Below are 55,114 nucleotides of genomic sequence, written 5' to 3'. Positions count from 1 at the left end.
AGATCGCCTGCGAACGCAGCTTGGCGTAGTCGGGCATCGACGCCTTGCCGACGTCGGAGGGCGCCGCCGGAATGTCGTCGGCGATCTTGGTCTTGTAGACCTGCCTGCCCTTCTTCAGCTTGATCAGTTCGACGTCGTACGACTGCGTCACGTTGAGGTCGGGGTCGGTCAGGCTGGTGACCGCACCCGTGTTGTACAGGAACGTCTTCTTGTTCTTGATCTGCGTCTTGAAGGTGTAGCGGAAGATGAAGTCGTCCAGTGCGTCACCGTTGTTGTCGATGTGCAGGTCGTACTGGGCGTCGTCCGCGAACTGGTAGAAGTTCGGGCCGCCGGCGGGCTCCTCGAACGGGATCCAGTTCGCCACGATTGTGGTGGTGTCCGGCTTGTCCGGGCTCACGAACGCGTAGAGGTCCGTGTTGTCGTACTGGGGGGTCCCAGAGATCAGGGGGGCCTCCCGGTGGGAGGAGGCCGAGGCCACTCCCGGTTCCAGCGCGGCCGTGCCGGCGGCTGCGAGCCCTCCGGCGGCGAGCGCGCCACATATGAGGGCCGCGAGCTTCCTGCGTCCCGCACCGCTCCTGGAGATAGGTGTCATGCCGTCCGTCCTCAGTGCCAACTTGCCTGACGCACGGAGATTCGGAGCTGGTGCCGGGCCGGATTGGTCGGATCCGAAAAGTTTTTTTTGATGGTCTCCAATCCGGCTCGTGACCCGCGTTTCAAGTCCGCTGATCCGTAACCCATCCTTAGGGGCATCCGCTGCGAATGCCTCGTGTGACGGGATGCGAAGTGACAGACCGCGTGCGGTCGAAGAGGAGGGGCCGCGTGCGGTCGACGAGAGGGGGACGGGTGGGGGCTGACGAACTCCTGGTGCAGGTCGCCGGAGGGGACCAGCGGGCCTTCGAGGAGCTCTACGGACTGGTGTCCGGGCCCGTGTTCGGGCTGGTGCGCCGCGTGGTGCGCGACCCCGCGCAGTCCGAGGAGGTGTCCCAGGAGGTGCTGCTCGAACTGTGGCGGTCCGCCGCCCGCTTCGATCCCGGCCGCGGCAGCGCCCTGTCCTGGGTCCTCACTCTCGCCCACCGCCGGGCCGTCGACCGGGTGCGCAGCGCCCGCGCGGCCGTCGACCGCGAGCAGCGCGAGGCCCGGCGCTCCCACAACCCGGCCTTCGACCAGGTGACCGAGGAGGTCGAGGCAGGCCTGGAGCGCCAGTTGGTGCGCCGCTGCCTGGACCGGCTCACCGCCCTGCAACGGCAGTCCGTGACCCTCGCCTATTACGACGGCTATACGTACCGTGAAGTGGCCGAGCGGCTGTCGCTGCCGCTGGGCACGGTCAAGACCCGTATGCGTGACGGACTCACCCGGCTGCGCGACTGCCTGGGAGGTGCCGCATGAGCATCCTCGCCCGACTCTTCCGCCGGGGCGATCTCCACTCGCTTGCCGCCCCCTACGCCCTCGACGCCCTCGAACCCGGCGAGCGCGCCCAGTTCGAGAAGCACCTCAAGAAGTGCGAGCGCTGTGCCTTCGAGGTGCGCGGCCTGTCCGAGGGCGCGGTCCGCCTCGCCAGGTCCATGGCCGCCCAGCCGCCGCCCGCGATGCGCGACCGGGTGCTGTCCGCGATCCGCAACACCCCGCAGGAGCCGGGGCCGCTGCGGGAGCGCGGGCGGGAGACACGGGAGTACACGCCCCGGCTGCCGGCCCATGTGTGGGGCGCGGAGCCGCAGGCGTCACGCGCCCGCGTGCCCCAACGGCGGCCGTTCTTCGTCCCGTTCGCCACCGCGACGGCCGCCGCCGCCCTCGTCGTGGCCTCGCTGTTCGCGGTGCAGGCGAACAAGACACAGGACAAGCTGGACGCCGCACAGGCGCAGTCGCGTGAGATCGCACACGTTCTCGCAGCTCCCGACGCCCGTGCGACCACCGGTGCGGACACCGCGGGCCGGACGATCGGCGTGATCGCCTCCGCGTCGGAGGGGCGCGCGGTCGTCACCCTGAGCGGATACGGCGCACCGCCGAGCGGGCGCGTGCGTCAACTGTGGCTGATGCGCCCCAATGTGCAACCGCGCTCCCTCGGGCTCTTCAAGGACGACACGCCCTTGGTCACCACCGGACTCGACAAAACAGCAACATCACTCGCAGTGACCGTCGAGCCCGACGGGGGCTCACCGCAGCCCACAACTCAGCCAGTTGTCCAACTCGCCCTGAAATCGGTTGGATTCGGAGAGTAATCAAGGAGGGGTCGTCAACACCCTTACGGGGAAGGTGAATCCTGAGACCTCGATACACGAGTGCCCGGTTGGGGCGATAGGGTTACCCTGCCCGGGCCGGGTGGACTCGTACGGGTGGGGAGTGACATGGAACAGATAGTGCGCAGCAGGGCAAGGGTCCCTGCGATCACGTGCGGGAGCAGCGCGACGAGCTCGCGCCTCGACCGCCATCTCTCGGTGCTGGGCGGCCCCGTCGTCCCGCAGCGCGAGACGGCAGAGGCGACCTCTCTGATGCGCGAGCTCACCTCACGCGACACCACGCAGGAACGCAGCGCCAGGGGCGCGCGAGTGAGCAGGGTCTCGCTCTTCGCACCGCTGCGCAGGCTGCGCCGTTCGCTGTTCGGCGGGCGCTGAGCAAGTCCTCGGCGTCCCCGGAGAGTTCCCGGGGGCCCGCGCTCAGGACGCCACACCGTCCCGGCGCAGTGCTGCGATCTCTTGGTCCGCCATCCCCACGGCACGCAGCAACGCCTCGGTGTGCTCCCCGAGCGCGGGCACGTCACCCATCCGTGCCTCGCCTCCGCCCGGCAAGGTGATCGGCGGCAGCAGCGCCCGCAACGGCCCGACCGGCGACCCCACTTCCCGCCACCGCTCCCGGGCCGCCAACTGCGGGTGCTCCGCCACCTCTTGTACGTTCCTGAGGTGCGCGCAGGCCACGCCCGCGCGCTCCAGCCGCAGCACGGCCTCGTCGGTGGCCAGCCCACCCAGCACCGCACCGACGAGGGCGTCCGTGCGCTCCCGGTTCACCACCCGCTCCGCGTTCGTCGCGAAGTCCGGGGCGGTCCCCAACTCCGGCCGCCCCAGAACCTGTTCGGCCAGCCGCCGCCACTCCCGGTCGTTCTGCACCGCGAGCAGCACCTGTCCGCCGTCCGCAGTGGGATAGACGTCGTACGGCGCGATGACGGCGTGCGCAAGTCCTGTGCGCGCCGGGGGAGTTCCGCCGTGCATCGTGTGATGCAGCGGATGCCCCATCCACTCCACGACCGCATCCAGCATCGAGACCTCGACGGGCCCGCCCCGCCCGGTGGTGCCGCGCCGCACGAGCGCCGCGAGCGCACCGGAGAACGCGTACATCCCCGCCGCGATGTCGGCCACCGGGATCCCCGCCTTCACCGGCCGCTGAGGCGTCCCGGTCACCGACACCAGCCCCGCCTCGCACTGCACGAGCATGTCGTAGGCCCGCTTGTCCGCGTACGGCCCTGACGCCCCGTACCCCGAGATGTCCACGGCGACCAGCCGGGGATGCGCCGCGCACAGCGTCGCCGCGTCGAGCCCGAGCCGGGCCGCCGCCCCGCGCGCGAGGTTCTGCACGAACACGTCCGCGTCCGCGACCAGCCGCCGTACGACATCGAGGCCGCGCGGGTCCTTCAGGTCCAGGGCGATCGACTCCTTGCCCCGGTTGCACCACACGAAGTGCGAGGCCAGTCCGCCGGCCGCGGTGTCGTAGCCGCGCGCGAAGTCGCCGCCGTCGATCCGCTCGACCTTGATCACCCGGGCGCCCAGATCGGCGAGTTGCCGGGTGGCGAAGGGGGCGGCGACGGCCTGTTCGACGGCGACGACGGTGACGCCCTCAAGGGGCAGCGGCATGGGCTCCATGCCGGGGATCATGTCCCGCGCCCGGGGCCTTTGTCATGCGGGGAGCTCACCCCTCGCCGCGCGCGTACCGGCGTACGGCGAGCGGTGCGAACACGGCGATCAGTGCGGCGCACCACGCCAGCGACCCTGTGATCGGATGGGCCACCGGCCAGGCGGCGCCCTCGGGCACGGGCGAGTTGCCGAACAGGTACCGCAGGGCCGTCGTCACCGCGCTGATCGGGTTCCACTCGGCCAGCGCACGCAGCCAGCTCGGCAGCCGGTCCGTCGGGATGTACGCGTTGGACAGCAGCGGCAGCATGAAGGTCGCGCTGCCGAGCTGACCGGCCGCCTCCTCGCTGCGGGAGGCGAGCCCGAGCAGGATGCCGACCCAGGCGCAGGCGAACCGGAACAGCAGCAACAGGCCTACGGCAGCGGCGGCTCCGGCCGCCGATCCCTCGACCCGCCACCCCACCGCGAGACCGACCAGCAGGAACGGCACGGTCCCGGCAGTCGTGACGACCAGATCGGCGGTCGCCTGCCCGAGCGGTACGGCGGCCCTGCTCATCGGCAGGGTGCGGAAGCGGTCGCTCACACCCCGGTGCGAGTCCTGGGCGGCCTGGAACATGCCCGTCATGATGCCGTTCGCGGCGGTCGCGACCAGCAACCCCGGGACCAGGTACGAGCGGTAGGCGTCACCCGGCATCGCCAGCGCGCTGCCGAAGACGTACCCGAAGAACAGCAGCATCGTGATCGGCATGGTCTGGGTGAGGATCGCCAGCGCCGGATTGTTCCGCACCCGCCGCAGCTGCCGGCCGAGCATCGCGGTGCCGTCGTACGCCAACGCGCTCATGCCGCTTGCTCCTTACGGTCCGTCAGCCGGAGGAACACGTCGTCGAGGGTCGGTGGTCGCATGCTCGCGTCGAGCAAGGGCACGCCCGCCGCGTCGAGTTCGCGGACGAGCCGGGGCAGGGTGAGTGTCGGGTCGCCGGTGACCGCGCCGACGGTGTTCCGCTCGTGGTCGAACGACGGCTCGGCGCCCGTGAGTTGGTCGAGGACACCGGCAGCCCTCGCCAGCGCGTCCGGGTGTGCGACGACGACCTCGGCGTAAGTGCCGATGAGCGCCTTGAGTTGGGACGGCGACCCGCTGTGCGCGACCCGGCCCCGGTCCACCAGGGCGATGTCGTCGGCTAGTTGGTCGGCCTCCTCCAGGTACTGCGTGGTCAGCAGCACGGTCGTACCCTCTCTCTTCAAGTCCCGTACGGCGTCCCAGATCCGGTTCCGGCTGGCCGGGTCGAGGCCGGTCGTCGGTTCGTCCAGGAACAGCACCTCGGGGCGTCGTATGAGACTCGCCGCCAGGTCGAGGCGGCGGCGCATGCCGCCGGAGTAGGTGGACGCGGCGCGGTCGGCGGCCTCGGTGAGGCCGAAGCGGTCCAGTAGTTCGGCGGCCCGCTCGGCCGGCCCTCGGACCCGGTGCAGCCGCGCGAACAGCCGCAGGTTCTGCCGGCCGGTGAGGTCGCCGTCGACCGACGTGTACTGCCCGGTGACGCCGATACTGCGCCGTACGGCCGAAGCCTCCCGGACCAGATCGTGCCCGGCGATCCGCGCGGAGCCCGCGTCGGGCCGCAGCAGGGTGGTGAGCAGCCGGACGGCCGTGGTCTTGCCCGCGCCGTTGGGCCCGAGGACCCCGCAGACCGTGCCCCGCGCCACCGCCAGGTCCAGCCCGCGCACGGCGTGCACGGCGCCGAAGCGCCTCTCCAGACCTTCACTAAGTACAGCGTACGTAGTAGCCATGGGTCGACCATAGCGCACTACGTACGATGTACGTAACTAGCATGGTGGTCGAGGTGATGATCAATGGCGGACCGAGCGGCCGTACCCGAAGTGATCTGGGCGCGCCCCGAGCGGGCGGGGCGGGGGCCCAAGCCCGCGTACAGCCGCGCGGACATCGCGGCGGCGGCGGTGCGGATCGCCGACGGCGGGGGGCTGGACGCGGTGTCCATGCGCCATGTCGCGGCCGAGTTGGGGTGCGGCACGATGTCGCTCTACAACTACGTCCCCCGCAAGGAGGACCTGTACGAGCTGATGGTCGACGCGGTCAGCGGCGAGCACGATCGGTGGGAGCCGTCGGGGGACTGGCGGGCCGACATGATCCGCGTCGCCCATCAGACGCGGACGCTGATGCACCGGCATCCCTGGCTGCCCCGGCTGATGTCACCGGTGTACGGCTTCAGCCCGAACGCGCTGCGGTATCTCGAGCACTGCCTCGCCTGTCTCGATCCGGTCGAGGCGACGTACGGCACGAAGATGCAACTCGTCGGGCTGCTCAACGGGGTGGTGACGATGTATGTGGCCAACGAGCTGGCCACGGCTGAGCGGTCGCGGTCGTTGCCCTGGTCCGAGGAGCAGGAGAACGCGGTGCGGATCGCGTACCTGGGGAGTCAGATCGCCGGCGGGGCGTATCCACGGATGGCGGCGGCGTTCATGGAGGATCCAGGGCCGATCGATCTGGACGCGGTGTTCGACATGGCGTTGAGCAAGGTGCTGGACGCCTTCGATCCCGAACGGGATCAGAGCAGCGCGAACTGACCCTCCGGGCCCTCCTCGTGGTGGTCCAGAACCGATGCCGGGTGGCGTGTCCACTCCGGTGCCGGGAGGATGCCCGCCCTGCGCAGCTCGGCGGAGGTGATGGGGTCTGTCACTGTCAACTCCTTCTGCCGCGGCCGCAGTTCCGCAAGCAACGCCAACACCGTGATCAGCTCCAGCAGTTCCGACGTCCATGTCTGCTGCCATGCCGCCGGGCGGATCGCGGCCAGGGTGCCCGGGGCAGCGGACTCCGACGTCCGGGACGTGAACCACTCCTCCAGGACACGTACCCCGCTCACCTCGAAGTCCCAGGACTCGGGCGGGACCGGGGAGATGCGGCCCTCGTCGAGGTGGAGGGTCTCCTCGTCGCGGTCGTAGTGGAGAGTGAGGGGGAGGGACGGCAGCGGGGCGCGGACGTAGGGGCGTCGGCCGCCGGGGAGTTTGGGGCGGTCGCCGTTGCGGTGCATCAGCCAGAGCAGGCGGTGGCCCAACTCGACACCGCGAGCCCAGAGTCCGGGGTCCCGCGTCAGGGGTACGGCCGGTCCGGGGCGGGCCGTCGCCACCGTCCAGGCGAGGACGTCCGTCGGGGCGGGGGAGTGACCGAGGTGGCCGGCGAGGTGGTCCAACAGGCCGGGTGCCAGATTCGGTTCCTCGGCGTGGGGACGGCGGTAGAGCGGCCGGACGCGGCCGGGGCGGACCAGGGGGAGGATCGTGGACGCGAGCAGAAGCGGGCCGGAGGTGCCGGGGACGCCCTGAGTGTCCACCACGAAGATCTGGCGCTCGTCCGCCACCCGCCACAACTCCGGCCGGGACGCGTCGATCAGGCGGTGGTCGGGGATCAGCCACTGCTCGTCGAAGGGGGCGTGCAGGACGCGGACCGGTTCCGGGCAGGGGCCGGTGGCGCGGAGCAGTTTCTCCGTGCCGCTGGACTGGCCCGGGAGTTGAGCCACCGCCGAGTGCAGGGTGCGGGAGCGCGTCGGCTCGAACAGGGTTTCCCGGTCCGGGACCTCGGCCTTCACCAGGGTGTCCCAGCGGGCTCTCAGGGTTGCCGCGTCTGGAGCCGTCGGCCACCCCCGGCCCAGCCGGATCGGTGCGACGGACCACGGCATGAGGTCCGCGAGCAACGGAGCGTCGTCGTGCGTCACGCTCGGCATCGTACGACGACCTCAGTTCGCGGCGTCGAGCGTGACCGAGAAGGAGAAACGGTCCCCCCGGTAGTGGATGACGGCCACGTCCAGCACCCTGCCCCGGCTGTCGTAGGTGATGCCCGTGTAGTGCAGGATCGGGCTGAGGAGCGGGACCTGGAGGAGACGGGCGGTCTCCGGGTCGGCCAGGCGGGCCTCCACGGTGTCCGTGATGCGGCTGATGTCCGCGCCGACGACGTCCCGCAGCACCTTGGTCATCGGCCAGCGGATCAGGTCGTCCGGGTCGAGGTGGGTGGCCAGTTCGGGGCGGATGTGGTTGCGGGCGTGGTTCGTCGGCTCGCCCGTCTTCTCGTCGCCGCGCAGTCGGTGGTACGTCGCCACCTCGGTCAAGTCCGGGAAGTGCTCGGCGAGTTCGGGCGGTACGGACACCCTGCCGTGGTCGAGGAGTTCGGTGGTCATGCCGGACTGCTGGGCCACGATCGCGTCCACGGAGCCCAACAGCCGTACCGGCGTGGCCCGTCGGACGTCCGGCTCGATGAACGTGCCCCGGCGGCGGTGGCGGGTGATCAGCCCTTCGTCCTCCAGCTCCTTCAGCGCCTGCCGCATGGTGAGCACACTGACGCCGTAGTGCCCCGCGAGCTGCTCCTCCGTGGGCAGCCGCAGCGGGTCCTGGGGCGAGCGGCCCAGTATCGAGGCGCGCAGGGACTGCGACACCTGGTACCAGAGCGGCAGCTTGCGGTTCAGGACGATCGAATCCGGGGCGAAGGAGGTCACGGGGCCATCCGTACCGGTAGGGAGGGATCGGTGCAAGGGCCGTAGGACGGTGGGGAATTGTCAGTGCGTGGGGCGGAAGTGGCGCTGCAGGCCCCGCCAGACGTCGTCGTAGCCCTGCTGGAGGTGGTCGGCGTGCGCCGCCTGGGCCGTCGCCGTCACCGGCCAGCGGGTCTCGAACATGAACGCCAGGCCGTCGTCGATCTTCTGCGGGCGCAGTTCGGCCGCGGCGGCGCGGTCGAAGGTCTCCCGGTCCGGTCCGTGCGCCGACATCATGTTGTGCAGCGAGCCGCCGCCGGGCACGAAGCCCTCCGCCTTCGCGTCGTAGGCGCCCTCGATGAGCCCCATGTACTCGCTCATCACGTTCCGGTGGAAGTACGGCGGCCGGAAGGTGTCCTCGCCCACCAGCCAGCGCGGGGCGAAGACCACGAAGTCCACTCCGGCCAGGCCCGGGGTGTCCGACGGGGACGTCAGCACGGTGAAGATCGACGGGTCGGGGTGGTCGTAGGAGATGGAGCCGAGCACATTGAAGCGGCGCAGGTCGTAGGCGTACGGCACATGGTTGCCGTGCCAGGCGACCACGTCGAGGGGCGAGTGGTCGTAGGCCGCGGTCCAGAGGTTGCCGCAGAACTTGTTCACCACCTCGACCGGGCCCTCGACGTCCTCGTACGCGGCCACCGGCGCGTGGAAGTCCCGGGCGTTGGCGAGTCCGTTGGCGCCGATCGGGCCGAGGTCGGGGAGCTGGAAGGGCGCCCCGTAGTTCTCGCACACATATCCGCGGGCTGAAGCATCCAGCAGCTCCACACGGAAGCGCACCCCACGGGGGATCAACGCCACATGTCCCGGCTCCACATGGAGGAGCCCGAACTCCGTGCGCAGCAGCAGTCCGCCGCGCTCCGGGACGATCAGCAGCTCGCCGTCCGCGTCGCTGAAGACGCGGTCCATGGAGGAGTCGGCGTGGTAGAGGTGCACGGCCATGCCGGTGCGCCGGGTCGCGTCGCCGTTGCCGCCCAGGGTCCACAGGCCGGCCAGGAAGTCGGTGCCGGGCGCGGGCGCGGGCAGCGGGTTCCAGCGCAGCCGGTTCGGGTCGGGCACCGACTCCGTGAAGGGCGCCGTACGGATCCCGCCGTTGTCGGTGCGGGTGAAGGGCGGGTGCGCGGCCGAGGGACGGATGCGGTACAGCCACGAGCGGCGGTTGTGCGCCCTCGGCTCGGTGAACGCCGAACCGCTGAGCTGCTCGGCGTAGAGGCCGAGCGGTGCGCGCTGCGGGGCGTTGCGGCCCTCGGGCAGGGCGCCCGGCACCGCCTCCGAACTGTGTTCATTGCCGAAACCGGTGAGGTGGGCCAGCCCCTCGGCGGTCTTGCGGACTCCCCCACGCTCGAACCCGCTCGCGCGGGAGGTACCCCGATCGCTCATCTCTGCTCCTCGCCTCTGAGCCGTCTGATTCCTATGTATCACCGTAGGATTGCGGTTTCGCGGGCGCAAGGGGACAACGAAGGGCTCAGGGAAAATCCGACTTCCGGGGGCGAAGAACCAGCCTCAAGGGGGATCCGGCTGTCAGACCGGTGTTCTAGTCTCCCCGGCATGTCGTGGTCGCGCGCACTTCTCACCGCGCTCGCGGTCTGTGCCCTGCTGCTGGCCGGATCGGCGGGCTGCGGTTCCGGCGATGCCCAGGCGCGGAAGCGGGACAGGGTGTCGCCGTCCCCGGTGGGCAAGGTGCTCGACGACACGGACGAGCAGGGCCGGCACTACCGCGAGGTGAGCAAGAAGGGCGCGCCGGAGGTCGGTATCGAGGTGGAGCCCGACGCCTCCGACGACAGCTGGGACGTCCGGCTGACCGTCCACGACTTCCGCTTCTCGCCCGCCGGCGTCAAGCCGGCCGCGGTCGCGGGCCGCGGCACCGTCCGCCTCCTGGTGGACGGTCGCACGGTCGCGCGGCTCCGCGTCCCCGAGTACCGGCTCGCGGCCGGCCTCGTCCCGCACGGCACCCACCACGTCACCGCGCGCCTGTACGCGGACGACGGCACCGTGTGGGCGGTACACGGCAAACCGGTGGAGAGTACGGCGGACATCACGGAGTCGGCGGTGCAGGCCACGCCCGACGGCAGCAAGACACCCGGTTCCGCACCGACGCGGGGGCCCGAATGAGTGCTATGGGCACCCAGTTCCGTACTGAGGTGCGAGCTTCTTCTGACCGCGGCGGAAAGGCATCATGAAGCCCGTGCCCCACGCGACATCGCTCCGTCGTGCGCCCGTGCAGCGGCGCAGCGCCGAACGGCTGACCAGGATTCTCGACGCCTGCGCCGACCTCCTCGACGAGGTCGGCTACGACGCGCTGAGCACCCGGGCCGTGGCCGTGCGCGCCGGCGTCCCCATCGGCTCGGTGTACCGCTTCTTCGGGAACAAGCGCGCGATGGCCGACGCCCTGGCCCAGCGGAACCTGGAGCGCTACACGGAACGCGTCACCGAGCGTCTCAAGGAGGCCGGCGGCGAGGCAGGGTGGCGGGCGGCGGTGGACGCCGTCCTGGACGAGTACATCGCCATGAAGCGCACCGCGCCCGGCTTCTCCCTCGTCGACTTCGGCAACCAGATCCCGGTCGGCTCGGGCCACGCGGAACCCAACCACCGTGTCGCCGACCGTCTCACCGACCTGCTCTCCGGCTATCTCTCGCGCGAACCCGACGAGGACCTCCGCCGTACGTTCCTCATCGCGGTGGAGACCGCCGACTCCCTCGTCCATCTCGCCTTCCGGGTCGCTCCCGAGGGCGACGAGAAGGTCATCGAGGAGACGCGGGCGCTGCTGCGGGCGTATCTCGCGCGGGTACTGGACTGACCTCGCGGTCGAACGGCCGGGTTCCGCGGGTTTCCGACCTCACCCCGGCCCCCCCTCGCCACCGTCCATACCGGTCGGTATGCTCACCGCGAAGAGGCAACGTCGCCCTTGGGAGGCCCCGTGTCCCGCACCGCCCTGCGTATCTGCCCCCTGTGCGAAGCCACCTGTGGGCTGACCCTCACCATCGAGGGCACCCGGGTGACCGGCGCCCGAGGCGACCGCGAGGATGTGTTCAGCCGGGGGTTCATCTGCCCCAAGGGCGCCTCCTTCGGCGCCGTCGACGGCGACCCCGACCGGCTGCGCACCCCCCTCGTCCGCCGCGACGGCGAGCTGCGCGAGGCCACCTGGGAGGAGGCGTTTGACGCGGTCGCGGCCGGACTGCGCCCGGTCGTCGAGTGCCACGGCCCGCACGCCGTCGGTGTCGTCCTCGGCAACCCCAACGTGCACACCATGGCCGGCGCCCTCTACCCGCAGGTCCTGCTCGGCGCCCTCGGCACCCGCAGCGTCTTCACCGCGTCCACGGTCGACCAGATGCCCAAACACGTCTCCTGCGGCCTGCTCTACGGCGACGCCAACGCGATCCCGGTACCCGACCTCGACCACACCGACCATCTGCTCCTCATCGGTGCCAACCCTCTTGAGTCCAACGGGAGTCTGTGCACCGCCGCCGACTTCCCCGGCAAGCTCAAGGCGCTCAGGGCCCGCGGCGGCACCCTCACCGTCATCGACCCGCGCCGCACCCGCACCGCCAAGCTCGCCGACCGGCACATCGCGGTCCGCCCCGGCACAGACGCCCTGCTCCTCGCGGCGATGACGTACGTCCTCTTCGACGAACAGCTCGTGGACCTGGGGGAGTTGGCCCCGCACGTCCAGGGTGTCGACGAAGTCCGCGCGCAGGTACGGGACTTCACCCCGGAGGCCGTGGCGGAGGCGTGCGACGTGGACGCCGACGAGATCCGCGCCCTGGCCCGAGAACTGGCGGCAGCCCCGACTGCCGCCGTCTACGGCCGTATCGGCAGCTGCACGGTCCCGCACGGCACCCTCGCCAGCTGGCTCGTCGACGTCCTCAACATCCTCACCGGCAATCTCGACCGGCCCGGCGGCGCCCTCTTCCCGCAGGCCGCCACCGACCGGACACCCCGGCCCGCCGGACCGGGACGCGGCTTCGCGCTCGGGCGCTGGCACTCCCGGGTGAGCCAATACCCGGAAGCCAAGGGTGAGTTGCCACTCTCCGCGCTCGCCGAGGAGATCGACACCGCGACCGTCGAGGGCGAGCCGATCCGCGCGCTCATCGCCGTCGCCGCCAACCCCGTGCTCTCCGCACCGGACGGCGCCCGCCTCGACAAGGCCCTCGACTCGCTCGACTTCATGGTGAGCGTCGACCCGTACCTCAACGAGACCGCGCGCCACGCCGACGTGGTGCTTCCGCCGCCCCCGCCCTCCCAGAGCCCGCACCACGACTTCGCGTTCAACACCCTCGCCGTCCGCAACCAGGTCCGCTACTCCCGCCCCGCGATCCCGCTGGAGCCCGGCCGGATGGCCGAGACCGAGATCCTGGCCCGGCTGGTCCTCGCCGCGACCGGCATGCACGGCGCCGCCCCGGCCGCCGTCGACACGATGGTCGTCGACCAGACCCTCGCCAAGGCCGTCAAGGATCCCAACTCGCCGGTCCACGGCCGCGATCCGCGCGAGATCACCGCCCAGCTCACTGGAGAGACCGGCCCCGAGCGCCGGCTCGACATGATGCTGCGCCTCGGCCCCTACGGCGACGGCTTCGGCGTACGACCCGACGGGCTGACCCTCCAGGAGCTGCTCGCGCACCCGCACGGCATCGACCTGGGCCCGCTCGCCTCCCGCCTGCCGCAACCGCTGAAGACGCGCAGCGGAAAGGTGGAACTGCTGCCGCAGCCGATCGCCGACGACCTGCCCCGGCTCCGGCAGGCCATGAGCGAGCGCGCGGACGGGCTCGTCCTCGTCGGCCGCCGCCACCTGCGCTCCAACAACAGCTGGATGCACAACGTGCCCGCCCTCACCGGCGGCACCAACCGCTGCACCCTGCACATCCACCCCGAGGACGCCGAGCGGCTCGGTGTGACCGACGGAGCGCCGGTCCGGGTGAAGGGCGCCGGGGGAGAGGTGACCGCCCCTGCCGAGATCACGGACGGTCTGCGGCGCGGTGTGGTGAGCCTTCCGCACGGCTGGGGCCACGACCGTCCCGGAACCCGGCTCAGTCACGCGTCCGCCGATCCGGGCGTCAACGTGAACCAGCTGCTCGACGGCAGTCTCCTCGACCCGCTGTCGGGCAACGCGGTGCTCAACGGAGTGCCCGTGGAGGTCACCGCACTCACCGCACAGCTGTGACCTGGAATTTTGCGCTTATTGCTCGCGCGTCAACATCTTGTTAACGCGGCTTTGCGCGACCTAACGTCGTCGGACCGCCGCCCCTGGTGGGAGTTCAAAGGCGAACGTTAGGTGTTCCACTCATGCTGACCATCCTCGGCTTCACCATGATCGCGACCTTCCTGGTCCTGATCATGCTGAAGAAGATGTCGCCGATCGCGGCACTCGTCCTGATACCGGCGCTGTTCTGCGTCTTCGTCGGAAAGGGCGCCAAGCTCGGCGACTACGTCATCGACGGCGTCACGAGCCTCGCGCCCACCGCGGCGATGCTCATGTTCGCGATCGTCTACTTCGGTGTGATGATCGACGTGGGTCTCTTCGACCCGATCGTCCGGGGGATCCTGAAGTTCTGCAAGGCCGATCCCCTGCGCATCGTGGTCGGTACGGCGGTCCTCGCCGCGATCGTCTCCCTTGACGGCGACGGCTCGACCACCTTCATGATCACCGTCTCGGCGATGTACCCGCTGTACAAACGCCTGAAGATGAGCCTGGTCGTGATGACCGGTGTCGCCGCGATGGCCAACGGCGTGATGAACACGCTTCCCTGGGGCGGCCCGACCGCCCGCGCCGCGACCGCCCTCAAGCTCAATGCCAGTGACATCTTCGTCCCGATGATCCCGGCCCTCGCCGTGGGCCTGCTGGGCGTCCTCGTCCTCGCGTACGTCCTCGGCCGCCGCGAGCGCAAGCGGCTCGGGGTGCTGACGCTGGACGAGGTGCTCGTGGAGGAGCCGGAGACCGAGACGGTGCTGGTGGGCGCCGGCGGCGGCGAGAGCAACAAGCAGGTGCGCGGCGGCGGTTCGGGCTTTGGCACGGACGCCGACGCCGAACTGCCCGACGAGGACGACGGTTTCCGGGGCCTCGACCCCGACCGCCCGACCCTGCGCCCCAGGCTCTACTGGTTCAACGCGCTGCTCACGGTCACCCTGCTCACCGCCATGATCATGGAGTGGCTGCCGATCCCGGTCCTGTTCCTGCTCGGCGCCGCGCTCGCCCTGACCGTCAACTTCCCCCACATGCCCGACCAGAAGGCCCGCCTCGGCGCCCACGCCGAGAACGTCCTCAACGTCTCCGGCATGGTCTTCGCCGCCGCCGTCTTCACCGGCGTCCTCCAGGGCACCGGCATGGTCGACCACATGGCGACCTGGCTGGTCGACAACATCCCCGACGGCATGGGCCCGCACATGGCCTTCGTCACCGGCGTACTCAGCATTCCGCTCACGTACTTCATGTCGAACGACGGCTTCTACTTCGGCATTCTCCCGGTGCTCGCCGAGGCGGGCCAGGCACACGGTGTCTCCTCCCTGGAGATCGCCCGAGCCTCCCTCGTCGGCCAGCCCCTGCACATGTCGAGTCCGCTCGTGCCCGCCGTGTACGTCCTGGTCGGCATGGCCAAGGTGGAGTTCGGCGACCACACACGGTTCGTGGTCAAGTGGGCGGCCCTGACATCGCTCGTCGTACTCGGGGCAGGAATCCTCTTCGGCATCATCTGACCTACACGGCAAGGGACTCGACCATGGCGCCCGGCAGGAACCGCGGCTGGCTGCTCCGCCTCGTCATCGCCTTCGGCTTCGCGCAGGCGGCGGTGTCGATGGCCCGCCCCGCGGTGTCCTACCGGGCCCTCGCGCTCGGCGCCGACGAGCGGGCGATCGGTGTCATCGCGGGCGTGTACGCGCTGCTCCCGCTGTTCGCCGCCGTACCGCTCGGCCGCCACACCGACCACGGCCGCTGCGCACCACTGCTGCCCGTCGGCGTGATCCTGATCTCCGGCGGCTGCGCACTGAGCGGACTCGCCGACTCCCTCTGGGCGATGGCGATGTGGAGCGGCGTGATGGGCCTGGGCCACCTCTGCTTCGTCATCGGCGCCCAGTCGCTGGTCGCCCGCCAGTCGGCCCCGCACGAACAGGACCGCAACTTCGGCCACTTCACCATCGGCGCCTCCCTCGGCCAACTCGTCGGCCCCATCGCCGCGGGGGCCCTGATCGGCGGCTCCGACATGGTCGGCGCCAGCGCCCTCGCCCTGCTCGTCGCGGGCGCGGGCGCCGCCGTGTCGTTCACGTCGCTGTGGCGCATCGAGGACCGTACGGCCGTCAAGCCCCGTACGCGGCAAGGCGATCGCGTGCCCATGCGGAGCATCCTCGGCGCCCGGGGTGTCCCCGCGGGCATCTTCGTCAGCCTCTCCGTGCTGTCCGCGACCGACATCCTCACCGCCTACCTTCCGGTGGTCGGCGAACACCGGGGCATCGCGCCCTCGGTGATCGGCGTGCTGCTCAGCATCCGGGCGGCGGCCACCATCGCCTGCCGCCTGGTCCTCACACCGCTCCTCCAACTGCTCGGCAGGGCCGCCCTGTTGACCGCGACCTGCCTCCTCGCGGGCGTCCTTTGCGCGGGCATCGCCCTGCCGGTACCGGTGTGGGCCATCGGCCTGATGCTCGCCGTCCTCGGCTTCTGTCTCGGCGTCGGCCAGCCGCTCTCCATGACGACCGTCGTCCAGGCCGCCCCCGACGGCGCCCGTTCCACCGCCCTCGCGCTCCGCCTCACCGGAAACCGGCTCGGCCAGGTCGCCGCGCCGGCCGGCGCGGGCCTTGTCGCCGGAGTCGCGGGCGTGGCGGCGCCGTTCGTGATGCTCGGCGCGCTGCTGGTGCTCTCGGCGGGGGCCGCGCTGCGGTCGCCGGGCGGTGCGCCCCGGGAGCGGACGGCACCCGACGGCGTGCGGCGCGGTCGGCCGTCCTTGAGCCGGAAGGGCGATATCTAGAGCTGTCCGACGGCGCGTACGGCGCTGCGCACACATTCGGCGGGCCGGATGTGAGAGGGAATCAGGCTAAAGAGAAATTCGTACGATAATCGCCTGATTCGGAGGGCTGTTCATGCCGACCTCATTCCTGCCCCGTCGAGCCGCCGCCTGGACGGTTCTCGCCGCCGCGGCAACCGTCGTCTCCGGCGCGCCCGCGGCCGTCGCCGCCGCCGGTGACAACGGAGACGTCAAGATCCACGAGGTGGGGACGCGCTTCGACGACCAGCGCAACCAGCCGAAGGTCTGCGACTTCTACCTCGACGCGTTCAACTTCGACCAGATCCAAAAGGTCACCTGGTCCATCGAGACCCAGCCGCCGGTCCTGGGCGGCGCGACCCGTTCCGGCTCCATCACGCTCACCGGCGGCACCGGCCACACCATGCCCGTCGCGACGCTCCCGAACGGCATGTACAAGCTGACCTGGAACTTCGTCGGCGAGAACGGCAAGGCCAAGCAGAAGGTCTTCAAGGTCGACTGCTCGACGCCGGCGCCCGGCGGTGGCACGGGCGGCACCGGCGGCCCCAACGGCGGTCCGCCCGCCGGTGGCGGCGGGCTGGCCCGGGACGCGGCCCTGACCCCGCTCGCGGGTGCCGCCGCGGTGGGCCTGACCGCGGTCGGCGGGGTGGTCTGGTTCCGGCTGCGCCGTCGTCCCCACGGTGCGTCCTGAGCGGATGCGATGAACTCCAGCGCCGCCCCGCGCCCCACCGGGGTGCGGGGCGCTGACACCATGCGCCTGCGCCAGAGCTCGCGCCCGGCCGACCGCTCGACACCGAACCGCACCGCCCCGCGCGAGACTTCGGGCCGCGCCACTACCCGCGGGTCGTCGGGCGGCACCGTCTCGCGCGGGTCGTCGGGCGGCACCTCCTCCCGTGGGTCGTTGGGCCGCACCGGCCAGCGCGCGTCGTCGGGCCGCACCGCCACCTGCGAGGCGCCGGGCCGATCCGCCCATCGCGTGCTGCGGCGCAGTCGGCCCTGGTACCGGACGCGGGCCTACCGGCTCACCCGGACCGTCGTGCTGGCCGTCGTCCTGATGGTCGGCGGCGCCCGGTGCGCCGGCGGCGCGGGCCCCACCGGCCCGGCCCGGGCGACGCAGTCGGCGACGGACAGCTCCGGCCCGACCCGGTCGGCCGCGCCGGCCCCAGGCGCCCGCACGGACGCGCGAGGCGGTCAACACCCGCCCCCGGCGCACCCCGTGGCCCGCTCCGGCCGCCCGGCACCCCCGCCGAGCGCCCTCCCGCGCTCCCGCGCGGCCGGTCTCGTCATCCCCTACCTCGGCGTCGACGCCCCGGTCGTCCCGCTCCGGCTCGGCCGTGGACGGCACATGTCCGCGCCGCCGGACGACGACCCCAAGCGGGTGGGCTGGTACGCGGACGGGCCCACCCCCGGCGAACAGGGCACCGCCGTCGCCGTCGGCCACCTCGACACGATGACCGGACCCGCCGTCTTCGCGGGCCTCGGCGCACTCAAGCCCGGCCGCCTGATCGAGGCCCGCCGCGCCGACGGACGGACCGCCGTCTACACGGTCGACGCGGTGAAGACGTACGAGAAGGCGCACTTCCCCGACCGGGAGGTCTACGGCGCCCGCGGCCGGCCCGAACTCCGCCTGATCACCTGCGGTGGCAGCTTCGACCACCGGACCGGCTACTCCGGCAACACCGTCGTCTTCGCCCACCTGACCGCGACCCACGAACGCGGCCGCACGCGCTGAACGCGATCGTCCGTTTTCTCACCACCCGGACCGACCCGCCCGATCCCGTCCGGTCTCTTCCCCCGGGCGCGCACATTCCGTTAACTTCCGTGACTCACAAGCCTCGTACGGCCCGTACGAGGCGATCCGATCGCGGAGCCCCCGGGGGCACTCGTCATGACACGCGCCATCTCCCTGCAGGACGTGAGCAAGGCCTACGCGCGAGGCGCCCGCGTGGTGGACCGGTTGTCGCTGGACATCGCGCCGGGGGAGTTCCTCGTCCTGCTCGGGCCGTCCGGGTGCGGCAAGTCGACCGTGCTGCGCATGATCGCTGGCCTGGAGGAGATCTCCGAGGGCGAGCTGAGGCTCGACGGCGAGTACGCCAATGACCTCGCCCCCTCCGAGCGGGACATGGCGATGGTCTTCCAGAACTTCGCCCTCTACCCGAGCATGACCAGCCGCGACAACATCGGCTTCCCGCTGCGCATCGAGGCACCCGGCGCCGACCCGCGCCCGCGCGTGGACGCCACCGCCCGCATGCTCGGCATCGAGGAACTCCTCGACCGCTTCCCCAGCCAGCTCTCCGGCGGCGAACGCCAGCGCGTCGCCATGGGCCGGGCCATCGCCCGCCACCCCTCCGCGTTCCTGATGGACGAACCGCTCTCGAACCTCGACGCCAAGCTCCGCAACCACCTGCGCGCCGAAATCTCCTCCCTCACCCGCAAGTTGGGCGTCACCACGGTCTACGTCACCCACGACCAGGCCGAGGCCATGTCGCTGGGCGACCGGGTCGCCGTCCTGCGCGGCGGAGTCCTCCAGCAGGTCGGCAGCCCCCGCTCGGTGTACGCGCTGCCCCGCAACGTCTTCGTCGCCGCCTTCATCGGCACCCCGCGCATCAACCTCCTGCGCGGCCTGGTCCGGGCCCCGTTGGACGGCGCGATGACCATCAGCCTCGGCAAGCAGTATCTGCGCCTGCCCGAACCCCTGTGCCTGGACCACCAGTTGCTCCGCGTCCAACAGGGCCGCGAGGTCATCGTCGGCCTGCGTTCCGAGGCCGTCCGCATCGCCAAGCCCGCCGCCGCCCGCCCCGGCGAGGTGGCGATCAGCGGTCTGGTCGAGCATGTGGAGTTCCAGGGGCACGAGGTCCTTGTCCACTTCAACACCGGCTCCCGGCCCGCCGTGGTACCGGAGTTGGAGGCCCCGCGCCCCACCCGCCCGGCCAGGCGCCGCCGGCGCGAGGGCGGCGTCCTGGGCCGGCTGCGGGAGCGCGCGGGCGTGCTGCGCGCCGGCCCGGTCGTCGTACTCGACCACCCGGCGGACACGGAACCCGACCTCGTACCGCCCGAGGGCCGCCTCCCCGGCGACCTCGTCGTCCGCACCACCCCCGACATCCGGCTCCGCCACGGCATGCAGGTCCCGCTCCTCGTCGACATCGCCCACCTGTTCGTCTTCGACCAGCACGGCGAGCGGATCTCGCCCGCCCCGGCGCGGCTGCCCGACCTGGACGAGTGACGACCGGTACGGATAGGTGCATGAACGTGCGCCTCACCCGAAACCGGGCAGCCCTCGCACTCGCCGGCCTCCTCCTGGCCGCCGCGGCCCCGACCGCCTACGCAAGCCTTGACGCGGACACCGGCCCCGCGCCGACGCGTGGAACGCCGTACGTCGAGACGCAGCTCTTCTTCGGTACCGAGCGGCCGGACGGCGGACCGGCCGTCACCGACCGGCAGTTCATGGCCTTTGTCGACCAGGAGGTCACGCCGGACTTCCCGGACGGGCTCACCGTGCAGAACGGGCGCGGGCAGTGGCGGGACGCGAACGGGAGGATCGAGAAGGAGCGGTCCTACGAGCTGATCCTGCTGTATCCGGTGACGGCGGCGGGTGTGAGCGACCGGGAGATCGAGGAGGTCCGGCGGGCGTACGAGAAGGCCTTCGCGCAGGAGGTGGTGGGCCGGGTGGACGACCGGACCCGGGCCGATTTCTGACCCGGCCACGCACCCGTGACCCGGGGTCTCTGGCGCCGGAAAACTAACACCGCTAGTTTGTGAGGCGGACGACGCAGTCACGCCCGGGAGGCAGCACGATGAAGGCACACGACGGCATGTACATCGACGGCGCCTGGCGCCCCGCCGCGAGCGGGGAGACCATCGACGTGGTGAACCCGGCCGACGAGCAGGTGATCGACCGTGTCCCGGCCGGCACCGCCGAGGACATCGACACCGCCGTACGTGCCGCCCGTGCCGCCCTCCCGGGCTGGGCCGCCACCCCGCCCGCCGAACGGGCCGCGCGCCTGACCGCCCTCCGGGACGTCCTCGTGACCCGCAGGGACGAGATCGCCGAGACGGTGACCGCCGAACTGGGCTCCCCGCTCGCCTTCTCCCGGGCCGTCCACGCGGACGTGCCGATCGCGGTTGCGGGTTCCTACGCCGAACTCGCCGCGACCCACGCCTTCGAGGAGAAGGTCGGCAACTCGACGGTCCATCAGGAGCCGATCGGCGTGGTCGGCGCGATCACCCCCTGGAACTACCCCCTCCACCAGATCGTCGCCAAGGTCGCCCCCGCCCTCGCGGCGGGCTGCACGGTGGTGCTGAAGCCGGCCGAAGACACCCCCCTCACCGCCCAGTTGTTCGCCGAGGCGGTCGACGAGGCGGGCATCCCGGCAGGCGTCTTCAACCTCGTCACCGGCCGCGGCCCGATCGCCGGCCAGGCCCTCGCCGAGCACCCGGGCGTCGACCTGGTCTCCTTCACCGGCTCCACGGCGGTGGGCCGCCAGATCGGTGCCACGGCGGGCGCCGCGATCAAGAAGGTCGCCCTCGAACTCGGCGGCAAGTCCGCCAATGTCATCCTCCCGAGCGCCGACCTCGCCAAGGCCGTCAACGTCGGGGTCGCCAACGTGATGTCCAACTCCGGCCAGACGTGCAGTGCCTGGACCCGCATGCTGGTCCACCGCGACCAGTACGACGAGGCGGTGCAGCTGGCCGTGACGGCCGCCGCCAAGTACGGCGACCGCATCGGCCCGGTCGTGAACGCCAAACAGCAAGCCAGGGTGCGGAGTTACATCGAGAAGGGCGTGTCGGAGGGCGCACGGCTGGTCGCCGGAGGCCTCGAAACCCCTTATGAACAGGGCTACTTCATCGCCCCGACCGTCTTCGCCGACGTGACCCCCGACATGACGATCGCCCAGGAGGAGATCTTCGGGCCGGTCCTGTCCATCCTCCGCTACGACGACGAGGACGACGCCGCGCGCATCGCCAACGGCACGGTCTACGGCCTGGCGGGTGCGGTGTGGGCCGGTGCGGAGGCGGAAGCGGTCACGTTCGCACGGAGGCTGGAGACCGGGCAGGTCGACATCAACGGCGGACGCTTCAACCCCCGTGCCCCGTTCGGGGGTTACAAGCAGTCGGGTGTGGGCCGGGAACTCGGTGCGCACGGGCTGTCCGAGTACCTCCAGACCAAGTCCCTTCAGTTCTGAGGAGTGTTCGCATGGTCCGCGCAGCCGTACTGCCCGCCGTGGGCGCTCCGCTGGAGATCGCCGAGATCGACCTCCCGGACCCCGGCCCCGGCCAGGTCCGCATCCGCCTCGCCGCCGCCGGGGTCTGCCACTCCGACCTGTCCCTGACCAACGGCACCATGCGCGTGCCGGTCCCCGCGGTCCTCGGTCACGAGGGCGCGGGCACGGTAGTGGCCGTGGGGGAGGACGTCGCCCACATCGCACCCGGCGACCGCGTCGTCCTCAACTGGGCCCCGTCCTGCGGCACTTGCCACGCCTGCGCTCTCGGCGAGGTCTGGCTCTGCGCCAACGCCCTCAACGGCGCCGCCGGCGTCTACGCCCACCGCGCCTCCGACGGCACCGACCTCCACCCCGGCCTGAACGTCGCCGCGTTCGCCGAGGAGACGGTCGTATCGGCGGCCTGTGTCCTCCCCCTCCCGGACGGAATCCCGCTGACGGACGCGGCACTTCTGGGCTGCGCCGTCCTCACCGGCTGCGGCGCCGTCCACCACTCGGCGCGGGTGAGGGAGGGCGAGACGGTCGCGGTGTTCGGGGTGGGTGGAGTGGGCCTCTCGACGCTCCAGGCGGCCCGGATCGCGGGCGCCGCGAAGATCGTCGCCGTCGATGTCTCCCCGGAGAAGGAGGAGTTGGCGCGCGCGGCCGGAGCGACGGACTACGTGGTCGCCTCCGAGAACACGGCCCGCGAGATCCGCGCCCTGACCGGAGGACAGGGCGTCGACGTCGCCGTGGAGTGCGTGGGCCGGGCGGTCACCATCCGCACCGCCTGGGAGTCCACCCGCCGGGGCGGCCGCACCACGGTCGTCGGCATCGGCGGCAAGGACCAGCAGGTCACCTTCAACGCCCTCGAACTCTTCCACTGGGGACGGACGTTGAGCGGCTGCGTCTACGGCAACTCCGACCCGGCCAAGGACCTGCCGGTACTGGCCGAACACGTGCGGGCCGGACGTCTGGACCTGGGCGCGCTGGTGACGGAACGGATCGAACTGGCCGGGATTCCGGCGGCGTTCGAGAACATGGTGGCGGGGAAGGGCGGCCGGGCGCTGGTGGTGTTCTGAACTCCCTTGCCTACGGCACCTGTTCGGGCTCCGGGTCGGAGGCGGTGGCGGTGGACTGCTCCGCCTCCGCCTCCGCCACCGACTGCGCACGCGGCCGGGACCGCGACACCGCCACACCCGCGAGACACAGCACCCCGCCCGCCAGGGTGAGCAGCCCCGGTACCTCGCCGAGCGCCAGCCACGACATCAGGACGACCAGCGCGGGCACGGCGTACGTCGTCGCGCCCATGCGGCTGGCGGTCGTACGGGCGAGGGCGTACGCCCAGGTGGTGAAGGCGAGGGCGGTCGGGAAGATGCCCAGGTAGACCATGTTGAGCGTGGCGGAGACGGGCGCGTCGCCCGCCTCCTGGACGAGCTGCCCCGCGAACGGCAGGCACAGCACCGCCCCGATGAGACACCCGAACGTCGTCACCTGGAGTGCGCTGGCTCGGCCGAGGGCCGGCTTCTGGGCGACGACACCGCCGGCGTACGCGACCGCCGCGAGCAGACACAGCGCCACGCCGAGCACGGACGAACCGCCCTCGCCCGACATCGACAGCCCCACGGTCACCGCACCGGCGAAGGAGACCGCCATGCCCGCGAGCAGCCGCGGCGGCATCGCGTCACCGAGCAGCCGTGAGCCGAGCAGGGCTATGAGGATCGGCCCGATGTTCACGACGAGAGCGGCGGTACCGGCGTCGACCTGCTGCTCGCCCCAGTTCAGGACGACCATGTAGAAGCCGAACCACAGCGCGCCCGAGATCGCGATCCCCCGCCACGCGGACCGGGGCGGCACCCCTTCCCGCCGTACGAGACAGAGCACCCCCAGCGCCAGCGCCCCGCTCGCCAGCCGCCCCAGGGCCAGGGCCCCCGGCGAGTAGGCGACTCCGGCGCTCCGGATGGACACGAAGGCGGAGGCCCACAGCACGACGGTGACGACGGCGGCCGCGGCGGCGGTCGCTTCGGCGGGGCGGAGGGGTTTCTTCATGGCCCGAGGCTAGGCGGGGCGGGACGGCGATGCTAGCGGAAATCGGACGGCAGGCTCGGGGCGCGAGAATGCTGCCTATGAGGTCAGAATTATTGCCATTTAGGCTGGACGTCGGCTTGGTCGGAGGGGGCAGAGTCCGGCACCAGTGCCGACAGGTGAGGACGGTCCGATGGGCCACCACCCCGTACCGAAGCGCGTGCATCGCCTGTGGTCGACCGAGCACGAGCCGGTGCTGGAGGTCGAGGACGGGGACACCGTGTCGTTCGGCCTCGCCGAGGCCACGGACGGCCAGTTCGACCCGGCGTCGACCGTCGACGCGGTCGCGGGTCTCGACTGGGACCGGGTCTATCCGCTGGCCGGGCCGATCGTGGTCAGGGACGCCGAGCCGGGCGACGTACTGGAGGTGGAGTTCCTGGAACTGCGCTCGGTGGACTGGGGCTGGACGGCCGTACTCCCCGGACTCGGCCTGCTCGGCGAGGACTTCCCCGACGCGCATCTGCGCCTGTGGGACCTGAGCGGCGGCGACAGGGCGAACTTCCTCGACGTGGCCGACATCCCGATCCGCCCCTTCTGTGGGGTGGTTGGGGTCTGTCCGGACGTCACCGAACCCCAAAGCGTCCTGCCGCCGGGCCACTTCGGCGGCAACGTGGACTGCAAGGACCTGGTCGTCGGCACCAAGCTCTACCTCCCGGTCCAGGTACCCGGCGCCCGCCTCGGCCTCGGCGACCCCCATGCGGCCCAGGGCGACGGCGAGTTGTGCGTCAGCGCGATCGAGGCGTCCCTGTCGGGCGCGGCCCGCATCCGCCTGCACAAGGGCCGCCGGATCGCGGCCTCCCGATTCGAAACGGCTGGCCCACTCCGCACCGACGCCGACCGCGCCGGCCACTACGCCACGATGGGCGTGGCAGCGGATCTCATGAGTGCGGCCCGGGATGCGACCCGCGCGATGATCGACCACCTCGGCAGCCGCTACGGCCTCGCCCCGATCGACGCGTACGTCCTGTGCAGCGTGGCGGTGGACCTGAGGATCACAGAGGTGGTGGACACCCCGAACTGGGTGGTGTCGGCGTACCTGCCGAAGGCGTACTTCGGATCCCTTTGAGTTACGGCAGGCGCGATCCCCCAGGGGCGCGGGGAACTGCGCGACCAGCCGCAACGGACCCGCACCCGGCAAACGACAGAACCTAACCCCCGCGCTGCATCTCCGAGAACTGCCCCTCCAACCCGTCAAGCAGCGCGGTCAACCCCACCTCAAAAGCCCGCTCGTCGATCTTCTCCTGCTGCTCGGCAAGAAGATGGGCCTGCCCGAGGTGCGGGTAGTCGGCAGGGTCGTACGCGCTCGCATCGCCCACAAACCCCCCGGCGAACGACCCGAGCGCCGACCCCATGATGAAGTACCGCATCAACGCCCCGATCGACGTCGCCTGCGCCGGCGGCCACCCCGCGTCCACCATCCCGCCGTACACCGCGTCAGCGAGCCGCAACCCCGCCGGCCGCCGACCGGGACCGGTCGCGAGCACGGGCACGATGTTCGGGTGATCCCGCAGCGCGGACCGATAGGAAACGGCCCAGTCGTGCAGCGCGGTACGCCAGTCGCGCCCGTCCTCGAACATCGACAGGTCGACCTGCGCGCTCACCGAGTCAGCGACCGCCTCCAGGATCTGGTCCTTGGTGCGGAAGTGGTTGTACAGGGACGGCCCGCTCACCCCCAGTTCGGCGGCGAGCCGACGCGTGGAGACGGCCGCCAGCCCTTCCGAGTCCACCAGCATGCGAGCCGTCCCGACGATCCGGTCGGTGCTGAGGAGGGGCTTGCGCGGTCGGGCCATGGCGCACATAGTAGGGCTGCGAGACCGAAACTAGCAGTGCTAATTTAAATGTGCAGTAGTCAATGTGCAGCAGTCGATGTACGGCCTTCCACTTGGGGTGACGCGCGATGGACCTGGGACTGAGCGAGGAGCAGCAGGCTGTACGGCAGCTCGCCGAGGACTTCGTGGACCGCGAGATCGCCCCGCACGTCATCGCCTGGGACCGCGCCGAGGAGGTCGACCGGTCGATCGTGAAGAAGCTCGGCGGGGTCGGCTTCCTGGGTCTGACCATCGACGAGGAGTACGGCGGCTCGGGCGGTGACCATCTCGCGTACTGCCTGGTCACCGAGGAACTCGGGCGCGGCGACTCCTCCGTGCGCGGCATCGTCTCCGTGTCGCTCGGCCTGGTCGCCAAGTCGATCGCGGCCTGGGGGAGCGAGGAGCAGAAGCGGCGCTGGCTGCCGGGGCTCACCTCCGGCGAGTACGTCGGCTGCTTCGGGCTCACGGAACCCGGCACCGGTTCCGACGCGGGCAACCTCACCACCCGGGCCGTCCGGGACGGTGACGACTACGTCGTCAACGGCACCAAGATGTTCATCACGAACGGCAGTTGGGCCGACGTGGTGCTGCTCTTCGCCCGCTCCACGGACGCGCCCGGCCACAAGGGCGTCTCCGCCTTCCTCGTGCCCACCGACACCCCCGGCCTGACCCGCCGCACCATCCACGGCAAGCTCGGCCTGCGCGGCCAGGCCACCGCCGAACTGGTCCTCGACAACGTCCGTGTCCCCGTCTCCGCCATGCTCGCCCCCGAGGGCAAGGGCTTCTCCGTCGCCATGTCGGCGCTGGCCAAGGGGCGGATGTCGGTCGCGGCGGGCTGTGTCGGCATCGCCCAGGCCGCGCTGGACGTGGCCGTGCGCTACGCCGGTGAGCGCGAGCAGTTCGGCAAGCCCATCGCCCACCACCAGCTCGTCCAGGAACTCATCAGCGACATCGCCGTCGACGTGGACGCGGCCCGGCTGCTCACCTGGCGGGTCGCCGACCTCATCGACCGCGGCCTGCCGTTCGCCACCGAATCCTCCAAGGCCAAGCTCTTCGCCTCGGAGGCCGCCGTGCGCGCCGCGAACAACGCGCTCCAGGTCTTCGGCGGCTACGGCTACATCGACGAGTACCCGGCCGGAAAGCTGCTGCGCGACGCCCGCGTGATGACGCTCTACGAGGGCACCAGCCAGATCCAGAAACTGCTCATCGGGCGTGCGCTGACGGGGATTTCGGCGTTCTGAGTACGTCAGCTGAGTACGCCGACGGATGTGGTGGCGGCCGTAGGAGCGGACGCTTGTCCCCATGAGCGAAGCATCGGGCAAACCGCAGAACACGGCCGCCTTCTACGGCCAGGCCGTCGCGTCCTTCTCCGTAGCCATCGCGGCGACCGCCATCGGCATCTTCAAGCTGCAGGCCGACGCCTGGGTGCGGGCCTTCCTCGCGATCGCCGTCCTGTATCTGGTCACCTCCTCCTTCACCCTCGCCAAGGTGATCCGGGACCGGCAGGAGGGGGCACGCGGCACCTACAACCCGTTCGAAAAGCTCTGAGCGGGGAGACTAAGCGCTCGCTCAGGTTCGGCGGTATGGTGGAGCCCCAGTCATCGAGAGGGGCTTACGAGCGATGAGTACGGCGGAGGAGACGACCGCGGGCGACCCGCAGGCCTGGGCAGAGGTCACGCCCGACGCGGCCCGGCGGCTGCTGATCGCCGCCGTGGAGGCCTTCGCCGAGCGCGGCTACCACGCGACGACCACCCGGGACATCGCGGGCCGCGCCGGCATGAGCCCGGCCGCGCTCTACATCCACTACAAGACCAAGGAAGAGCTGCTCCACCGGATCAGCAGGATCGGCCACGAGAAGGCCCTCGACATCCTGCGTACGGCGGCGGCGCGCGAGGGCAGCGCCGCCGAGCGGCTCGCCGACGCCGTGAGCTCCTTCGTGCGCTGGCACGCGGGCGGTCGTACCACCGCGCGGGTCGTGCAGTACGAACTCGACTCGCTCGGCCCGGACGCCCGCGCCGAGATCCTCGCGCTGCGCCGGCAGGTCGACGCCGAGGTGCGCGGGATCGTCGAGGACGGGGTCGCGGACGGCTCCTTCGACGTGCCGGACGTGAAGGGCACGACCCTCGCGATCCTGTCGCTGTGCATCGACGTGGCCCGCTGGTTCAGCCTCGACGGACCCCGGACGCCCGACGAGGTCGGCGCGCTCTACGCCGACCTCGTACTGCGGATGGTGGGGGCCAACTAGCCGCTGTTGTGCGGGATTCGGCCGCTCAGAGGTAGTAGCGGGACACCGACTCGGCCACGCACACCGGCTTGTCGCCGCCCTCGCGCTCCACGGTGAAGGCGACGGTCACCTGGACGCCGCCCGGCACGTCGTCGACGCCGGTGATCGTCGCGGTGGCGCGCAGCCGGGAGTCGACCGGGACCGGGGCGGGGAAACGGACCTTGTTCGTCCCGTAGTTGACGCCCATCTTCACGCCCTCGACCTTGATCAGCTGCGGTCCGAAGAGGGGGAGCAGCGACAGGGTGAGATAGCCGTGCGCGATCGTCGTCTTGAAGGGGCCGGCCGCCGCCTTCTCCGGGTCCACGTGGATCCACTGGTGGTCGCCCGTCGCGTCCGCGAACAGATCGATCCGCTTCTGGTCCACCTCCAACCAGTCGGTGTACCCCAACTGCTCCCCGACCGCCGCCCGCAGGTCGTCGACGGAGGTGAAGATCCTCGGCTCTGCCATGTCCCGGCCTCTCACGTCATCCAGCATCATCTGTCCCGACATACCTAAGCAACTGCTTAGCATGGTCGCATGCCGGGCCGCTGTCAACGGAACACCTGTGCCGCTGGATGGGTAGGGTTCGAGGGGTGCCCCAGATTCCCGAGAAGATCCACGAGCTGACCGTCGGCCAGCTCGCCGCGCGCAGCGGTGCCGCCGTCTCCGCCCTGCACTTCTACGAGGCCAAGGGTCTGATCGGCAGCCGCCGCACCACGGGCAACCAGCGCCGGTACACCCGTGACACCCTGCGCCGGGTCGCCTTCGTGCGGGCCGCCCAGCGCGTCGGCATCCCGCTGGCCACCATCCGCGAGGCGCTCGCCGAACTCCCCGAGGAGCGCACCCCGACCCGTGAGGACTGGGCCCACCTCTCCGAGGCCTGGCGCTCCGAACTCGACGAACGCATCAAGCAGCTCAACCGCCTCCGCGACCACCTCACCGACTGCATCGGCTGTGGCTGCCTGTCCCTGGCGACCTGCGTCCTGTCCAACCCGGGCGACGTGGTCGGCGAACGGGGTGCGGGTTCACGGCTGATGACGGAACCGGGAGAACGCCGAAAGGGCCGCGCTCCCCGGGACCGGACGCCGGATCCCGGTCCCGGGAAGCGCGGTTGAGGCCCGGCGCCGGGCCTCACTCGTACTCGGTGCCGCCCTTCCGCGTCAGATACGCGGCACTCACCGCCTTGGCGATCGCCCGGCCGCCGGTCACGGGGCTGTACCGCTCCACGGCCGGGCGGATCACGACGCCCTCCCGCAGATGCAGCTCCCGCCCGGACACGGTCTCCCGTCCGCTCGCGACCTCCAGCACCCGTCCGATGTCGTACGGCCCCTCGTGCAGGCGTGGCACCAACGGCAGCTCTCCGTCGAGGAGTTCGGCCGCGTCCAGCCAGCGCACCGCTCCGTCGATCTCGGCGGAGACGTCGAACGCCGCGTACCCGAGCGTGCTGCGTCGTCCGTCGGCGCCGTAGGTGAGGTCCTGCACGCCCGCGCCGTAGACCTCGCCGAAGACGCCGACCCGGCGCGCGCCGAGTCGTTCGGCGAGGCGGGCGGCGGCTTCGGGGACGGCGTGGCCGAGGACCGCCCGCCAGTACAGATTGCGCGGATCCTCTTTCAGGGCAAGGGACTTGGCGCCGAAGCCCTTCGAGGAGACCTGGACGCGGCCGTCCTCGGCGAAGTAGGTGAGCAGGCAGGCCGAGCCGTGCAGTTTCTCGGTCAGGACCACAGCCTCGCCCGGTTCGAATATCCCGGGAAACCGCTGGATGTTCTCGATGTCCACCCAGGGCAGCAGATCGGGCGCGGACTCGACGTCGCCGCTCATGGTGGGCGGGATCGGCGGCACCCACTTGACGATGCCGAGCAGTTCCGCGAAGTCGGTGCCGTCCAGGGCGGCCCGGGCCAGGTCCACGTCCGCGAGCGCCTTGGGCCGGCACACGATGCCCTGCGACAGCTCACCGCGCAGGCGCACGGCTTTGACCCGGTCGGCGTTGCTCCCCGCGAGGCGTCCGGTGAGCCCCAGCTCCTCGATCAGCGCGGCCGGGAGCACGGACTGCTCGGGGATGTAGACGGCGGTGTCACCGGTGCGGTACGCGCCCTTGGCGACGACGGCCCGGTACAGGCCGACCTGGGCCAGTTCGAGGGCGTCGGCGTTCGGGTGTTCGTGGACGGTCAGCACTTCGGCGGTGACGCGCAGCGTCGACATCGGGACTCCTCGGGTTCCTCAGCTGGGTTTCATCGCCCTCAACTGTCCTGATACGAAACGGGTTGAGCGAGGGGAATACCGGCTGCTAGGGCCGGCGTCGAAACCGGTTGGTCGTGACGCTGCGGCCTGTGTTTCCATTCCGGAGTGAACATCCGGGAGAGGGCCGACGGCGATGTCGAGGAGTGCGTGCGGATTCTCGCGGAGGTCCACGCGCACGACGGCTATCCGGTCAACTGGCCCGATCGGCCCGGTGAGTGGCTGACACACGGTCCCTCGCTGGGCTCCTGGGTCGCCGAACTCGAAGGCCGCCTCGTCGGGCACGTCAGTCTGTCGCGTGTCGGCGAAGGCGATCTGGCACCCGTGTTGTGGAGCGAGCGGAAGGGGACGCAGCCGGGGACGACCGCCGTGGTCGGCAGACTGTTCGTCTCCCCGCGGGCGAGGGGGCGGCGGATCGGCGCACTGCTGATCGGCCGGGCGGTCCAGGAGGCGGGGCGTCATGGACTGCACCCGGTGCTCGACGTCGTCACGTCCGATACGGCGGCGGCCGCCCTGTACGAGCGGCTGGGCTGGGAGCTGATGGCCACGGTCGAGCAGCGATGGAGCCCGCATCGGACGGTGGCCGTCAGTTGTTACGCGGCGCCGTCGTGACCTCCGTACTGGACCAGCGCCTCGGCGACCAACCGGGCGTTGGACAGGGCCCGTTCGCCGTCCGGCAGGAACAGCGTGTCCTCCAGGCCCATTCGGGTCGCGAGCCCCAGCCGCTCTCACCGCCGCCCTCGCCGCCGCGCCGAGCGCCGCCTCGCACACCCCCGCCCAGCTCACCCAGTCGATAGCGAGCCACGAGAGCCACACCCTGCGCGGGCCCGCGAAGCCCGGCAAGGTCAACGCCACCGTCTCGTCGACCAACTGGTCCGGCTACGCGGCGATCGGTTCGACCGGCGCCTACACGTCGGTGACCTCGTCCTGGACCCAGCCGACCGTCACCTGCTCCTCGGCCACGACGTACTCGTCCTTCTGGGTCGGCCTCGACGGCTACAGCAACTCCGCGCTGGAGCAGACCGGTACGGAGGCCGACTGCATCGGCGGCAAGGCCACCTATGGCGCCTGGTGGGAGGTGCTGCCCGCCTCCGAGAGCGCGTACTCCGGGGTCACCGTCAAGGGCGGCGACAAGTTCACCGCGACCGTGACCTACACCGGCTCCACCTTCACCATGACCCTCGCCGACTCCACCGAGGGCTGGACCAGGACCACCACGCACGCGGGCTCGTCCGGCTTCAAGAACGCCTCCGCCGAGGTCATCGCCGAGGCCCCCGAGGTCGGCGGCTCGGTCGCGAGCCTCGCCAACTTCGGCACCGTGACCTTCACCGGCGCCAAGGCCAACGGCAGCAACCTGGACACCTACTCGCCGAACGAGATCGTCATGACGAAGAGCAGCAGCTCCGCCGTGAGGGCCCAGCCGGGCTCGATCTCCGGCGGAAGTTTCGCCGACGTCTGGAAGGCCGGCTGGCGCCTGCGGCGCACCACTTGGGGGCTGTCGACGGATCGCCGTCGGCAGCCTCGGCCGTTGCGGGAGCAAGGGCAAACCGGCTCGGTCAAAAGGGGGTGCGGCATCCCCGGCGCACCCCTGGCGCCCTTCTTCGTTTGCCCCGGTTCAGGCCGACATCAGCAACCGTCCGCGCCTGGCGTACGCCAGGGCCTCGGGCGTGAGCACCGGACGCGGGACGACGATGCCGCAGTCGGTGCAGACCGGGCCCGAGGACGGTTCGTGGGCCAGGTCGTACTTCCACAGGAGGCGCTCCCCGGCGCACACCGGGCACACGGAACCCGGTTCGCGCTCCAGGGCGGCGATCAGCCGTCGCAGCACCTCGGCCAGTGGTTCATGGGGGTGGAGACGGGGGTCGTCGCACCAGGCGACACCGAAGCCGCCCCAGGTCAGCCGGTGCCAGTCGTCCACGCTGCCCGGGCGGCGCAGCCCGTCGTGCTTCTCCTTCTTGCGGCGCTCGGCGAACTCGACCTCATAGGCGAGCCAGACCTTGCGCGCCTCCTCCAACTCGTCCAGTGCGGCCACGAGCCGCGCCGGGTCGGGGGAGCGGTCCTCGGGTCCGAACCCGGCCCGGGAGCTCAAGTGGTCCCAGGTCGCCCTGTGCCCATAAGGGGCGAACCGCTCAAGGCATTTGCGCAGCGAGTAGCGCCGCAGCGCCAGATCGCACCGAGGGTCTCGCACCTGTCTCGCCAGACTCCGGAAACCGGCCATCGCCTTGCACCTCCGTCACACCTGCACCTGTACTTCGGTCACCTCGGCGTCGTCGTACGGACGTCGCCGAATAGACGTATCGACAAGCGATTTGGCTCCATCCGATTTCCGATGGCCCCCATAAGTCGCTGCTGCTCATCCAAAACTTGACGCATGTTCATCTTCAATCCCGGGGATACCGGCGGTAACGTCCCGCCACACCCCCGTCGGTAGGAGCCGCCATGCCTCGGCGCACCCCACGTAACTTGCTCGACAGACTGAGAACTCCCGGCAGATTCCCCGGGTTCCTGAAGGCCGCATCCGTATGCGCCCTCATTGCCGCCCTTTTGTCTCCTCTTGCCCAGGGGACCGCCACGGCCGCGACCGCCTCGAACGACTACTGCGGCGGCCAGTGCTCGGACATCCTCCCGGCCGGCGAGAACGGCAACGCGACCCTCGCCCAGATCCTCCTCAACCAGGCCTTCGGCTCCCAGCCCGCGCATGCCGAGGACCAGCTCGGCCCCTACGCCAACCTGGCCACGGGCGCCTCCACGCTGACCGACGCGAAGATCAACACCTTCTTCAACGACGCGTCGTTCGGGGTCGCTTCCGACCAGGTCGCCTCGACCGAGAACCCGAGCGGCCGCACCGATGTGACGATCGTCCGCGACAAGGCGACCGGTGTGCCGCACATCACAGGCACCACGCGCTACGGCACCGAGTACGGCGCCGGCTACGCGGCGGCCGAGGACCGGCTGTGGCTGATGGACGTCTTCCGGCACGTCGGACGCGGCCAGCTGACCACCTTCGCCGGCGGCGCCACCTCCAACCAGGGCCTTGAGCAGGAGTTCTACCGCAACGCCCCGTACTCCGAGGCCGAGCTGCAGTCCCAGATCGACAACGCCGTCGCCAACAACGGCGCCCGCGGCCAGCAGGCCCTCGCCGACGCCAACGCCTACCTGGCCGGCATCAACGCCTACATCGACGCCTCGGACAGCGGCCGTTACTTCCCCGGTGAGTACGTCCTCACCGGCCACAAGGACTCGATCACCAACGCCGGCACGATCGACCACTTCAAGATCACCGACCTGGTCGCGCTGGCCTCCGTCATCGGCACCCTGTTCGGCTCCGGCGGTGGCGGCGAGGTCAACAACGCCATCTCCCTGCTCGCCGCCCAGGAGAAGTACGGCGTGACGGAGGGCACCAAGGTCTGGGAGTCCTTCCGCGAACGCAACGACCCCGAGGCCGTCCTCACCGTCCACAACGGCGAGAGCTTCCCGTACGGCACCAAGCCCACCACCGCACAGGGCGAGGCGCTGCCGGACTCCGGTTCGGTGACGACCGAGCCACTCGTCTACGACGCCACCGGCACCGGCGCCGACCAGAGCGCCTCCGCCGCCTCCGCGGCGGCCACCGCGACCGCCCTCAGCTCCGCCAAGCGCGGGATGTCCAACGCCCTTGTGGTGAGCGGCAAGTACACCGCGAGCGGCCACCCGATCGCCGTCTTCGGACCCCAAACGGGTTACTTCGCACCCCAGTTGCTCATGCTCCAGGAGATCCAGGGGCCGGGCATCAGTGCCCGCGGCGCCTCCTTCGCGGGCCTGAGCATGTACGTCGAACTCGGCCGCGGCCAGGACTACTCGTGGTCCGCCACCACCTCCGGCCAGGACATCATCGACTCCTACGCCGTCGAACTCTGCACGGACGACTACCACTACCTCTTCCACGGCACCTGCACGGCCATGGACGAGATCGAGCAGAAGAACTCCTGGAAGCCCACCACGGCCGACGGCACCGCGGCCGGGTCGTACACGATGAGAGTGTGGAAGACCAAGTACGGACCCGTCGAATACCGGGCCACCGTCGGCGGGAAAAAGGTCGCCTACACCACCCTGCGCTCCTCGTACATGCATGAAGCCGACTCGATCATCGGCTTCCAGATGCTCAACGACCCGGACTACGTGAAGAGTCCGCAGACCTTCCAGACCGCCGCGCAGCACATCAACTTCACGTTCAACTGGTTCTACGCCGACTCCCAGCACACCGCGTACTACAACAGCGGCAACAACCCGGTGCGGGCCAGCGGTGTCGACCCCGAGTTCCCGGTCTGGGGCCAGGCCGCCTACGAGTGGCAGAACTGGGACCCCACCACCAACACCTCCGACTACACCCCGGCCTCCGCGCACCCCAACTCCATCGACCAGGACTACTACATCTCCTGGAACAACAAACAGGCCCTCAACTACACGACAGCCAGCTGGGGAGACGGCTCCGTCCACCGCGGCAACCTCCTCGACGACCGGGTGAAGAAACTCGTCGCGGCCGGCGGGGTCACCAGAACCTCGCTGGTGAAGGCCATGTCGGACGCCTCGCTCACCGACCTGCGCGCCGAGGACGTACTGCCCGACCTCCTGGAGGTCGTCAACAGCAGTACGGTCACGGACACCACCGCGGCAGCGGCCGTCACCAAGCTGCAGACCTGGCTGACCGCGGGAGGCAAGCGCACGGAGACCTCGGCCGGGTCCAAGACCTACGCCAACTCCGACGCCATCCGGATCCTCGACGCCTGGTGGCCGCTGCTGGTGAAGGCCGAGTTCCAGCCCGGCCTCGGTGACAGCCTGTACACCGCGTTCACCAACAACCTGTACATCGACGAGACCCCCTCGGCCGCCCACGGCCCGACCGGGTCGCACGCCGGGAGCTCCTTCCAGTACGGCTGGTGGAGCTACGTCGACAAGGACATCCGGTCGGTGCTCGGGCAGACCGTCTCCGGACCGCTCGCCGAGCAGTACTGCGGCGGCGGCAGCCTCAGCGCCTGCCGGGACATCCTCATCAGCACCCTGAAGACGGCGGCCGGCACCAGCGCGTCCACCGTCTACCCCGGCGACTCCCTGTGCTCGGCGGGCGACCAGTGGTGCGCCGACTCGATCGTCCAGCGCACCCTGGGCGGCATCAAGCACTACAACATCAGCTGGCAGAACCGGCCCACCTTCCAGCAAGTGGTGGAGTACACGTCACACCGGTGACGCCTGAGCGGCGGCGGGCCGGCCGATCCGGCCCGCCGCCAGCACCACCCGGGCCAGCTCCGGGTGCACGATGTCGCTGTGCGCCCCGTTCGGGGCGCCACCGTGGCACACCACCGCACAGACGTCGACGTTCACACAACCCGACGTCGGCAGCGGTGAGTTGAGGGCTTCATTCAGGCTCAGCGACTGGGTGCCGGGCACCGCCCGCACCCCGTCGTGGCCCATTGCGCCCCACTTGTCGCCCAGTACCCGGTCGATCTCGAACGCGGCGAACGAACACTCGTCGTCCGTCATCCGCGAGGCCAGCGGATAGATCGTGCCCAGAGCCGAGTCGAAGTGCGAGTAGCAGCACACCAGCGGACCGTCGACCCGGTTCTGCTGCCCCTGCAGCACACCCCCGGTGCGCGCGTCGTCAGGCAGCCTGGACGCGAACGCGTAGTGCGAGAAGGCCCCTTGGAGCAGCGTCACCGACTTGACCGAGTGCACCCCCTCGGGCAGACCCCTCAGCGCGAACGACACCAGACGCCCGCCGAAACTGTGCCCCACGAGATGCACCCGCACCTCCGGCGCCACCCCCGCGAGCCGCCCGATCACCGGACCGAGCCCGCGCTCGCCGACCGTACCCGCGCGCCGTTTCATCGCGTAGTACGCCGCCTGCCGCAGCAGCTCCCGCGCCCCCTTCCAGGGGTTCGGCAGTGTGAACTCCGCGCCGGCGCGCGGTGGTTGAGGCGACGCGAGATGTTCAAGAGCCTGCGCGAACTGGTCGCAGACCTCGGCCGTGCAGCCGACGGCGAGCATCCGCGGCTCGCACTGCGGCAGCCCCTCCGCCATCGTGTCCGCCCCGAACTGCGCCTGCGGTCCCGCCGGCACCACCTCCACGAGCGTCCGCACCAGCCGCCCGAACTCCTCCAACTCGGCATCCTGGGCGGGCTGTTGGTCCAGCATGCGGGCGATCTGGTCGATCGGCGCCGCGTTGCCCGGAAAGGCTTCGAGCAGCGCGTGCCGGGTGTCGTCGTCGAGAGCCGGAGCCGCCGCCGGCCCGGCCGCGGCGGCAGGTGTGTGCGGGAAGTCCGGGATCGGCTGGTCCGGGAACTCCATCGATGGCCAGATCACGCCCACGTACCCGATGCGGGCCTTCGGCGCGAGCTTCGGAATCGGTGCGAAGAAGCGGCTGTAGAGCTGCGTCGCACCGGCACGCCGACTGTTCCACCCGTGCGAGAACACGATCAGGTCGCAGACCCCGCGCTGCCGCACTTCGCGCAGCAGACGATCGCATTCCACCTGGTCGACGTCCCCGTCGGCGTCGAAGGTCAACTCCCAGTACGGGCTCACACTCATCGCCGGATCCGCCATGACCGGCCTCCTCGTCCCCCGGAGCGGTTCAATGTGGGCGCATCGTCCCGCCACCGGTGAAGATTGGCCATACGTCGCGAGTCACTTGTAGAGGAGGTATTCAGTTCGAATCCTCCGGAACACCCTCAACTCCTCCTGCCACCCCGCCACCACCTCGTCGGTGTCCGCGCCCGCGTCGATCGCCGTACGCACCCGCGCCGACCCGGTGAGGTTGTCGATCCAGTGGTCCGAGCGCCAACCGAAGCCGCTCCAGACCTTCTTGGCCGTCACCAGGAGCGCGATCCCGGTGCGTACGGGGTCGAACGCGGCCCGGTCGTGCACATGGATCTGCACTCCGCCGACCGTCTTCCCCTGGAACTTGGAGAAGGTGGGCGAGAAGTACGCCTCCCTGAAGTGCACGCCGGGCAGCCCGAGTCGACCGACCGCCGCCGCCCAGCGGCCGTCGATGCCCTCCGCGCCGAGCAGTTCGAAGGGACGAGTGGTGCCGCGTCCCTCGGACAGGTTCGTCCCCTCGAAGAGGCACGTCCCCGAGTACACGAGGGCGGTGTCCGGCGTCGGCATGTTGGGGCTCGGCGGCACCCACGGCAGCGACCAGGCGTCGTAGAACTCGGACCGCTTCCAACCCGTCATCAGTACGGTCTCCAGCGGCACGGGCGTCCTGAGGAACTCCCCGTTGAACATCCGGGCCAGTTCCGCCACCGTCATCCCGTGCGCCTGCGCGATCGGCTGCCGGCCGACGAAGGTCGCGAACTCCCGGTGCAGGACCGGGCCCTGGGCGGTGCGGCCGGTCACCGGGTTCGGGCGGTCGAGCACGACGAAGCGCTTGCCGGCGAGCCGGGCCGCCTCCATGCAGTCGTACAGGGTCCAGATGTACGTGTAGAAGCGGGCGCCCACGTCCTGGATGTCGAAGACGACGGTGTCGACGCCGGAGGCCTCGAAGATGTCGGCGAGTGGCTGACCGCTCTTCAAGTACGTGTCGTAGACCGGGAGTTCGGTGGCCGGGTCGGTGTGGCGGCCCTCGGAGCCGCCCGCTTGTGCGGTGCCCCGGAAGCCGTGTTCGGGGCCGAAGACCGCGGTGAGGTTCACGTGGGGGCTGGCGTGCATGACGTCGACGATGTGGTGGGCGTCACTGGTGATGCCGGTGGGGTTGGTGACGATTCCGATGCGTCGGCCGTTCAGCTGGGTGTAGTCGTGTGCGGCGAGTTGTTCGAAGCCGGTTCGCAGAGTGCCGGGTTTGCCGCGTTCGGGGAGTGTGGGAGTGAGGGTTGCCGCCGGGGTCGCTGCCAGGAGGGTTCTTCTGGTGAGGGGCATGTCGGCACGGTATGGGCTGCCGCAGGCTGTGGGCCGGACGCGGGTCCGTTGTGGTTGCTCGCGCAGTTCCGCGCGCCCCCAAAGGCGAAAGCATCTGCCCTTCCGGTGTTACATACCGACCGGTTAGTCTGGCCATGAAGTGGGGCCGCAGTCAAAGGAGACCGATGGTGGAAGCCGTTCAGGGTGCCGGGGTTGTCGTCACGGGGGCGGGGGGTGGCATCGGGGCCGCGCTCGCGCGGCGGTTCGCTGCCGAAGGGGCCCGGGTCGTCGTCAACGATCTGGACGGTGACCGCGTGAAAGCCGTTGCCGACGAGATCGGCGGGATCGCCGTGCCGGGGGATGCCTCGGCCGTTGTCGGTGAGGCCCGGGACGCTCTCGGTGGGACCGTCGACATCTACTGCGCGAACGCCGGCGTCGGCTCCGGCGGTTCCGAAGCCGCCGGTGAGGCGGTGTGGGCCCAGGCCTGGGACGTCAATGTGATGGCTCATGTGCGGGCCGCGGAGGCGCTGATTCCGGGATGGCTGGAGCGGGGCGGCGGGCGGTTCGTGTCCACCGTGTCGGCGGCCGGGCTGCTCACCATGATCGGGGCCGCGCCCTACAGCGTCACCAAGCACGGCGCCTACGCCTTCGCCGAGTGGCTGTCGCTGACCTACCGGCACCGGGGGATCAAGGTCCACGCCATCTGTCCCCAGGGCGTCCGCACCGACATGCTTGCCGCCAGCGGCAGCGCGGGCGACCTGGTCCTGCAGCCGACCGCCATCGAGCCCGACGCCGTCGCGGACGCCCTGATGAAGGGGATCGAGGAGGAGCGCTTCCTGATCCTGCCGCACCCCGAGGTCGCCGGATTCTACCAGGCCAGGGCCGCCGAACCGGACCGCTGGCTGACCACCATGAACCATATCCAGCAGAAGTGGGAGGCCGGAGAGTGACCGACTCCCGCTATGCCGCCCGGCCCTGGCTCGGCCTGCTCAACGAGGCCCAGCGTGGGCCCATCAGCCCCGACGACTCGCTGGTGCACGCCCTGCGACGGGTCGTCGCCGAGACGCCCGACCGCACCTTCCTCACCTACTTCGACGGCCGGCTCGGCTATCGCGAGGTCGACGAGCTCAGTGACTCCGTCGCCGGGTATCTGGCCGCGGGGGGACTGGAACACGGCGACCGGGTCGCGATCCTGCTGCAGAACTCGCCGCACTTCGTGCTCGCGCTGCTCGGCGCCTGGAAGGCGGGCGCGATCGTCGTGCCCGTCAACCCGATGTACAAGTCGGGCGAGGTGACCCACGTCCTGCGCGACGGCGAGGTGGCCGCGCTCATCTGCTCGGACCGCGCGTGGGATTCGTATCTGCGCGACACCGCGGCCGATTCGCCGGTGCGGATCGTGCTCACCGCGTGCGAGCTGGACTTCCAGACCCGCGACGACGCTCGCGTGCTCACCTTCGAGCGGCTTCCGCAGGCCGAGGACACGGCGGATCTGGTGGCCGTCGCCAAGGAGGGCCGCAAGGCGCCCGGAGTGCCCGCCCCGGCGCCCTCCGACATCGCGCTGATCAGCTACACCTCGGGGACGAGCGGTGCCCCGAAGGGCGCCACCAACACCCACGGCAACATCCTCTACAACGCCGAGCGACAGCGCACCGGACTCGGACTGCCGGACCCGCCCGTGTATTTCGCGATGGCGCCGCTGTTCCACATCACCGGAATGGTGTGCCAACTCGGTGCCTCGCTCGTCAGCGGGGGCTCGCTGGTGCTGGTGTACCGCTTCGAGGGCGGGGTCGTGCTCGACGCGTTCGCCGAGCACAGGCCGCACTACACGGTCGGCCCGTCCACCGCCTTCATGGCGCTCGCGGCGCGCCCGGACGTCACCCCGGACCACTTCGCGTCCTTCCGGACCATCTCTTCCGGCGGCGCCCCGGTGCCGCCCGCCCTGGTCGAGAAGTTCCGGGCCGGCTTCGGGCCGTACATCCGCAACGGCTACGGCCTCACCGAGTGCACCGCGCCCTGCGCCTCCGTGCCGCCCCAGCTGGAGGCGCCCGTCGACCCGGCGTCCGGGACGCTGGCCGTGGGCCTGCCCGGGCCCGACACCGTCGTACGGATCGTCGACGACCAGGGCGAGGAGGTGCCCTTCGGCCAGCAGGGCGAGATCGTGGTGCGCGGGCCGCAGGTCGTGCCCGGGTACTGGCGGCGCCCCGAGGCCACGGCCGAGACCTTCCCGGACGGTGAACTGCGCACCGGGGACATCGGGTTCATGGACCCGGAGGGCTGGCTGTACGTCGTCGACCGCAAAAAGGACATGATCAACGCGTCCGGCTTCAAGGTGTGGCCGCGCGAGGTCGAGGACGTGCTGTACACCCACCCGGCGGTGCGCGAGGCGGCCGTCGTCGGGGTGCCGGACGGATACCGGGGCGAGACCGTGAAGGCGTACATCAGTCTCCGTCCGGGCGCCGAAACCGACCCCGATGAATTCGCCGTGTACTGCAAGGAGAGACTGGCCGCCTACAAATACCCGCGCCAGGTGGAGATCCTGCCCGAGCTGCCGAAGACGGCAAGTGGGAAGATCCTCCGGCGGGAACTGCGTTCCCGGTCGCACGACAGCGAGTGAACACCCAGGAAAGGCAGGTGGCGGCAGTGCCCAGGACGACCGACGGAGACGGGGCTCCCGTCCCGCAGCGGCTTCTGGCCGCCGCCACCCGGCTCTTCGCCGAGCAGGGCTACGACCGCACCTCGGTGCAGGAGATCGTCGAGGCCGCAGGGGTCACCAAGGGGGCGCTCTACCACTACTTCGGCTCCAAGGACGACCTCCTGCACGAGGTGTACGCGCGCGTGCTGCGCCTCCAGCAGGAGCGCCTCGAGGTGTTCGCGGGCGCCGACGAGCCGGTGGAGAAGCGGCTGCGGGCGGCGGCGGCCGACGTCGTGGTGACGACCATCGACAACCTCGACGACGCGTCGATCTTCTTCCGGTCCATGCACCATCTGAGCCCGGAGAAGAACAAACAGGTGCGCGCCGAGCGCCGCCGCTACCACGAGCGCTTCCGCGCACTGGTCGAGGAGGGCCAGCGCGAGGGCGTCTTCTCCACGGCGACCCCGGCGGACCTCGTCGTGGACTACCACTTCGGCTCGGTCCACCACCTGTCGACCTGGTACCGCCCCGGCGGCCCGCTCAGCCCCCAGGAAGTCGCCGACCACCTGGCGGATCTGCTGCTGCGGGCGCTGCGGCCGTAGGCCTACGACTCGGGGGACGGACCCAGCCCCGCCTCCCGGGCCCACGCCGCCGCCTCCGCGCGGTCCGAGACGCCCAGTTTGGCGAGGACCGCCGACATGTGGTTGCTGACCGTCTTGGGGGACAGGCCCAGCCGGGTGGCCACCGTCGAGTTGGGCTGGCCGTCGGCGATCAGGGCGAGTACGTCCCGTTCGCGCGGGGTGAGCGTCGGGCACGGGTCGGGTCGGGTCGGTCGGGCGGTCTGCTGAGCTGTCCGAGTACACGCCGGGCGACACCGGGGCCGAAGATGGCCTCACCGGCGGCCACCGCCCGGATCGCCCGGACGATCTCGTCCTGGCCCGCGCCCTTGAGGACATAGCCCAGGGCGCCCGCCCGCATCGCCGCGAACACCGAGTCGTCCTCCTCGACCATGGTGAGCATCAGCACGGCCACCCGGGGAGCCACCCGGCCGATCTCCCGGGTCGCCTCGATGCCGTTGAGGTCGGGCATCCGGATGTCCATCACCACCACGTGCGGACGCAGGGTAACCGCCGCCCGTACCGCCTCCCGCCCGCTCGCGGCGACCCCGACGACCCGCACACGCGGGCTCCCGTCCCGCACGGACTCCAGCAGCGCGGCCAGCCCGGTACGGACCACGGGATGATCGTCGGCGAGTACGACCCGCAGCGCGTCGGCGTCCTCCTCGTCGCCAGGTGCTCGTCCCGTCACAGCGCCCCTCCCAGCGCCGGCGTCGCCGGGTGCTCGTTCTGGCACGGCGCCCTTCGCAGCGTCGGCGTCGCCGGGTGCTCGTTCTGGCACGGCGCCCTTCGCAGCGTCGGCGTCGCCAGGTGCTCGTCCCGTCACGGCGCCCCTCCCAGCGGCAGCGTCGCCACCACCCGCCCCTGCCCCGCCACGCACCGGCCGCCCAGCTCCGCCGCGCGCTCCTGCATCGACGTGATGCCCACGCCCGGTGTCCACGCGGTCTCCTCGGCCACCGGCGAACCGTCGTCGCACACCTCCAGCCGCAGCCCGTCGCCGATCTCGATGCGCAGGTCGACGCGGGAGGCGCGGGCGTGCCGGGCCGCGTTGGTCAGCGCCTCGATCGCGATGCGGTACGCGGCCACCTCCACGGCGGCGGGCAGCGCCGGCAGCCGCTCGGGCGCCTGGACCCGCACCTGGAGCGGGATGCCGTCCGCCCGCCAGGACAGCCGTACCGCACGTTCCCGCAGCGCGCCCAGCAGCCCCAACTGGTCGAGATCCGGGGGCCGTAGCCCGTCCACGAGTCGGCGCACCTCCGCGACCGCGCCCCCGACCTCGGACCGCAGGTCGGCCAGCAGCACGGCCGCCCGCTCCGGATCGAAGGCCAGCAGATTGCGGACGGCGTCCGCCTGGAAGGCCGCCCCGGCGAGGGTCGGTCCGAGCCCGTCGTGCAGATCGCGGCGGATCCGGCGCCGCTCCTCCTCGCGAGCGGCCACGATCCGCTCCCGGGAGTGCTGCAACTGCCTTGTGAGGTCGGTGGCGTGCAGCGCGGCGGCCAGCGGTACGGCGAGCAGTTCGAGTACGGCCAGGTCGGCAGGCGTGGGCTGCTGTTCGCCGGGGCGCAGCCCGATCACCAGCGCGCCGACGGTCCGGCCGTCGTAGTCGAGCGGTATGGCGTGGATCAGTTCGCCTGGTTCGCCCCAACTCCCGTCCGTCACGCCCGACTTCGACTCCACGCAGACGTACGGCAGCCGCAGCGCCTCGCCGACCGCCTCCGGGACCGCGTCGACCCCGGTGCCGGCCAGCCGTTCGCCGATGCGGGAGACCGCGCGCACCGGGTCGTGCCGGTCGCTGTACAGGGCGTGGTCGACCATGCGCTGGAGGAGGCGGCGGGCGGGTGCGAAGGCGAGGGCCAGGGTGACGGTGATCAACGCCGGGCCGAGGAGGGCGGGGTCGGGGTTGAGGAGGGCCTGCACGGAGGTGACGAGGCCGACGTAGGTGACGATCACGCCGACCGTGAGGGTGCCGTAGAGGAGGCTGCGGGAGACGACGAGGCGGATGTCGAGGAGCTCCTCGCGGACCACGGCGATCATGATGGCGGTCGGCAGGAAGAGCGTGCAGCACGAGGTGTAGACGGCCGGGAAGCCGAGGATCTGCAGGGCCACACTCAGCGCCAGCGGGAGCATTCCCGCGATCAGCCACAGCAGTCGGCGGCGGTCCTGCTCCCCGCCGCGCCGGTAGCGCACGGCCATGACGGCGAACACGGCGGCCAGTACCAGGCAGGCCTTGGCCGTCTCGACGTCCCGCAGGACGGGCATCCAGCTGTCCGGCACCGGGAGGTAGGAGGGCTGGGCTGGCGTACCGCGGAACAGGCCCCAGTCGTCCCGCGCCCAGATCGCGAAGTCCAGTGGGGAGGAAAGGAGTTGGGCGGCCAGGGCCCAGCGCCAGCGGCGGTCGGGCAGCCGGCCGTCGGGGAACAGGAAGAACACGAGCACGAACGCCGTGGAGCTGCCGAGGATCCAGGTGTGGCGGCCGACGGTCGTGACCGCGTGCAGCAGCTCCGGCGACCAGCCCAACCGCAGTCCCTGGACGGCCAGTCCGATCGACATGCCGGTGAACGCGTGGCCCAGCCCGTAGGCGATCAGCAGCCATCCGATGGGATTGCGCGGCCGGTGCAGCGCGATCACCGCGCCGCAGACCGGATAGGCGAGGCCGACCGCGAGGTCGACGACCATGTCGAAGTGGACCAGGTCCGCGACGGGGACACCGGCCAGCGCCAACGCGACCGCCCCGACGGCCACTTGGAGTGCCGCCAGCCCCAACAGCGCGTACACGGCGGCCGTGTGGGGCCGGGTGCGCCCGTCGCGGTCGTCCATGCGTCCCATCGTGGGGGCGCGGCGCCCGGGTGTCATGGGAACGCTTCCCGGACCACCCGGGAGAGGTCCCCGGCCTTGCCCGGGGGCTTCCCCTCAACTCCTGGCCCCCGTCGCCGTGATGCTCGTAGCAGCGGAACGGCGGGCGCACCGCCGGACCGGACGACAGGAACCAACGGGGGAAACACCATGTTGTCAACGAAGCGGCGCCTGACCGGCGTCGTCCTGGGCTCCCTGCTCGCTCTCGGCGGCACGGCGGCGGTCCCGGCCGCCGCGCAGACACCGGCGCGGACCGGGTGCGGTATCGCGGTGAACGAGCCCCACATCTATCAGCGTTGGAGCGCGCTCGGCGGAGCCGGAGGCTGGCTGGGCTGCCCGACCGGCTACACCAAGGACGTGTACCTGAACAACGTGTACGCCGGAAAGCGTCAGTACTTCACGTACGGCACCGCCACCTGGTCCTGGCGACAGGGCTCGAACATGGTCGTCGCCGCGTGGGAGTACAACGGCTACGCCTACTTCAACTGGGGCATGACGGCCCCGGAGCACCACTACGACTCGTTCCTGGTCCGCTGGACGAGCGCCTCCGACCCCGGGGGCACCCAGCGGGAGTTCGCCGGGAGCACGTCCGGCCGGATCCGGGTCCTGGAGCGGAACACCGGCGCCTACGTCTTCACCGTCGAGGGCTGCGACATCGGCACCTTCGGCCACACCTGCCGCCAGGGCTGGACGCTGAAGGCGAGCACGCCCAACTGACCATCACCTCGGGGGAAAAGGGCTGGAGGGGGTACCGATACCCCTTCCAGCCCTTCGCTGTGCTACAGGTACTTCTTCAACTCCCGGCGCGCCAACGACCGTTGGTGCACCTCGTCCGGGCCGTCGGCCAGCATGAGAGTGCGGGCGCTCGCGTACAGCTCGGCCAGCGGGAAGTCCTGGCTGACACCGCCCGCGCCGTGCAGCTGGATCGCCTTGTCGAGGATGCCGACGACCGTCCGCGGGGTGGCGATCTTGATGGCCTGGATCTCCGCGTGGGCACCCTTGTTGCCGACGGTGTCCATCATCCAGGCCGTCTTCAGGACCAGCAGCCGCAGTTGCTCGACGGCGACCCGGGCGTCCGCGATCCAGTTGTGGACGACACCCTGTTGGGCCAGCGCCTTGCCGAACGCGACGCGGGAGACGGCCCGTTGGCACATCAGCTCGATCGCCCGCTCGGCCATGCCGATCAGCCGCATGCAGTGGTGGATACGGCCCGGGCCGAGCCGTGCCTGGGCGATGGCGAAGCCGCCGCCCTCTTCGCCGATCAGGTTCGTCACCGGCACGCGCGCGTGGTCGAAGACGACCTCGGCGTGGCCGCCGTGCGAGTGGTCCTCGTAGCCGAAGACCTGCATCGCGCGCTTGACGGTCACGCCCGGGGTGTCGCGCGGGACGAGGACCATGGACTGCTGGCGGCGGAGGTCGGCGCCGTCCGGGTCCGTCTTGCCCATCACGATGAATATCTTGCAGTCCGGGTTCATCGCCCCGGAGATGTACCACTTGCGGCCGGTGATGACGTAGTCGTCGACGTCCCGCTCGATCAGCGTGGTGATGTTCGTGGCGTCCGAGGAGGCCACCTCCGGCTCGGTCATCGCGAACGCCGAGCGGATCTCACCGGCCAGCAGCGGCTCCAGCCACTGCTTTTTCTGCTGCTCGTCGCCGAACTGGTGGAGCACCTCCATGTTGCCGGTGTCCGGCGCCGCGCAATTCAGCGCGGTGGGCGCCAAGTGCGGGGAACGGCCGGTGATTTCGGCCAACGGTGCGTACTGGAGGTTGGTGAGCCCGCCGCCGTACTCGGCGTCCGGGAGGAAGAGGTTCCACAGACCCTGCCTGCGGGCCTCCGCCTTCAACTCCCTTACTACGGCGGGGGTGTCCCAGGGGGAGGCGAGCTGAGCGCGCTGCTCCTCGGCGACCGGCTCGGCCGGGTAGACGTACTCGTCCATGAAGGCCAGGAGCTTGGCGCGCAGTTCCTCGGTGCGTGCGTCGTACGCGAAGTCCATGGTGGATCAGCCTTCCTGAAGGGTGGTCAGGCCGTGCTCGATGAAGACGGGAACCAGTTCGCCGATGCGGTCGAAGCCGCGGCCGACGGTCTGGCCGAGGGTGTAGCGGTAGTGGATGCCCTCCAGGATCACGGCGAGCTTGAACCACGCGAACGCCGTGTACCAGGCGACCGACGACACATCGCGCCCCGAGCGCGCGGCGTACCGCTCGATCAGCTCGGCCGGTACCGGGTGCCCGGGGGCCGAAGCGGTCGTGGAAATGGGGGAGTTGGGCAGTTCCAGCGGGATGCTGTACATCACCAGCAGACCCAGGTCGGTGAGCGGGTCGCCGAGCGTGGACATCTCCCAGTCGAGGATCGCCTTGATCTTGTCGTCCTCGCCGATGAGGACGTTGTCCAGGCGGTAGTCGCCGTGTACGACCGTGGGGGCGGGGGAGTCGGGGAGGCGGCGGCCCAGGGCCGCGTGCAGTTCCTCGACCCCGGCCAGCTCGCGGTTGCGGGAGGCGGCCAACTGCTTGCCCCAGCGGCGCAGTTGGCGGTCCAGGAAGCCCTCGGGGCGGCCGAAGTCCGCGAGGCCCACCTCGACGGGGTTCACCGCGTGCAACTCGACCAGTGTGTCGACCAGTTCGAGTACCGCGCCCCGGGTGCGCTCCGGGCCGAGCGGCGCGAGGTCGCCGGCGGTGCGGTACGGGGTGCCCTCGACGAACTCCATGACGTAGAACGGCGCCCCGAGCACCTCGTCGTCCTCGCAGAGGAGGACGGGGTTCGGCACCGGTACGTTCGTCGGGTGCAGGGCGCTGATCACCCGGTGCTCGCGCTTCATGTCGTGCGCGGTGGCCAGGACGTGGCCGAGCGGGGGGCGTCGTACGACCCACTTCGCGGAGTCGTCGGTGACCGCGTAGGTGAGGTTCGACCGTCCGCCCTCGATCAGCCGGCCGGACAAGGGGCCGGTCACCAGACCGGGCCGCTCGCGGTCGAGCAGACCGCGCAGCCGGTCGAGATCGAGTCCGGGCGGGTGGTCGGGGCTCATACATCACTCCTACGAACGGACGAACAGGTCTCGCACCATCATGCCGACCGGTCGGTATGTCGTCCAGTGGGGGAACGAAAGGTGATCGGGGCCACGATAGGCCGACAGCTCCCCGCGCGGGACGGCGGGGAGCTGTGGGGAGGTGCGTTCAGGCCGTTCGGGCTCAGTGGTCGTCCCAGTGGCCGTCGTGCAGGGCGTGGCGGTGGCCGTCGTGGACGTAGTCGACGTGGTCGCCGTGCAGCACGCTCTCGTGGCCGCAGTCCTGGCCGTGCTGGTGCGCGTGCTCCTGGTGGGCGACATGGCCCCCCGGCTCGCACTCGTCCCAGTGGCCGCCGTGCTCGCGGTGCAGATGCCCGTCGTGCGCGTAGTCGACGTGGTCGCCGTGCGGGACCGGGGCGTGGCCGCAGTCCGGGCCGTGGGTGTGGGTGTGCGCGGAGTGCTCCAGGTGCAGGGTGGTCATGGTGCTCACCTTCGGAAGTGCGGGCGATGACGTCGCACAGGCTGCCACGGGAATCGCCCATATCGGGTGATCCGGGTGCGTGGCGCCGCGGGTGGCGGGTGGGGTCGTGGCGGTACGGCGAGCCCGCCGCGGGTTGCGCCCCTCTGTCAGTTGCCGCAGTGGGCGGCGTGGGAACCGGCTGAGCGGCGGGCTGAGCCGTACCGCCACGACCCGCTCACGTGCGTCGGCGGATGCGGGTGAGCGGTCCATCCCGGGCCTCGGCCGTACGGCTCCGACCCCATTCCTCAGTCAGTACACGAGCACCGCCGCGCATACCGCCACGGCCACCGTGCACAGCACCGCCGCTGTGGCGTGGCGGGGGGCCAGGGGCGGGGGTGTGCCGCCGGCTGTGAGGGTGGTGATGCGGTGGTGGGCCACGGCCAGGAAGCCGAGCCAGAGTGCGCAGCACAGGGCGCAGACGATGACCCCTTCCGCATCGACTCCGCCGTGCAGTGCCGCCTTTACGGCGAGGACCGCGGCGACCGTGCTCGACAGGGTCGTGCGGCGCCAGGCCAGGCGGGTGCGTTCGGGCTGCAGGCCGGGGTCGCGGTCCGGGGCCGGGGGTCTGGTCACCCTTCCCATCCGGCGAGTACGACGACGACCATCGCCACGGCCACGATCGCCACGGCGATGCTCAGGAGTGCGGGGAAGCGTGACACCGGCAGGTCCTCGCCGCGGCGCATCGCCCGCTCGCAGCGCACCCAGTGGTTGACCGCGCGCAGTGAGCACAGGACGCCCGCCGCGAGCAGCGCGAGGGCCAGGCCGACGCGCCAGGCCCAGCGCAGGTCCGGCAGGAACTGGTCGACCGCGAAGCCGCCGCCGATCAGCGCGAGCGCGGTGCGCAGCCAGGCCAGGAAGGTGCGCTCGTTGGCCAGCGAGAAGCGGTAGTCGGGGGTGTCGCCCTCCTCGCCGATCTCCTGGGGCGCGAACCACAGCCGGACGTTCCGTGCAAAATCGATCACGGAAAGGACCCTATCCGGCCGGTTCTTCGCGGTGCGCCTTGAGTCGTTCGTAGGCCGCCAGGCCGTCCGGTACCCATTCCCACTCGTCCAGCCGCCGCACGATCTCTCCCTCCTCCAGGAAGGCGTGCCATTCGACCTCCTCCACCTGGGGGCTGACCGGCAGCTCGCAGCGCACCTCGTACACCGCCGACCACCAGGTCTGGCCGGCGCCGTCGTCGTACAGGAACTTGAAGAGGAAGCCGGGTTGCGGGAGGCCGGTGACGCCGAGTTCCTCTTCTGCCTCGCGCAGGGCCGCTTCGTCGTAGGACTCGCCCGCGCCGACCACTCCGCCGACGAACATGTCGTAGAGGGAGGGGAAGACGAGTTTGGTGGGGGTGCGGCGGTGGACGAAGACGCGGCCCTGGGCGTCGCGGGTCTGGACGAAGACCGCGCGGTGGCGCAGGCCCCGGGCGTAGGCCTCGCCGCGTGGGGACTGGCCGATGACCTGGTCGTGTTCGTCGACGATGTCCAGGATTTCGTCTGCTGCGCTCATGGCCCCATCCAAACAGGGGAGGGGCGGTCAGCGGGGCTGGAGGTCCAGGGCCGGCCGCGGTTTCGTCGTGCCGCGCGGCATCGCGGGGTGCATGCCGAGCAGCAGGATGCCTACGACGATCCCGGCGAGGCCCACCGCCTCCCAGGCCAGCGCGCCGGTGTCGGTGCGCAGCCGGTCGCCCAGGAAGCCCACCCCGCAGATGATCCCGGCCAGCGGCTGGGCCGCGGTGAGGGCGGGGAGGGACATGCGCAGGGGGGCGGTCTCGAACGCGCTCTGCACGAGCACCAGGCCCGTCACGCCGAGCGCCAGCACTCCGTACGGCTGCCAGCCGGTGACGAGTTCGGTGAGGCCGCCCTCGGTGAAGCGCTGGCCGCTGACCCGGGTCAGCGCGTCCTGCACGCCGTAGAGGAGGCCGGCGGCCAGGGCCAGGAGGACCGGGCCCGCGCTCAGGCGGGAGCGTTTGGCGTAGGTCGTGAGGAGGAGGGCGAGGCCCACCATCGCGCCGATGATCAGCCAGTGGCGGAAGGGGTCGGTGACCGCCGTTCCGCTGCGCGGTTCGCCCGCGACGATGAATGCCGTGACACCGCCGGCCAGGAGCGCGAGGCCCGCCCAGCCCTGGCGGCCGAGGGACTGTCTGGTCTGCTTGCGGGAGAGGGCGAGTGCGAAGAGGAGGTTCGTGGCGAGGAGCGGTTCCACGAGGGAGACCTCGCCCTGGGACAGGGCTATCGCGCCCAGCACCATGCCCGTGACCATCAGGGCGATACCGCCGAGCCAGCGCGGCACCCGCATCAGGTCGAGGAGCAGCCGCGGGGAGAGGAAGTCGCTCAGAGGTGCCTGCTGGGCCGCGTTCTGCTGGAGCACGAACCCGAAGCCGAGGCAACAGGCGGCACTCACGGAGAGCATCAGAACCAGAACCGACACGCTGCGTACCTCGATCGTTGGGCCGGGCTACGGGGGGCGTTTGGGCGACTGTAGCGCCCCAGGGCCCGGCGTGCCCCTGGGAGTACCCGGAAGCGGACCCGTGCTTCCATGGTCCGCCGCCGCGCGCCCGAGCGCCATGGCGTACGACACATCGGTTACCCGCGAACGCTTGGCAGCGTACCGTCCCGGGTAGGGGTTGTGGCCACAAGTGCCTTTTGCGTGAAGGCAGTTGACAGGAGTAACAGCCGTACGGCACTTGACGTGAAGTGTTGGCTGGGGGTTTGCTGTGCGTGATCGGCCGATGGCACGCCGATGTCCCGCAGCGTCGCGTGAGGATCGTGAGGAATACCCGGGTGTCACCACCCCCGCCACCCCTCGGACGCCGCCACAAACGTGCGGCCCAGGCATTCGACGCCGCCCTCGACGACGGAGAACTCGTCGCCGCGCGCGCCGCGTTGGCCCAGGGCCGCTGGCAGGTGGTGCGTGGCCTGCTCGCCCAGACGGGCGACGAGTGGGATCTGCGCGCCCATCGGGTCACGGTCCTCGCCCTGGAGTCCTACACCGCCGCCTGGGCCCGTGACTGGCTGCTCGCCGAACCCGATTCCGGCGACGCCTCCGTGCTGCTCGCCGTCGCCCTGGTCCAGCGCGTACTGGCCGGCAAGGAGAAGCCCGTCAAGGCCCGCGACGCCTGTCGTACGGCGGCGGCCCGGGTGCCCGCCGATCCGACTCCCTGGCTCGGAATGCTCCTCCTGGAGCACAGCCTCGGCACCGACGAGGGCGTCGTCCAGCTTTTCGACGAGGTCCGCCACCGGCACGCCGACCACCACCACGCCCACCACCTGATGGTCGCCAGGCTGGCCGAGCGCCGGGCCACCGCCGGCCTCGACCCGTTGCACGAGGTCTACGACTTCGCCTACTGGGCCGCCGAACAGGCCCCCGCCGACTCCCCGCTCGCCATCCTGCCGGTCGTCGCGCACGCCGAGCGCTACCGCGTGCTGGCCGCCGCAGGCCTGGAACCCGCCGACCCGGCCGCCTCCGGGCACTGGTCCGGACGCCGGGCCCGGCAGGTGATGAAGGCCGCCTTCGACTGGTGGCTGGAGTGGGAGCACGAGGGCCATCCGCGCCGCCTGGTCGACCTCAACTTCCTCGCCCACGCCAAGTATTGCGAGGGCCGCAGCGCCGAGGCCGCCGCCCTGTTCCACCGCATCGGGGACCACCAGACCCCGGCCCCCTGGTCCTACCCGGACCGCGACCCGCTCACCGCTTTCCGTACCGCGCGCGACCACGCGCTCGGTACGACGTAACGCACCCGTACCGACGTATTCGTATCAACGCACTCGTACCAAGGCCTTCGTACCAACGCCTCCGTAGCGACCCCGAAAGGACGTTCCCGCCATGACGACGGGCAGTTCCAGCACGAGCAGCGCCACCGCGGACGGCGGCGGCATCAGCACGTTCAGAGGGCAGGAGCGCGCCCTGCGCGCCGACCGGCTCGGCACCGGGGGCCTGCTGCTCTCCGTGCTCGCGGCGACCGCGCCCCTCATGGTGGTCGCGGGTGTCATGCCCACCACATTTGCGGTGATGGGCATCGAAGGGCAGCCGCTGCTCTTCGTCCTCCTCGGCGTCGTCCTGGTCCTCTTCAGCGTCGGCTACGCCGAGATGAGCCGCCACGTCCACAATGCGGGCGCCTTCTACGCGTACATATCCCGCGGCCTCGGCGGCACCGCCGGCGCGAGCGCGGCCCTGGTGGCGCTCGTCGCCTACAACGCCCTCCAGGTCGGCATCTACGGCATCTTCGGCTTCGAGGTCTCCGGACTGTTCTCCACCTACGCCCACCTCCAAGTGGCCTGGTGGATACCGGCGTTGGTGGCCGTGGCCGTCGTCGGGGGGCTCGGCTGGCTGAAGATCGACGTCAACGCGCGCGTGCTCGGCGTCCTGCTGATCGTCGAGGTCGCGCTCGTCGTCATCTTCGACATCGCGGCCGTCGCCGACCCCGCCAAGGAAGGCCTGTCGCTGCACGCCTTCAACCCCGACACCCTCAGCGGCGCCGGCGTCGGCACCGCGCTGTGCTTCTGCATCGCCGCCTTCCTCGGCTTCGAACAGGCCCCGGTGTACGCCGAGGAGACCAGCCGCCCGCACATCCTGGTGCCGCGCGTGATGTTCCTCGCGGTCGGCGGCGTCGCCGTGTTCTTCGCGCTCAGCTGCTGGGCGCTCACCGTCGCGACCGGGCCCTCCCAGGTCGTCGGCGTCTCCCAGAAGCAGAGCGCGGGCCTGCTCTTCTACCTCACCGAGTCCCGGCTCGGCGGCACCTTCACCGACGTGCTCCACGTCCTGTTCGTCACCGGCATGTTCGCGGCGATGCTCAGCTTCCACAACGTCGTCGCCCGCTACGCCTTCGCCATGGGCCGCGAGGGCCTGCTGCCGTCCGCCTTCGGCCGTACGACGGGATCCAGCGGCGCCCCCGGCACCGGCTCGCTGCTGCAGACCGCCGTGTCCGCCGTGATCGTGATCGTCTTCGCGGTCGCCGACGACAAGCCCACCGGCGATCCCACCGAGCCGGTCCTGCACCTGTTCACCTGGTTCGGCAACATCGGCGCCCTCGGCGTGATCCTGCTGATGGCCGCCGCCTCCCTCTCGGTGATCGTCTTCTTCGCCCGCCGCGGCTCCGCCGGCGCCCAGGCCTGGCGGCTGGTCACCTCCGCGCTCTCCGGCATCGCGCTCGTCGTCATCGCCGTCTACACCGTCAAGGACTTCGACGTCCTGGTCGGCGCGGGCCCCGGCTCGTCCCTGAGCTGGATCCTGCCCGGCATCGTCGGTCTCGCCCTGCTCGTCGGCCTGGCCCAGGGCCTGTTCCTGCGCTCCCGCAACCCCGAGGCGCACGCCCGCATCGGGCTCGGCAACGAGGCGTTCCAGCTGGACAAGGCGGCGACGGAGGCACCGTAGGAACCTGTGGGCGAGCTGTCGTTGCTGAGAAGCACGTAAGAAGTGGTTACGGAAGTCTGACGAGCATCCGCGATCCCTGGCCGCGCCGGGGTCGCGGGTGTTCGAATGAACGCGTGAACCCTGAACCGACCGAGTCGCCCGAGGAGGAGCAGGAAGCGCAGGGCCGGCCCATCGGCCGCCGTGTCCTCCTCGGCACCCTCGGACTGGGCGCCCTCGGCGTCGTGTCCGCGCCCGTCCTGCAGAAGGGCATGGACGGGTTCCTGGGCGCCGTCTCCGGCAAGGACCCCACCGGGCTGACCGGACTCCTCCCGAACGGCGGCGGCTTCCGCTACTACTCCGTCACCGCGTCCGTGCCGAACAGGGACGCCGAGAACTACCGGCTGACCGTCGACGGACTGGTCGACAAGCCGGCCACCTACACCCTGGCCGACCTGCGCGCGATGCCGCAGACCCGGCTGGTCAAGGACGTCCAGTGCGTCACCGGCTGGCGCGTCCCCGGGACCCCCTTCGAGGGCGTGAGACTGTCCCGGCTGCTGGACGTCGCGGGAGTGCGCGCCAAGGCCGGGGCGGTCCGCTTCACCTGCTTCGACGGCGCCTACACGGAGAGCCTCACCCTCGACCAGGCCCGCCGCTCCGACATCCTGGTCGCGCTGCGCATGCAGGACAAGCCCCTGGGCCACGACCACGGCGGCCCGGTCCGCCTCTACGTCGCCCCCATGTACTTCTACAAGTCCGCGAAGTGGCTCTCCGGCATCACGGTCACCGAGCACGTGAAGCCCGGCTACTGGGAGGACCGGGGCTACGACGTCGACGCCTGGGTCGGCAAGTCGAACGGACGCGGCGATGCCCCTACGAGCTGAAGCCCACGCCCCTGCCACGGAGCCCTCGTCCCGCGTCCGCCGCTTCGGCCGCACCGAGCGCTGGGTGCACCGGACCACGGCCGTGCTGATGGGCATCTGCGTGGCCACCGCGGCCTGCCTCTACATCCCGGAGTTCGCCGAACTCGTCGGCCGCCGCCAACTCGTCGTCCGCATCCACGAGTTGGCCGGTGTCGCGCTTCCCGTGCCCGTCCTCTTCGGTCTCTTCTCCCGGGGCTTCCGCGTCAACCTCGGCTTCCTGAACCGCTTCGGCCCGCACGACCGGGTCTGGCTGCGCGGCGCCCTGATGCGCGACAAACGCCGGTCGGCCCGCCCGGCCGACAAGTTCAACGCCGGCCAGAAGATCTACGCCAACTGGATCGCCGGCGCGAGCCTGGTGATGCTCGGCACGGGCCTGATGATGTGGTTCACCCACCTCACCCCGATCATGTGGCGCACCAGCGCGACCTTCGTCCACGACTGGCTCGCCCTCACGATCGGCATCGTGCTGGGCGGCCACATCGGCATGGCGCTCGGCGACCCGGAGGCGCGTGCGGGCCTGCGCACCGGGTCGGTGAGCAGGGAGTGGGCCAAGCGGGAACACCCTTTGTGGAAGCCGTGAGCGCGGTCAGCATTCCCTGGCGCGGTGGTCGCGCCCGCTGACGTACTCCACGCGCAGCCCGGGATCCCCGTCCCGCAGGACGCAGAGTGTGCCGTCCCAGGGGGCCCAGTACCGCGGTACCCCAGTACCGCGGTACGAGGAACAGGCGGTCGCCCGAGACATGGACGGCCTGCCCCGCCCGGGACGGCGATGCGCCCAAGATGCGAAAGCAGCTGCGAATCGATGCTCGGGAGGCAGGCCGAGGAGCCGACCGCCTGGGCCGGGGAGACGAGCCGAGGGGTCGGCGCCGGTGCCAGGGAGGCAGGCCGAGCGGCCGACGCCCGGAGCAGGGAAGCGAGCCCAGGGGCCGACGACTGGGCGCGGGAGGCGAGCCAGGGAGCGCTGTGCCGGGGCGCGGGAGGCGGGCCCGGGGTCGATGCCTGGGCTCAGAGGGACGCCAAGGCGCCGCCGCCCGGGCCGAGGAGGCGAGCCGGGTCGCGAGCTCGGCGCAGGGCGCGAAGTCGAGCAGCGACTTGCAGGACCGCCTCAGTTCTCGAAGTCGAGTAGTGCCCTGCAATACCGACTCACCTTTCGAAGCCCAGCTGCGCCCTGCAGTGCTGGCTCAACGCCCGAAGTCCAGCAGCACCGCGCAGGACCGGCTCGGCCCCCGGAGTCCAGCAGTATCACGCAGGACCGGCTCGGCCCCCGAAGTCCAGCAGCACCTTGCACGACCGGCTCCGGTCGGCCGCCAGTGCGAACGCCGACTCGGCATCCGGGACCGGTACCACCGCGCTGACGAGCGCGTCGAACGCGGGCTCCACGGCGAGGAGTTGGAGCGCGTCGTCGAACTCCGTGTCGAAGCGGAACGCGCCCCGCAGTTCGATCTCCCGGCTGA

General features: G+C 70.9%; 56 protein-coding genes and 2 pseudogenes (2 of these 58 only partly in view). 31 read left to right on the top strand and 27 right to left on the bottom strand.

Features of this window, described 5'->3' with window-relative positions; all coding sequences use genetic code 11:
- Positions 1-592 carry the beginning of a DUF4331 domain-containing protein gene (locus AB0I51_RS07675; protein WP_362972449.1) on the bottom strand. 950 nt of this gene lie to the left of the window's left edge, so the window shows 592 of its 1,542 coding nt (coding positions 1-592); it begins with the start codon at positions 590-592; the stop codon falls past the left edge of the window.
- A 251-nt stretch (positions 593-843) separates the two neighbouring features.
- On the opposite strand from AB0I51_RS07675, the gene AB0I51_RS07670 reads away from it, so the two are divergent.
- From AB0I51_RS07670 to AB0I51_RS07660, 3 genes are all read left to right on the top strand, one after another.
- A complete protein-coding gene (locus AB0I51_RS07670) occupies positions 844-1,386 on the top strand; it encodes a sigma-70 family RNA polymerase sigma factor (protein ID WP_019066225.1) in 543 nt (180 codons plus the stop codon).
- On the top strand, positions 1,383-2,216 hold the full coding sequence (locus AB0I51_RS07665) for an anti-sigma factor (protein WP_362972447.1): 834 nt from the start codon (positions 1,383-1,385) through the stop codon (positions 2,214-2,216). The genes AB0I51_RS07670 and AB0I51_RS07665 overlap by 4 nt, the downstream gene beginning before the upstream one ends.
- 126 nt (positions 2,217-2,342) lie before the next feature.
- Positions 2,343-2,609, top strand: coding sequence for a hypothetical protein (locus AB0I51_RS07660; protein WP_019066227.1), 267 nt, complete (start codon positions 2,343-2,345; stop codon positions 2,607-2,609).
- Positions 2,610-2,651: 42 nt separating this feature from the next.
- Here AB0I51_RS07660 and AB0I51_RS07655 read toward each other — a convergent pair whose 3' ends face one another.
- Genes AB0I51_RS07655 through AB0I51_RS07645 form a run of 3 tightly spaced genes read right to left on the bottom strand, consistent with a single transcriptional unit; the run spans position 2,652 to position 5,618 of the window.
- Positions 2,652-3,860, bottom strand: coding sequence for a CaiB/BaiF CoA-transferase family protein (locus tag AB0I51_RS07655; protein ID WP_362972445.1), 1,209 nt, complete (start codon positions 3,858-3,860; stop codon positions 2,652-2,654).
- Between the two features lie 34 nt (positions 3,861-3,894).
- Positions 3,895-4,677, bottom strand: coding sequence for an ABC transporter permease (locus AB0I51_RS07650; RefSeq protein WP_362972443.1), 783 nt, complete (start codon positions 4,675-4,677; stop codon positions 3,895-3,897).
- Positions 4,674-5,618, bottom strand: a complete 945-nt coding sequence (locus AB0I51_RS07645; protein ID WP_362972441.1) for an ATP-binding cassette domain-containing protein — start codon at positions 5,616-5,618, stop codon at positions 4,674-4,676. The genes AB0I51_RS07650 and AB0I51_RS07645 overlap by 4 nt, the downstream gene beginning before the upstream one ends.
- A gap of 63 nt (positions 5,619-5,681) precedes the next feature.
- On the opposite strand from AB0I51_RS07645, the gene AB0I51_RS07640 reads away from it, so the two are divergent.
- Positions 5,682-6,413, top strand: coding sequence for a TetR/AcrR family transcriptional regulator (locus tag AB0I51_RS07640; protein WP_362972439.1), 732 nt, complete (start codon positions 5,682-5,684; stop codon positions 6,411-6,413).
- On the opposite strand, the gene AB0I51_RS07635 is transcribed toward AB0I51_RS07640, so the two are convergent.
- From AB0I51_RS07635 to hmgA, 3 genes are read right to left on the bottom strand one after another with little or no spacing between them, the layout of a single operon-like run.
- Entirely contained in the window at positions 6,395-7,564 is a 1,170-nt protein-coding gene (locus AB0I51_RS07635) for a type ISP restriction/modification enzyme (protein ID WP_362972437.1), read from the bottom strand. The two genes, AB0I51_RS07640 and AB0I51_RS07635, sit on opposite strands and share 19 nt — an antisense overlap.
- A gap of 12 nt (positions 7,565-7,576) precedes the next feature.
- Positions 7,577-8,329 (bottom strand): GntR family transcriptional regulator, encoded by a 753-nt coding sequence (locus AB0I51_RS07630; RefSeq protein WP_362972435.1) that lies wholly within the window; start codon positions 8,327-8,329, stop codon positions 7,577-7,579.
- Between the two features lie 60 nt (positions 8,330-8,389).
- Positions 8,390-9,742 carry a homogentisate 1,2-dioxygenase gene (gene hmgA / locus AB0I51_RS07625; protein WP_362972433.1) on the bottom strand — a complete coding sequence of 451 codons (1,353 nt, stop codon included), beginning with the start codon at positions 9,740-9,742 and terminating at the stop codon, positions 8,390-8,392.
- A gap of 168 nt (positions 9,743-9,910) precedes the next feature.
- On the opposite strand from hmgA, the gene AB0I51_RS07620 reads away from it, so the two are divergent.
- The 11 genes from AB0I51_RS07620 (at position 9,911) to AB0I51_RS07570 (ending at position 22,603) form a co-directional block, all read left to right on the top strand.
- Positions 9,911-10,474: a hypothetical protein gene (locus AB0I51_RS07620; RefSeq protein ID WP_362972431.1), complete on the top strand. Its 564-nt coding sequence runs from the start codon at positions 9,911-9,913 to the stop codon at positions 10,472-10,474.
- 64 nt (positions 10,475-10,538) lie between these two features.
- Positions 10,539-11,159, top strand: coding sequence for a TetR/AcrR family transcriptional regulator (locus tag AB0I51_RS07615; RefSeq protein WP_362972429.1), 621 nt, complete (start codon positions 10,539-10,541; stop codon positions 11,157-11,159).
- Positions 11,160-11,279: 120 nt separating this feature from the next.
- Positions 11,280-13,520 (top strand): molybdopterin oxidoreductase family protein, encoded by a 2,241-nt coding sequence (locus AB0I51_RS07610; RefSeq protein ID WP_362972427.1) that lies wholly within the window; start codon positions 11,280-11,282, stop codon positions 13,518-13,520.
- A 122-nt stretch (positions 13,521-13,642) separates the two neighbouring features.
- Entirely contained in the window at positions 13,643-15,049 is a 1,407-nt protein-coding gene (locus AB0I51_RS07605; RefSeq protein ID WP_362972425.1) for a citrate:proton symporter, read from the top strand.
- A 23-nt stretch (positions 15,050-15,072) separates the two neighbouring features.
- Complete coding sequence (locus tag AB0I51_RS07600; RefSeq protein ID WP_362972423.1) at positions 15,073-16,311, top strand: MFS transporter; 1,239 nt, start codon at positions 15,073-15,075, stop codon at positions 16,309-16,311.
- 112 nt (positions 16,312-16,423) lie between these two features.
- Positions 16,424-17,017 (top strand): hypothetical protein, encoded by a 594-nt coding sequence (locus AB0I51_RS07595; RefSeq protein ID WP_362972421.1) that lies wholly within the window; start codon positions 16,424-16,426, stop codon positions 17,015-17,017.
- A gap of 9 nt (positions 17,018-17,026) precedes the next feature.
- Complete coding sequence (locus tag AB0I51_RS07590; RefSeq protein WP_362972419.1) at positions 17,027-18,058, top strand: class F sortase; 1,032 nt, start codon at positions 17,027-17,029, stop codon at positions 18,056-18,058.
- 156 nt (positions 18,059-18,214) lie between these two features.
- Complete coding sequence (locus AB0I51_RS07585) at positions 18,215-19,549, top strand: ABC transporter ATP-binding protein (protein ID WP_362972417.1); 1,335 nt, start codon at positions 18,215-18,217, stop codon at positions 19,547-19,549.
- Between the two features lie 20 nt (positions 19,550-19,569).
- Positions 19,570-20,022: a DUF3574 domain-containing protein gene (locus tag AB0I51_RS07580; RefSeq protein ID WP_362972415.1), complete on the top strand. Its 453-nt coding sequence runs from the start codon at positions 19,570-19,572 to the stop codon at positions 20,020-20,022.
- 98 nt (positions 20,023-20,120) lie between these two features.
- Positions 20,121-21,509, top strand: a complete 1,389-nt coding sequence (locus AB0I51_RS07575; RefSeq protein ID WP_362972413.1) for an aldehyde dehydrogenase family protein — start codon at positions 20,121-20,123, stop codon at positions 21,507-21,509.
- An 11-nt stretch (positions 21,510-21,520) separates the two neighbouring features.
- Positions 21,521-22,603: a Zn-dependent alcohol dehydrogenase gene (locus AB0I51_RS07570; protein ID WP_362972411.1), complete on the top strand. Its 1,083-nt coding sequence runs from the start codon at positions 21,521-21,523 to the stop codon at positions 22,601-22,603.
- Between the two features lie 10 nt (positions 22,604-22,613).
- Here the strand turns inward: AB0I51_RS07570 and AB0I51_RS07565 are convergent, their stop codons facing one another.
- Positions 22,614-23,570 carry a DMT family transporter gene (locus tag AB0I51_RS07565; RefSeq protein WP_362972409.1) on the bottom strand — a complete coding sequence of 319 codons (957 nt, stop codon included), beginning with the start codon at positions 23,568-23,570 and terminating at the stop codon, positions 22,614-22,616.
- Between the two features lie 169 nt (positions 23,571-23,739).
- On the opposite strand from AB0I51_RS07565, the gene AB0I51_RS07560 reads away from it, so the two are divergent.
- A complete protein-coding gene (locus AB0I51_RS07560; protein ID WP_362972407.1) occupies positions 23,740-24,672 on the top strand; it encodes an acetamidase/formamidase family protein in 933 nt (310 codons plus the stop codon).
- Positions 24,673-24,754: 82 nt separating this feature from the next.
- On the opposite strand, the gene AB0I51_RS07555 is transcribed toward AB0I51_RS07560, so the two are convergent.
- Positions 24,755-25,396 (bottom strand): TetR/AcrR family transcriptional regulator, encoded by a 642-nt coding sequence (locus AB0I51_RS07555; RefSeq protein ID WP_362972405.1) that lies wholly within the window; start codon positions 25,394-25,396, stop codon positions 24,755-24,757.
- Positions 25,397-25,503: 107 nt separating this feature from the next.
- Between AB0I51_RS07555 and AB0I51_RS07550 the strand changes: the two genes are divergently transcribed.
- From AB0I51_RS07550 to AB0I51_RS07540, 3 genes are all read left to right on the top strand, one after another.
- Positions 25,504-26,655 (top strand): acyl-CoA dehydrogenase family protein, encoded by a 1,152-nt coding sequence (locus AB0I51_RS07550; RefSeq protein WP_362972403.1) that lies wholly within the window; start codon positions 25,504-25,506, stop codon positions 26,653-26,655.
- A 61-nt stretch (positions 26,656-26,716) separates the two neighbouring features.
- Positions 26,717-26,962, top strand: a complete 246-nt coding sequence (locus tag AB0I51_RS07545) for a YiaA/YiaB family inner membrane protein (RefSeq protein ID WP_019066249.1) — start codon at positions 26,717-26,719, stop codon at positions 26,960-26,962.
- A gap of 73 nt (positions 26,963-27,035) precedes the next feature.
- Positions 27,036-27,659 (top strand): TetR/AcrR family transcriptional regulator, encoded by a 624-nt coding sequence (locus AB0I51_RS07540; protein WP_093624869.1) that lies wholly within the window; start codon positions 27,036-27,038, stop codon positions 27,657-27,659.
- A gap of 25 nt (positions 27,660-27,684) precedes the next feature.
- Here the strand turns inward: AB0I51_RS07540 and AB0I51_RS07535 are convergent, their stop codons facing one another.
- Positions 27,685-28,146 carry a MaoC family dehydratase gene (locus AB0I51_RS07535; protein ID WP_362972400.1) on the bottom strand — a complete coding sequence of 154 codons (462 nt, stop codon included), beginning with the start codon at positions 28,144-28,146 and terminating at the stop codon, positions 27,685-27,687.
- 125 nt (positions 28,147-28,271) lie between these two features.
- On the opposite strand from AB0I51_RS07535, the gene soxR reads away from it, so the two are divergent.
- Positions 28,272-28,793: a redox-sensitive transcriptional activator SoxR gene (gene soxR, locus AB0I51_RS07530; RefSeq protein WP_362972398.1), complete on the top strand. Its 522-nt coding sequence runs from the start codon at positions 28,272-28,274 to the stop codon at positions 28,791-28,793.
- A 16-nt stretch (positions 28,794-28,809) separates the two neighbouring features.
- Here the strand turns inward: soxR and AB0I51_RS07525 are convergent, their stop codons facing one another.
- The gene (locus tag AB0I51_RS07525; RefSeq protein ID WP_362972396.1) at positions 28,810-29,877 is read right to left on the bottom strand and encodes an RNA ligase (ATP); all 1,068 of its coding nucleotides are present in this window, start codon (positions 29,875-29,877) and stop codon (positions 28,810-28,812) included.
- Positions 29,878-30,063: 186 nt separating this feature from the next.
- On the opposite strand from AB0I51_RS07525, the gene AB0I51_RS07520 reads away from it, so the two are divergent.
- A complete protein-coding gene (locus AB0I51_RS07520) occupies positions 30,064-30,525 on the top strand; it encodes a GNAT family N-acetyltransferase (RefSeq protein WP_362972533.1) in 462 nt (153 codons plus the stop codon).
- Here the strand turns inward: AB0I51_RS07520 and AB0I51_RS07515 are convergent.
- Positions 30,507-30,638: pseudogene (locus AB0I51_RS07515) on the bottom strand (3-keto-5-aminohexanoate cleavage protein); the annotation flags it as partial. The gene AB0I51_RS07520 and the pseudogene AB0I51_RS07515 overlap by 19 nt on opposite strands.
- 191 nt (positions 30,639-30,829) lie before the next feature.
- Between AB0I51_RS07515 and AB0I51_RS07510 the strand changes: the two are divergent.
- A pseudogene (locus tag AB0I51_RS07510) lies at positions 30,830-31,231 on the top strand (G1 family glutamic endopeptidase); the annotation flags it as partial.
- A 44-nt stretch (positions 31,232-31,275) separates the two neighbouring features.
- On the opposite strand, the gene AB0I51_RS07505 reads toward AB0I51_RS07510, so the two are convergent.
- Both AB0I51_RS07505 and AB0I51_RS07500 read right to left on the bottom strand, forming a co-directional pair.
- A complete protein-coding gene (locus tag AB0I51_RS07505) occupies positions 31,276-31,401 on the bottom strand; it encodes a hypothetical protein (protein ID WP_362972394.1) in 126 nt (41 codons plus the stop codon).
- A gap of 127 nt (positions 31,402-31,528) precedes the next feature.
- On the bottom strand, positions 31,529-32,131 hold the full coding sequence (locus AB0I51_RS07500) for a hypothetical protein (protein ID WP_362972392.1): 603 nt from the start codon (positions 32,129-32,131) through the stop codon (positions 31,529-31,531).
- A 221-nt stretch (positions 32,132-32,352) separates the two neighbouring features.
- Here AB0I51_RS07500 and AB0I51_RS07495 point away from each other — a divergent pair, with 221 nt between their 5' ends.
- Positions 32,353-35,136 (top strand): penicillin acylase family protein, encoded by a 2,784-nt coding sequence (locus AB0I51_RS07495; RefSeq protein WP_362972390.1) that lies wholly within the window; start codon positions 32,353-32,355, stop codon positions 35,134-35,136.
- Here the strand turns inward: AB0I51_RS07495 and AB0I51_RS07490 are convergent.
- Together AB0I51_RS07490 and AB0I51_RS07485 are read right to left on the bottom strand one after the other, a co-directional pair.
- Positions 35,125-36,489 carry a serine-threonine protein kinase gene (locus AB0I51_RS07490; protein ID WP_362972388.1) on the bottom strand — a complete coding sequence of 455 codons (1,365 nt, stop codon included), beginning with the start codon at positions 36,487-36,489 and terminating at the stop codon, positions 35,125-35,127. The genes AB0I51_RS07495 and AB0I51_RS07490 overlap by 12 nt on opposite strands.
- A gap of 81 nt (positions 36,490-36,570) precedes the next feature.
- Entirely contained in the window at positions 36,571-37,800 is a 1,230-nt protein-coding gene (locus tag AB0I51_RS07485; protein ID WP_362972386.1) for a DUF1343 domain-containing protein, read from the bottom strand.
- 164 nt (positions 37,801-37,964) lie between these two features.
- On the opposite strand from AB0I51_RS07485, the gene AB0I51_RS07480 reads away from it, so the two are divergent.
- The 3 genes from AB0I51_RS07480 to AB0I51_RS07470 are packed head-to-tail and all read left to right on the top strand — an operon-like array spanning position 37,965 to position 41,013.
- Positions 37,965-38,729, top strand: coding sequence for an SDR family oxidoreductase (locus tag AB0I51_RS07480; protein WP_362972384.1), 765 nt, complete (start codon positions 37,965-37,967; stop codon positions 38,727-38,729).
- Positions 38,726-40,393, top strand: coding sequence for an AMP-binding protein (locus tag AB0I51_RS07475; protein WP_362972382.1), 1,668 nt, complete (start codon positions 38,726-38,728; stop codon positions 40,391-40,393). Before AB0I51_RS07480 ends, AB0I51_RS07475 begins: the two co-directional genes overlap by 4 nt.
- A 26-nt stretch (positions 40,394-40,419) precedes the next feature.
- Entirely contained in the window at positions 40,420-41,013 is a 594-nt protein-coding gene (locus AB0I51_RS07470) for a TetR/AcrR family transcriptional regulator (protein WP_362972380.1), read from the top strand.
- Positions 41,014-41,015: 2 nt separating this feature from the next.
- Here AB0I51_RS07470 and AB0I51_RS07465 read toward each other — a convergent pair whose 3' ends face one another.
- From AB0I51_RS07465 to AB0I51_RS07455, 3 genes are all read right to left on the bottom strand, one after another.
- Positions 41,016-41,183 carry a helix-turn-helix transcriptional regulator gene (locus AB0I51_RS07465; protein WP_362972531.1) on the bottom strand — a complete coding sequence of 56 codons (168 nt, stop codon included), beginning with the start codon at positions 41,181-41,183 and terminating at the stop codon, positions 41,016-41,018.
- Positions 41,183-41,719 carry a response regulator transcription factor gene (locus AB0I51_RS07460; protein WP_362972378.1) on the bottom strand — a complete coding sequence of 179 codons (537 nt, stop codon included), beginning with the start codon at positions 41,717-41,719 and terminating at the stop codon, positions 41,183-41,185. Before AB0I51_RS07460 ends, AB0I51_RS07465 begins: the two co-directional genes overlap by 1 nt.
- A gap of 131 nt (positions 41,720-41,850) precedes the next feature.
- Positions 41,851-43,845: a histidine kinase gene (locus tag AB0I51_RS07455; protein WP_362972376.1), complete on the bottom strand. Its 1,995-nt coding sequence runs from the start codon at positions 43,843-43,845 to the stop codon at positions 41,851-41,853.
- Positions 43,846-44,031: 186 nt separating this feature from the next.
- Here AB0I51_RS07455 and AB0I51_RS07450 point away from each other — a divergent pair, with 186 nt between their 5' ends.
- Positions 44,032-44,598 (top strand): hypothetical protein, encoded by a 567-nt coding sequence (locus AB0I51_RS07450; RefSeq protein ID WP_362972374.1) that lies wholly within the window; start codon positions 44,032-44,034, stop codon positions 44,596-44,598.
- 62 nt (positions 44,599-44,660) lie between these two features.
- Here AB0I51_RS07450 and AB0I51_RS07445 read toward each other — a convergent pair whose 3' ends face one another.
- From AB0I51_RS07445 to AB0I51_RS07415, 7 genes are all read right to left on the bottom strand, one after another.
- Positions 44,661-45,875, bottom strand: a complete 1,215-nt coding sequence (locus AB0I51_RS07445) for an acyl-CoA dehydrogenase family protein (protein WP_362972372.1) — start codon at positions 45,873-45,875, stop codon at positions 44,661-44,663.
- A 6-nt stretch (positions 45,876-45,881) separates the two neighbouring features.
- Positions 45,882-46,904 carry a phosphotransferase family protein gene (locus tag AB0I51_RS07440; protein ID WP_362972370.1) on the bottom strand — a complete coding sequence of 341 codons (1,023 nt, stop codon included), beginning with the start codon at positions 46,902-46,904 and terminating at the stop codon, positions 45,882-45,884.
- Positions 46,905-47,067: 163 nt separating this feature from the next.
- Positions 47,068-47,364 (bottom strand): hypothetical protein, encoded by a 297-nt coding sequence (locus AB0I51_RS07435; protein ID WP_362972368.1) that lies wholly within the window; start codon positions 47,362-47,364, stop codon positions 47,068-47,070.
- Positions 47,365-47,652: 288 nt separating this feature from the next.
- The gene (locus AB0I51_RS07430) at positions 47,653-47,985 is read right to left on the bottom strand and encodes a DUF202 domain-containing protein (RefSeq protein WP_362972366.1); all 333 of its coding nucleotides are present in this window, start codon (positions 47,983-47,985) and stop codon (positions 47,653-47,655) included.
- A complete protein-coding gene (locus tag AB0I51_RS07425) occupies positions 47,973-48,365 on the bottom strand; it encodes a DUF202 domain-containing protein (RefSeq protein ID WP_362972364.1) in 393 nt (130 codons plus the stop codon). The genes AB0I51_RS07430 and AB0I51_RS07425 overlap by 13 nt, the downstream gene beginning before the upstream one ends.
- 10 nt (positions 48,366-48,375) lie before the next feature.
- Positions 48,376-48,897, bottom strand: a complete 522-nt coding sequence (locus AB0I51_RS07420; RefSeq protein ID WP_362972362.1) for an NUDIX domain-containing protein — start codon at positions 48,895-48,897, stop codon at positions 48,376-48,378.
- A gap of 27 nt (positions 48,898-48,924) precedes the next feature.
- Positions 48,925-49,818 (bottom strand): DMT family transporter, encoded by an 894-nt coding sequence (locus AB0I51_RS07415; protein WP_362972360.1) that lies wholly within the window; start codon positions 49,816-49,818, stop codon positions 48,925-48,927.
- A gap of 353 nt (positions 49,819-50,171) precedes the next feature.
- Between AB0I51_RS07415 and AB0I51_RS07410 the strand changes: the two genes are divergently transcribed.
- The 4 genes from AB0I51_RS07410 (at position 50,172) to AB0I51_RS07395 (ending at position 54,240) form a co-directional block, all read left to right on the top strand.
- Positions 50,172-51,122, top strand: coding sequence for a hypothetical protein (locus tag AB0I51_RS07410; protein ID WP_362972358.1), 951 nt, complete (start codon positions 50,172-50,174; stop codon positions 51,120-51,122).
- A 91-nt stretch (positions 51,123-51,213) separates the two neighbouring features.
- Positions 51,214-52,761, top strand: coding sequence for an APC family permease (locus tag AB0I51_RS07405; protein ID WP_362972356.1), 1,548 nt, complete (start codon positions 51,214-51,216; stop codon positions 52,759-52,761).
- Between the two features lie 113 nt (positions 52,762-52,874).
- Positions 52,875-53,621, top strand: a complete 747-nt coding sequence (locus tag AB0I51_RS07400) for a molybdopterin-dependent oxidoreductase (protein WP_362972354.1) — start codon at positions 52,875-52,877, stop codon at positions 53,619-53,621.
- A complete protein-coding gene (locus AB0I51_RS07395; RefSeq protein WP_362972352.1) occupies positions 53,605-54,240 on the top strand; it encodes a cytochrome b/b6 domain-containing protein in 636 nt (211 codons plus the stop codon). The genes AB0I51_RS07400 and AB0I51_RS07395 overlap by 17 nt, the downstream gene beginning before the upstream one ends.
- 662 nt (positions 54,241-54,902) lie before the next feature.
- Here AB0I51_RS07395 and AB0I51_RS07390 read toward each other — a convergent pair.
- Positions 54,903-55,114, bottom strand: the end of a protein-coding gene (locus AB0I51_RS07390) for an L-idonate 5-dehydrogenase (protein WP_362972350.1). The gene runs 829 nt beyond the window's last position; 212 of the gene's 1,041 nt are visible here — the last part of the coding sequence; the start codon falls outside the window, past its right edge; its stop codon occupies positions 54,903-54,905.

Source organism: Streptomyces sp. NPDC050549, assembly GCF_040655035.1.
GTDB lineage: Bacteria > Actinomycetota > Actinomycetes > Streptomycetales > Streptomycetaceae > Streptomyces.
The sequence above is the reverse complement of the archived record's forward strand: the minus strand, read 5'-3'. Positions and strand labels throughout refer to the sequence as shown.

Bases quoted from the DNA above. Each gene is read 5' to 3' on its own strand.
- AB0I51_RS07665 (WP_362972447.1), top strand. From the start codon at position 1,383: ATGAGCATCCTCGCCCGACTCTTCCGCCGGGGCGATCTCCACTCGCTT.
- AB0I51_RS07660 (WP_019066227.1), top strand. From the start codon at position 2,343: ATGGAACAGATAGTGCGCAGCAGGGCAAGGGTCCCTGCGATCACGTGC.
- AB0I51_RS07655 (WP_362972445.1), bottom strand. From the start codon at position 3,860: ATGATCCCCGGCATGGAGCCCATGCCGCTGCCCCTTGAGGGCGTCACC.
- AB0I51_RS07650 (WP_362972443.1), bottom strand. From the start codon at position 4,677: ATGAGCGCGTTGGCGTACGACGGCACCGCGATGCTCGGCCGGCAGCTG.
- AB0I51_RS07645 (WP_362972441.1), bottom strand. From the start codon at position 5,618: ATGGCTACTACGTACGCTGTACTTAGTGAAGGTCTGGAGAGGCGCTTC.
- AB0I51_RS07640 (WP_362972439.1), top strand. From the start codon at position 5,682: ATGGCGGACCGAGCGGCCGTACCCGAAGTGATCTGGGCGCGCCCCGAG.
- AB0I51_RS07635 (WP_362972437.1), bottom strand. From the start codon at position 7,564: ATGCCGAGCGTGACGCACGACGACGCTCCGTTGCTCGCGGACCTCATG.
- hmgA (WP_362972433.1), bottom strand. From the start codon at position 9,742: ATGAGCGATCGGGGTACCTCCCGCGCGAGCGGGTTCGAGCGTGGGGGA.
- AB0I51_RS07620 (WP_362972431.1), top strand. From the start codon at position 9,911: ATGTCGTGGTCGCGCGCACTTCTCACCGCGCTCGCGGTCTGTGCCCTG.
- AB0I51_RS07615 (WP_362972429.1), top strand. From the start codon at position 10,539: ATGAAGCCCGTGCCCCACGCGACATCGCTCCGTCGTGCGCCCGTGCAG.
- AB0I51_RS07605 (WP_362972425.1), top strand. From the start codon at position 13,643: ATGCTGACCATCCTCGGCTTCACCATGATCGCGACCTTCCTGGTCCTG.
- AB0I51_RS07600 (WP_362972423.1), top strand. From the start codon at position 15,073: ATGGCGCCCGGCAGGAACCGCGGCTGGCTGCTCCGCCTCGTCATCGCC.
- AB0I51_RS07595 (WP_362972421.1), top strand. From the start codon at position 16,424: ATGCCGACCTCATTCCTGCCCCGTCGAGCCGCCGCCTGGACGGTTCTC.
- AB0I51_RS07590 (WP_362972419.1), top strand. From the start codon at position 17,027: ATGAACTCCAGCGCCGCCCCGCGCCCCACCGGGGTGCGGGGCGCTGAC.
- AB0I51_RS07585 (WP_362972417.1), top strand. From the start codon at position 18,215: ATGACACGCGCCATCTCCCTGCAGGACGTGAGCAAGGCCTACGCGCGA.
- AB0I51_RS07580 (WP_362972415.1), top strand. From the start codon at position 19,570: ATGAACGTGCGCCTCACCCGAAACCGGGCAGCCCTCGCACTCGCCGGC.
- AB0I51_RS07575 (WP_362972413.1), top strand. From the start codon at position 20,121: ATGAAGGCACACGACGGCATGTACATCGACGGCGCCTGGCGCCCCGCC.
- AB0I51_RS07570 (WP_362972411.1), top strand. From the start codon at position 21,521: ATGGTCCGCGCAGCCGTACTGCCCGCCGTGGGCGCTCCGCTGGAGATC.
- AB0I51_RS07565 (WP_362972409.1), bottom strand. From the start codon at position 23,570: ATGAAGAAACCCCTCCGCCCCGCCGAAGCGACCGCCGCCGCGGCCGCC.
- AB0I51_RS07560 (WP_362972407.1), top strand. From the start codon at position 23,740: ATGGGCCACCACCCCGTACCGAAGCGCGTGCATCGCCTGTGGTCGACC.
- AB0I51_RS07555 (WP_362972405.1), bottom strand. From the start codon at position 25,396: ATGGCCCGACCGCGCAAGCCCCTCCTCAGCACCGACCGGATCGTCGGG.
- AB0I51_RS07550 (WP_362972403.1), top strand. From the start codon at position 25,504: ATGGACCTGGGACTGAGCGAGGAGCAGCAGGCTGTACGGCAGCTCGCC.
- AB0I51_RS07545 (WP_019066249.1), top strand. From the start codon at position 26,717: ATGAGCGAAGCATCGGGCAAACCGCAGAACACGGCCGCCTTCTACGGC.
- AB0I51_RS07540 (WP_093624869.1), top strand. From the start codon at position 27,036: ATGAGTACGGCGGAGGAGACGACCGCGGGCGACCCGCAGGCCTGGGCA.
- AB0I51_RS07535 (WP_362972400.1), bottom strand. From the start codon at position 28,146: ATGGCAGAGCCGAGGATCTTCACCTCCGTCGACGACCTGCGGGCGGCG.
- AB0I51_RS07525 (WP_362972396.1), bottom strand. From the start codon at position 29,877: ATGTCGACGCTGCGCGTCACCGCCGAAGTGCTGACCGTCCACGAACAC.
- AB0I51_RS07500 (WP_362972392.1), bottom strand. From the start codon at position 32,131: ATGGCCGGTTTCCGGAGTCTGGCGAGACAGGTGCGAGACCCTCGGTGC.
- AB0I51_RS07495 (WP_362972390.1), top strand. From the start codon at position 32,353: ATGCCTCGGCGCACCCCACGTAACTTGCTCGACAGACTGAGAACTCCC.
- AB0I51_RS07490 (WP_362972388.1), bottom strand. From the start codon at position 36,489: ATGGCGGATCCGGCGATGAGTGTGAGCCCGTACTGGGAGTTGACCTTC.
- AB0I51_RS07485 (WP_362972386.1), bottom strand. From the start codon at position 37,800: ATGCCCCTCACCAGAAGAACCCTCCTGGCAGCGACCCCGGCGGCAACC.
- AB0I51_RS07480 (WP_362972384.1), top strand. From the start codon at position 37,965: ATGGTGGAAGCCGTTCAGGGTGCCGGGGTTGTCGTCACGGGGGCGGGG.
- AB0I51_RS07455 (WP_362972376.1), bottom strand. From the start codon at position 43,845: ATGGACGACCGCGACGGGCGCACCCGGCCCCACACGGCCGCCGTGTAC.
- AB0I51_RS07450 (WP_362972374.1), top strand. From the start codon at position 44,032: ATGTTGTCAACGAAGCGGCGCCTGACCGGCGTCGTCCTGGGCTCCCTG.
- AB0I51_RS07445 (WP_362972372.1), bottom strand. From the start codon at position 45,875: ATGGACTTCGCGTACGACGCACGCACCGAGGAACTGCGCGCCAAGCTC.
- AB0I51_RS07440 (WP_362972370.1), bottom strand. From the start codon at position 46,904: ATGAGCCCCGACCACCCGCCCGGACTCGATCTCGACCGGCTGCGCGGT.
- AB0I51_RS07435 (WP_362972368.1), bottom strand. From the start codon at position 47,364: ATGACCACCCTGCACCTGGAGCACTCCGCGCACACCCACACCCACGGC.
- AB0I51_RS07430 (WP_362972366.1), bottom strand. From the start codon at position 47,985: ATGGGAAGGGTGACCAGACCCCCGGCCCCGGACCGCGACCCCGGCCTG.
- AB0I51_RS07420 (WP_362972362.1), bottom strand. From the start codon at position 48,897: ATGAGCGCAGCAGACGAAATCCTGGACATCGTCGACGAACACGACCAG.
- AB0I51_RS07405 (WP_362972356.1), top strand. From the start codon at position 51,214: ATGACGACGGGCAGTTCCAGCACGAGCAGCGCCACCGCGGACGGCGGC.
- AB0I51_RS07395 (WP_362972352.1), top strand. From the start codon at position 53,605: ATGCCCCTACGAGCTGAAGCCCACGCCCCTGCCACGGAGCCCTCGTCC.